This window comes from Flavobacterium sp. Leaf359, assembly GCF_001423985.1.
GTDB classification, from domain to species: domain Bacteria; phylum Bacteroidota; class Bacteroidia; order Flavobacteriales; family Flavobacteriaceae; genus Flavobacterium; species Flavobacterium lindanitolerans.
In genome coordinates, this window is the sequence record NZ_LMPW01000001.1 from 155,667 (window position 1) to 197,366 (window position 41,700).

Sequence of the window (41,700 nt, forward strand, 5' to 3'; positions counted from 1 at the left end):
CATAAAATCAAGGATAACAACCCAAACTCCTTGAGAAGTTATTATCAAGTTTTCTTCAATTTTGTTATTTCGTGAAAATAAGTTCGTTTTATTCATTTTTCTTAAGTCCAAATCCTTTCGGTACATAAAGATATCCTTTTTCGAAGATATTAAAATACAGGCGGATGGGTTTTGCAATTCCGGGCCAGGTGACTTCATAAACATCTAATAATCCGGCGCCCATTTCATTTCTTTTAGTTGGGAAAGGGCAGCAGCTTTCAATTTTTTTATACGTTATGGTTTCGCCTTTTGGTCCGGTCAAGGCATCTAAAAAGCGTTTTGGATTTATGTCTTCGTCTGCTATGCTTCGGTAATATACATTGATAGGATAGTCCTTGTCGTAGCCGTATTTTTTGTCTTTACTATATTCTGTAAGCAAAAACCAGCCATTTTTTGTAATGACAGGTTCCGGTGCGTTGTCATCAATGTTCTTGATAGTTGAACGGGTACTGATACAGGAAACGGCAAGGATTCCTGTTAATAAGACCAGGATAAGGCTTCTGATTTTCATTTAGTTTGCTTTTTTGTTTGAACAAAATAGGCTACGATAGCCGAGATTACCATTCCTATAGATAACGTAAAAAAGATACTCTGTATGATATAGCTCCTTAAATTAAAATAGTTGGCGGCAGCTTCTTTGTCTTTTGAAGCATTAATCATGTTTTCAAAAAACTCCGGTGCAATCAGTTCATGGAAGGAAGCCTGTGCTAAAGGCATCAATAAGGCAATAACAATGGTCATGTAAAGTCCGGTGGCACAACCTTGTTTCCAGTCCATGTGTCCGTTAAAATAATTAGTCTTTTTTTCTCTTAATGCCAGCGAATAGATAAGTCCGGCGAAAATGTAAAACAATAGGGAAGACAACATATAAAAGCTCATGTTTTCGCCATAAATGCCTAACGTTTTTTCCAAAATAGCCCATGCCAGATAACAAAAGATGTACCGGATGCCCCATTTGATTTCAATCGCAAATTTTTTCATTATGTGTGGATATAATTCAGAGTCAAAATTAAATGATTATTTTAATTGGGCTATATTTTAGACGGGAATATTACGAGGTATGGGAGCGAATGTTTATTTTTGTGCAAATAATTTGAGCTATGTATAGTTTTTATGGCACCTGGCCCTGGTATGTTTCCGGTTTTTTAATCGGAGCGGTAATGCTTCTACTGATTTATTTTGGAAAGACATTTGGAATGTCGTCCAATCTTCGCACGCTTTGCTCCATTTCCGGAGCGGGAAAATTTTCTGATTTTTTCAGGTTTGACTGGAAGTCGCAGCGTTGGAACCTGGTAGTTGTACTTGGAGCCATGATTGGCGGTTTTATAGCTGTACATTTTTTAAGCGATGGTTCCGGAGTGAATCTGAATCCGGCTACGGTAGCCAAATTGCAAGAAATGAATATCGATGCGCCAAATGGAAAACTGATTCCGGAATTGTTTACTTCTGCTGAAAATGTTTTTACTCCAAAAATATTCGGATTCCTGCTTTTTGGTGGACTTTTGGTTGGATTTGGTTCCAGATATGCGGGGGGATGTACTTCCGGGCATGCCATTACCGGAATGAGTAATTTGCAGTTGCCTTCATTGATAGCCGTAATCGGTTTTTTTATCGGTGGATTAATTGCGGCTCACTTTTTATTGCCTTTGATTTTTTAGTTTAATATTTTCCGTTCACCCTGCCAGGGTTTTAAACCCTGGCAGGGTGAACGGAAAATAAAATATATCAGTACGATGAAATTTATAAAATATTTACTTGTTGGAATTCTTTTCGGGATTGTATTAACCAAATCGGAAGCCGTGTCCTGGTACCGAATTTATGAAATGTTCCAGTTTGAATCTTTTCATATGTTTGGAATTATCATGACAGCTATTGCGGTGGGTGTTGTTGGAATCCAGATTTATAAAAGAAATAAAGTGGTTGGGCTTGATGGCAAACAGATTCAGATTGCCGATAAGGATAAAGGATTTAAAAACTACATTATTGGCGGAACCATTTTCGGATTGGGCTGGGGCATGATTGGAACTTGTCCTGGACCTATATTTATCCTGATTGGAGCCGGTTTTTACAGTATTGGGATTGTACTTTTAGGTGCCTTGATTGGTACGTTCCTTTACGGGTTATTAAAAAATAAGCTGCCTCATTAATTGGCGACTAAAAACATAAAAAAAGCCCCGGAATTTTCCGGGGCTTTTTTTATGCAATCATTGATTTTTCAGTATTTTCCAGTGACATGGCTTCCCTGTCGGCAAGGATGACCTGTTCCAATTCTTCAATTTTTTCACGCACCGCACTGATGTATTCGTCCTGATTGCGGATACTGGCGAGATACTTAAGCGTTTTTTCGTCGTGTGTAAAAAAAGTTCTGGCAGAACGTGTGGCTTCATAAGTGTTGTGTCCTAATAATTTCATGACATCTATACCCACACGCAGGCTCGTGTCGAGAGTTTCCCTGTAAATGTGCATAATCCCCGCATTCATCTGGTCATAGGCATCGTCTCTGTTTTCAGAACGTACAAGTATGTAAAGATTCGGGAAATGTTTTTTGACCATTTCTATCATTTCCATTCTTTTTTCGCGATTGCCTATGGCAATAATGATAATTTGCGCTCTGCCGGCTCCGGCTATCTCCAGCAAATCATGTCGTGAAGCGTCGCCATAATACACCTTGAATCCGAGTTTTCGCAGCATGTTTACATTATCGCTGTTATTGTCGAGTACGGTAGCCTGTATGTTATTGGCTCTTAGGAATCGTCCAACAGTATTTCCGAAATGACCGTATCCGGCTATAATAACAGGATTGCTTTCAGAATCGACATCACTCTCGGCTTCTTCTTCGCTTCCGCTCATAGAGCATTTGGATTTCATCAGTACCTTTTCATTAAACATCATCAGCAGCGGCGTAAAGGCCATGCTCAGTGCAGTCACAGCCATCATAAGGTCTGTGATTTCTTTGCTGAGGATGTTTTCCTGTAATGAAAAACTCAAAAGCACAAAAGCGAATTCGCCCACCTGACTAAGTCCAAAACTAAAAATAAAGTTTTGGGTATGTCCAATTCTGAAGAATTTACCCAGAAGGTACAATACTGTAATTTTGATGATGATAATACCTACCACGAGTCCCATAATAAGCCATGGTTTTGACAGCAAAAGCTGAAAATCTATCGAACTGCCTACAGAAATGAAGAAAAGCCCCAGCAAAAGTCCTTTGAAAGGGTCAATGGCAATTTCGAGCTGGTGTTTATATTCACTGTTGGCAAGCATGACTCCGGCTAAAAAAGCACCCAATGCAGGACTTAATCCTACGGAGGTCATCAATACAGCAATGCCTACCACAACAAGTAATGCCATTGCGGTAAACATTTCACTTAGTTTTGTTTTTGCCATGGCATGGAAAATAGGACGTAAGAGGTATTTTCCGGAAAGCAATACTATGGTTATTGAAGAAAGTACGAAAAGAGCCTGTGTCCATTTTGAAAAACCATCCATCAAAGTGGGATGCGCGGTTACCGCTGCCTGTTGTAATTCCTTACTGGCGAGCAAGGGTAGCAGTGCCAACATAGGAATGATAGCAATGTCCTGAAAAAGCAATACGGCAAAGGAACTCCGTCCGGCTACGGTTTTAATCCAGCCTTTTTCATTAAGGGTCTGCATGACTATAGCGGTAGAAGACATGGAAATTATCATTCCCAAAACCAATGCGGTTTTCCAGTCCAATCCAAAGGCCAGTGCAGCAGCTGTAAGGACGAGTGTTGTCCCGGCAACCTGCAAACCTCCCATGCCGGCTATTTTTTTCCGCATTCTCCAAAGACGTTCGGGTTCGAGTTCCAGTCCAATGACAAATAGCATCATAACAACACCAAATTCGGCAAAATGCATAATGTCATGTCCTTCGGTTCCTATGAGTCCTAAAAAGGCCGGCCCGATGATGATTCCTGCCAGAAGATATCCCAGCACAGAACCCAGGCCAAGTCTTTTGGCAATGGGAACCATAATAACGGCTCCTGCCAGATAAATCATGGCCTGAAAAAAGAAAGTGTCCTGCATGTGATTCATTTACTTAATATAAAAATAGCTATTTTGAAAAAAGATTTTGGTTTTTGGAAATAAAAAAATCAACTGCCTGAATGAATTTCCAGGCAATTGATTTCAAAGGGCCATGGGTAGCCGTTATTTCCAGCCGCCACCTAAGGAGCGGTAAAGCTCAACATCGGCTTCAAGGCTAGTGCGTTTTAATGTGGCAAGTTCCAGCTCGCTTTGCAGCAGGTTTCCTTGTGCCACAATCACTTCAAGATAAGTAGCCATACCGCTTTTGAAAAGCATGTCTGCATTTTTTACTGCATTTTGCAATGTAGTAACACGGTTGGCAGCTATTGCTTGCTGTTCTTTTAGTTTTTCAACTTTTACAAGCGCATCTGCTACTTCGCCAACGGCTACAAGAACCGATTGCCTAAAGCTGAGTACGGCTTTTTCTCTTTCGATTTTTGAAATTTCGTATTGGGCTTTAAGACTTCTTCCATTTAGCAATGGCTGTGCAAGGCTTCCGGCTACAGTTCCAAAAAGCGAAGCGGGAGTATTAAACCAATTGCTCGATTTAAAAGAGGTGAGTCCGCCTGCAGCCGTAATGTTCAGGCTTGGATAGAGTGATGCCTTGGCAATGCCTACTTTTGCGTTTGCCGCTTTTAAAGCCAGTTCTGCATTTTTAACATCGGGTCTTCTGCTTACTAATGAAGAAGGAATTCCGGCAGATACATTTTCTTTTAAAGCGATGGCCCCAAGCGTAGTTTTCCTTTCCTTAGCACCCGGAAAGCTTCCGGTAATGATGCTTAGCGCATTTTCCTGCAAGGCAATCGCCTGCTCCAGTTCAGGAATAAGCTGTGCAGCTATAGACTGTTGCGCTTCTGCCTGTTGTTTCGCCAAAGAGGTTACCTGTCCGGATTCATATTGCAGGTTGATGACAAACAATGTGCTGTCATTCAACGCAAGATTCTTTCTGGCTATTTCCAATTGGGCATCCAGCATCAAAAGATTATAGAATCCTGTAGAAACATTCGCTACAATAGTAGTTTGCAATGCTTTTTTGGCTTCTTCAGATTGGAGGTATTCCGCCAAAGCATTTTTCTTACGGCTTCGGATTTTACCCCAGATATCTGCTTCCCATGACAGGTTGAGTGCCGCATTATAATCTTCGATATGTTTCTTTTTCAAAAATGTACTGGTACTCAATCCGTTCAGGCTATTGTCAGACAACCGGGTTGATGTGGCCGTAGCCTCAAAGTTGAGCTTCGGAACATTTCCCCATTTGGACTGTGTTAGTTGCCATTGCGCCGCTTCAATATTTTTTTGAGCGATAAGCAGGTCATTGTTTCTGACAATAGCACTGTCTATCAGTTTTTGGAGCGAAGGTTCTGTAAAGAATTCCTTCCAGCTCTGGTCGGCAATGCTGGTAGTGTCCTGCGAGCTAACATTCCTGAAGTTTTCGGGCAAGGCATCTTTTGGAGTTTCGACATCTTTCGAAACTTTACATGCTGTGAGTGTGGTGATTAAAACCAGTACAGCTATATATTTATTGATGTTTCGTTTCATTTTTATTTTTCTTCGTTATGGATTACGGCTATTGGTTTTCCACTAACTTTTTCTTGTAAATACTGGAATATGATAAATAGAACCGGGATGATAAATAAACCAAGAATTACTCCTGAAAGCATACCTCCGGCAGCACCAATACTGATGGAATGGTTACCTTGTGCTGATGGACCTGTGGCGCTCATCATTGGAATCAATCCCACAACAAAGGCCAGCGAAGTCATGATGATTGGTCGTAAACGTAGTTTCGCCGCATCAATTGACGCTTTGCCCAATGCCTGGCCGGACCTTCTTTTTTGAGCCGCAAATTCCACGATTAGGATAGCATTCTTGGCGAGAAGCCCAATAAGCATGACGAGTGCAACCTGTACATAAATGTTATTTTGAATACCGGTCAAACCAATAGCTGCGAATACTCCAAAGATTCCGGTTGGGATGGACAAGATTACCGCTAAAGGCAAAATATAACTTTCATATTGTGCCGCAAGCAGGAAATAAATGAACACCAGACACAATAGGAAAATGGTTGTGGATTGTCCTCCGGATGAAATCTCTTCACGGGTTTGTCCTGAAAATTCATAACTATAACCGGCAGGCAACTGCTGTGCAGCTACTTCTTCAATGGCCTTGATGGCATCTCCGGAACTGAAACCCGGTTTCGGAATCGCATTAATCGAAATCGAATTAAACAGGTTGTATCTCGAAGCGGTTTCAGAACCATAAATACGGGTTAGTTTTACCAAAGTATTTATAGGAACCATTTCACCATTTTTATTTTTTACAAATACACGGTCAATAGTTGTCGGGTCGGCTCTGTCTGCAATATCGGCCTGTACCACAACCCGGTAATATTTCCCGAATCTGTTGAAATCAGAAGCCTGGGCACTACCAAAATAAGCCTGCATTGTTTGCAAAATGTCTTTTACTTTTACGCCCAACTGGTCTGCTTTTTCATCATTGATATCCAATTGCAATTGCGGATAATCTGCTTTGAAAGAGGTAAAGGCTACAGCAATTTCAGGACGTTTCATTAATTCTCCGATGAAATTTTGAGAAACACCGCTAAACTTATCCAGTTTGCCGCCTGTTTTGTCCTGCAATACTAAATCCAGAGCTTCCACATTACTGAATCCAGGTACGGTTGGAAAACTGAATACGAAGAAATTACCTCCGGATATGGCGCCTAATTGGCCGCGAACCTGATTCATTATCTCATCAATGTTTTTAATAGCACCACGTTCTTCATTTGGTTTCAGCAATACGAAAACAACTGCTGATGATGGGCTCGTGGAGTTTGTCAAAAGGTTGAAACCTGAAATGGCGGTTACAAATCGGGATGATTCCAAAGCTTTTAACGTATTTTCGGCTTCGGTCATTACTTTTTGGGTTCCGTCTAAAGAGGTTCCGGAAGGCGTGTTTACTGCAATGGCAATAAATCCCTGGTCTTCTGTTGGAATAAATCCTGTTGGGGTTCTTTGAACCATTACAATTGTTGCAATCAGAATTACAGCCAGACCACCCAAACTTGCCCATTTGTTACGGATTAAGAACTTTAATCCGCCCACATAACGATTGGTTAAAGCGGTAAAACTTTTATTAAATCCGATAAAGAATTTTTCCTTGAATCCGGGTTTGGAATAGGGCTTTTCCTTGTCATGCGCTTCATGATTGTCTTTTAAAAATAAAGCGGCAAGGGCAGGGCTTAATGTTAAGGCGTTTACAGCAGAAATTACAATTGCAATTGCCATTGTAAAGGCAAACTGTCGATAGAAAACTCCAGTTGAACCTTCCATAAAACCAACCGGCAGGAATACCGCCGCCATGACCAGCGTAATCGAGATGATTGCTCCGGTAATTTCGTGCATGGCTTCATGCGTTGCGATTTTTGGAGACAAATGCTTGTGTTCCATTTTGGCGTGTACGGCTTCGACGACGACAATTGCGTCATCGACGACAATACCAATCGCCAAAATCAAGGCGAACAACGTCAGCAGGTTAATAGAGAACCCGAATAATTGCATGAAGAAGAACGTACCTAAAATGGCTACCGGAACTGCAATAGCCGGAATTAAGGTCGACCTGAAATCCTGAAGGAACAGGAATACAACGATAAATACGAGTATGAATGCTTCCAGTAAAGTATGCTGAACTTGTGCAATTGACTGGTCAAGAGATACTTTTGTACTGTAAAATATATTGTGCTTTATTTCTTTTGGGAAATCTTTGGAGGCTTTCTCCATCAGTTTGTTAATCGCAATCTGAATATCGTTTGAGTTGGACCCCGCCAACTGTATGATACCAATTACGACTCCTTTATTACCGTTCAAACGGGTCAAACTGTTGTAGGAATAGGCACCAAGCTCGACTCTGGCAACATCTTTCAGGCGCAGGATTGAACCGTCTGCATTGGAACGGATTGCAATGTTCATGTAATCCTCCGGTTTGGTCAGTTTTCCTTTGTATTTGATAACATATTCGAAAACTTCCTTACTTCTTTCTCCAAATTTACCCGGCGCGGCTTCTAAACTTTTGTCCTGAATTGCCGCCATAACTTCGTTTGGCGTTACATTGTAAGTTGCCATTTGTGTCGGATTTAACCAGACACGCATAGAATAGTCTTTCGTTCCTCCAAAAATAGCGGCAGAACCTACTCCGGGAATACGTTTGATTTCCGGAATGATATTGATTTGTGCATAGTTGGCAACAAAAGTCTGGTCGTATTTGGCTTCGTCTTCGGTATACATGCCAATTGCCATAATAAAACTGTTTTGCTGTTTTGCCGTAATGATACCTTGCTGTACAACTTCGGCCGGTAACTGGCTTGTAGCTTGTGCCACACGGTTTTGTACGTTAACGGCTGCCTGGTCGGCATCTGTACCTAATTTAAAGAAAACAGTAATGGCTAGAGTACCGTCATTACTGGCTGTTGAGCTCATGTAAGTCATGTTTTCGACACCGTTTATGGATTCTTCCAAAGAAGGTGCTACCGAACGTAGGACGGTTTCAGCATTGGCTCCCGGATAGACCGCCGTTACTAAAACTGACGGTGGGGCAATATCCGGAAATTGTTGTAGGGGTAATTTCGAAAGTCCCAGCAGACCCAATATTACCAATAGGATAGAGATAACAGTGGCCAGTACAGGTCGCTGTATGAATATTTTGAACATTTTTAGCTTTAATTATTTTTTGTTAATTACTTGAGCAATTTTATTCGATTTTTCAGGCTGAATTGCCTGACCTTCCTGAAGTTTGTCAATGCCGCTTAGTACAATCTGGTCACCTGATTTTACACCGTCTTTAATAAGATAATTGCTACCGCTTTTACCAATAATGGTGATTGGTGCTTTGGTTACCTTGTTTTCTTTATTTACTGTAAATACGAAAACTTTATCCTGCATTTCCATTGTAGCAGATTGTGGTACCAGAATTGCATCGTCATGTTGGATTCCTAAACGGATTCTACCTGTATTTCCGGAACGCAAAGTCCCGTTAGCATTAGGAAAAGTAGCACGAAGTGTGATGGCGCCTGTGTTTTTGTCAAACTGGCCGTCAACCATGTCGATTTTTCCAGTTTGGGCATATACATTGTTGTCTGCAAGCACTAATGAAACCGGTGGCAGCTTTTTGATTTTGTCATCGATAGTGTTTCCGGAATATTGTGCTTTGAAATTGATAAAATCGGTTTCGCCCAATGAAAAGTAAGCATATACTTCATGAACATCTGAAAGTTTTGTCAATGGTTCAATATCGGTTGCAGAAACCAGACTTCCCTGTTTCTTTGGCAATCTTCCAATATAACCGCTAACCGGTGCTGTGATGGTAGTATAGCCCAAATTGATTTTTGCTGAACCTACCATTGCTTTTGCCTGGTCTAAATTGGCAGAAGCAATTCTGTGAGAAGCTTTGGCCGTTTTTAACTGGTATTCAGAAACAACCTTGTTTTGAACAAGAGGCGTTAGCTTATCAATTTCCAACTGCGCATTTATCAAAGCCGCTTCAGCACCGTGAAGGCTGGCAAGCGCATTGTTTAGCTGTTCACGAAAAGGCTGTTCGTTTATTTTGAACAACGGCTGACCTTTAGTAACGAAAGCCCCTTCGTCAACATAAATTTTTTCCAGATTTCCACTCACCTGTGGGCGAATTTCAACATCAACGGTTCCCTGAATGGAAGCGGGATATTCAGAATCTGTAGTAGTGGTAGCACTTTGGATAGCATAAACCGGCAAAGTTGGGGGAGGTGGGGCAGCCTGACCCTGGTTTTTATCGGAACATCCTATCAGTATGGCTGCAAGCAGAAGGCTGGTTAGAATCGTATTTCTCATTGTTTTATGATTTTTGAATTTGTTGGACATTTTGATTGATTTCTGTTTTTTGCTTTGCATTTTTTTAGCGTTTAACATGCTGATTCATTTTATAATTGTTTATAGCCAACGGCCTGAAAGTCAGCTTTTTTGTTTGGTGTGAGGTGTTCTTCCTGAGAACAGCAACACGGGTTTCCAGCGCGCTACATTGCCATTGGTATTAGTTTGTTTTTAATAGTCATAACTGAATTAAATAATCTAACATTGTTAAGTAAGTAAACGAAAAAAGGTATAGATTTTCAGGCCAAACTGTTAATTACAGATTGGCATTAAATTATTTATCACTGTTAAGTAACGGATTAAAAAATTTTTCGTGATTAATCCATTATTAAATTATTCTTATTAAATCATTTATCAGTGTTAAGCAGATGTCAAAAAAATTAGACTTCTACTACCTGAATTGATTTAATTATCCCTCCGATGGCATCTTTCAATATTTGATTATTGATATTAGATGCTAACCCATTGCCTACGATATTGATAGAAATCAGTCCGTGGATAACTGAGAAAAAAGTAAAATATTTTTGCTTTATAACGTCGTCAGAAGGTTTTTGTCCTTTCATTATTTCGGCAATTGCTTGCGTAAATAATTGAAAAGGTCCTTCGGCTTCAGGAACACGCTGCATACAGCAAGTCATTTCTACTCCAAACATTACCTGATAAAGTTCTTTGTCTGCAAAGGCAAAGTTCCAATAAGCCATCCACATTGCCTCAAGCTGTTCTGCAGGGTCTGCTGAAACTGCTTTTGCTTTTTCCAGGTCTTTTGTCAGGCATAAAAAACCTTTTTTGGTGAGTTCCTGTAGTATAGCTTCTTTATTGGAAAAATACTCGTAAATAATTGGTGCAGTATATTCTATGCGGTCTGCTATTTTACGCATGCTGAGGCCTTGCCAGCCTTCTTCTTTCACAATATAATAGGCAGCATCCAGAATATTATTCCGGGTCTCTTCTTTTTGTCGTAAAATTCGATCTTTGCTTGCCATTTTTTATTGGGTATTAAATGGTTTAACACCGTTAAGCAAAATTACAGCTTTTTTATAATATGAAACAAGCGAATTATAAAATTTTCTTATGTAACTATAAATGAGATAGTGTTTCCTTATAAAAAGCTGGTTTTAAGCTTAAAATACAGTTCACTTTTTCGATTCAGGTTGATTCCGTTTTGTATGATGACTATTAGTTTTATGCCTATAATCGCTATTAAAAAAATCAGGAAGAGCGGAAATCGTAGCGAAAAAGCTTTTTGAAGGAACGGACTCACAATCATGAGTAGCGATGCGATAACCGATAAAACAATTTGGATGCTTACTATATTTTTCCCTAATTCTTTATTTTTTGCGTCTTTGGTTTTATAAGTCAGGATTAAGGGAAGTATAACGTTTCCGTAGGGAAATATAAGTCCAAATAAAGCGGAAAGGTTGATTAGTTTCGCCCTGTCGATTCCGGTATTTTCTTCTGTTTCGCCCATCAGGTTTTCCGGCTGGGTTTCTAAAGATTGTGCAATTGCTTTTAATGTAAAACCTTTGAGAATACTCCCGGCTTCAATCCTTTGGATGGTTCGTAAGGAAAGTCCGGATTTTTCAGCAAGTTCTGTTTGGGTGAGGTTCTTTGCTTCTCTTAGGGTTTTAACGTTGTTCATCATAAGCCGGGTTTCTGCTTTTGCATTACAAAGTTAAATGAAAAGAGATGATTATAGAAAACTATACATCAAAATAGAGGCCATAAATGTGACTCTAGGCTTTGCGGCTCTGCGTCTTTGCGTGAAAATAATTGCTCGCAAAAACACGAAGGCGCAAAGGCGTAAAATGAAAAATGGTCATTTTATAAAAAACAATCGCAGGAAACGAATTCCCTGCGATTGCTACTAACTCAAAACTTAAACTAATTATTTATTGGAGTAAACCCTTATATAATCAATGATAAATTCTTGAGGGAAAATGGTATCGTCTACTTCAGGCCCGCCAAAGTTTCCGCCAACGGCTACATTCAGTATAAAGTAGAATGGCTGGTTGAAAGGCCAGACGTCTTCGTTTTTATCTGACGGATTAAAAGTAAAGACTAAAGTATCGTCTACATAAAAATCCATTTTGTCTTTGGTCCAGTCTACACCAAATGTATGAAAGCCTTCTTCGATGTTATCGAACCGGGTTTTGTGTGAACTGGCGTTGTCACCGTGATTGGCCTTGGTGTGTAGTGTCGTATAAACCATATGTGGTTCTTTACCAACATATTCTAAGATGTCTATTTCACCGCTTTTAGGCCATCCAACCTGTTTTATATTGGAACCGAGCATCCAGAAAGCAGGCCAGATGCCTTGACCAACAGGAATTTTAGCGCGTGTTTCCATATAGCCGTATTTGAATTCTTTTTTTCCGGCAGTTGTAATTCGGGTAGAGGTGTATTGGTTACCATCTTTTTTTGCCGTGATAATCAATTTGCCATCTACAATTTTATGGTTTTCTTTCGTATAAATCTGGCGTTCGTTATTTCCCCAGCCACAGATGTTTGGACAACCATCACCCAATTCATAGTTCCAGACTTTTTCATTCAGCTTGTTGCCATTGAAATTTTCTTCCCAAATAAGTTTTCCTTTTTTAACCTGTCCAAAAACGGAACAGCCGGTGAGCAGTAGTAGGATTGCTGTTTTTTTCATGATGATTTTTTTAGTTGCTGTAATTGAAATCGGCCTGTAATGTCGCCATAGAGCTGCCACCTACGAATAATTGGAAATCTCCGGGTTCGGCTTCCCATATTTTTCTGGCTGAATAGAATTCGATGGTTTTTTCGTTAATGGTAAACGTGACAGTTTTGGTTTGTCCGGCTTTTATTTCGGTAAGCTCAAAACCTTTCAATTCTCTTACAGGTCGCGTGGCGCTGGCTATCAAATCTCTGATGTATAATTGTACGACTTCTTTTCCGTCAACCGTACTGTTGTTTTTTACATCGACAGAAACTTTTATTTTTCCGTTTTTATGTAATGTCTTAGTATCAAGTTTCAGGTTCGAATATTCAAATTTAGAATAGCTCAGTCCGTATCCGAAAGGATATAGCGGCGTGTTTTCAATATCTGTATAATGTGACCAGAATACGCTTTCCGGATTGTCTGTAGACGGTCTTCCGGTGTTTTTATAATTATAATAGATAGGAAGCTGGCCTACATTTCTAGGAAAAGTCATTGGCAGTTTGCCGCTAGGATTATAATCTCCATACAATACCTGGGCAATGGCATGGCCGCTTTGTGTTCCTAAATGCCAGGCTTCAACAATGGCGGGAATATTTTTTGCGGCCCATGGAATAGCCAGTGGACGTCCGTTTTGCAATACGAGTACAATATTCGGATTGACTTTGTAAACTGCTTCCAGCAGTTCCTGTTGTACACCCGGAAGCGTAATGTCGCTTCGGCTTCGTCCTTCACCGCTTTGCAGTCCGTGTTCGCCTAATACCATAATAACCACATCGGCTTGTTTTGCAGCTGCTATAGCTTTTTCAAAACCGCTTTTGTCAGTCGTATTTATTTTTGTTTCCAGCATAAATCTTGGCTCGCCAAGTGCTACATCGGCTCCTTTTTCATAGGTAATCTGGTTGCCTTTGTAGTTGGCCATACCTTCCAGAAAAGAAACGGCAGTATTGTCGTCGGCACCAATTCTCCAGCTTCCTAACGGACTGGTTTTGTCGTTAGCCAATGCCCCGATAACCGCAATTTTCTGTCCTTGTTTTTTTAGAGGAAGCAGGCTGTTTTCATTTTTCAGGAGCACGATTGATTTTTTTGCCATGTCCAGAACACCCTCATGGAATTCTTTTTTGCCGGTGTATTCTTTTTCGCGGTTTTCATCGCAATATTTATAAGGATTGTCGAAAAGCCCCAATTCAAATTTTACTTTTAAGATTCTTCGCACGGCATCATCGATTTTGTCTTCGGAAACTTTACCTTCTTTGACCAAATCTGCCAAATGGCTTACATAACCGTAAGATTCCATATCCATGTCAGACCCCGCATTGGCGGCTTTCATGGCAGCATCTTTAAGGTCTTTTGCGTAACCGTGGGGAATCATTTCACCCAGCGAGCCCCAGTCTGAAACCACAAAACCATCAAATTTCCAGTCTTTTTTAAGCAGCTCTCTTTGCAGGTAGCTGTTTCCGGTGGCCGGAATTCCTTCCAACTCGTTGAACGAGTTCATGAAAGTCAACACCCCGGCATCAACGGTTGCTTTAAACGGTGGCAAAATGATATTGTGCAGCGTATTATCGCTGATGTCAACCGTATTGTAATCACGGCCTGATTCGGCAAAACCGTATCCTGCAAAGTGTTTTGTACAGGCAGCCAGGCGGAATTCATTGAATTTGTCGCCCTGGAATCCTTTCACACGTGCTATTGCAATCTGGCTTCCGAGGTAAGGATCTTCACCGGCACCTTCCATAACACGTCCCCAACGGGCATCTCTGGAAATATCAACCATAGGGGCAAAAGTCCAGTTCAATCCGGCTACGGCAGATTCTGCTGCGGCAATCTCGGCTGATTTTTTCATGGCTTCCAAATCCCATGAAGCGGCTTCTGCCAATGGAATAGGACTAATGGTTTTATAACCGTGAACGACATCAAAGCCAAAAATTAACGGAATGCCCAAGCGGGTTTCTTCTACCGCAATTTTCTGCAAAGCTCTTACGTCTTTAACTCCACGGACGTTGAGCATGGAGCCTACGAGTCCTTTTTTGAGGTTTTCGTATTTTTTTGCAGCCTGCCCGTCTTTAGGAACCGGTCCGGTAACATCCCAAAAGCCGTTGTATTGGTTCATCTGACCTACTTTTTCTTCCAAAGTCATCAGCTTTAATACAGAGTCTACTTTCCGGTCTATGGGAAGCCTGTTTTTTTCTGAAAAGTTATGTTGTCTGGAGCTGCTACATCCCATAGCCAAAAGCACGGCTGCGGCAAATCCGTATCGTATTGTTTTGTATTTCATTTTATTGGTTTCGAAATTTTATGATAGGCAATAATCAAGAAGGCCAGCAAAGCTAACCTCCCTGATTAGAAGCGTAAGAGTTGGATTACTGGTAGACTCTTACGTAATCGACTTCCATTGCAGATTGAGTAAATGCAGGGTCGACAGTTCCGCCAAAGGTTCCTCCCATAGCCACATTCAGTATCAGGAAGAAATCACTGTTGAATGGGGTAGAGGCTGAATTTACAAATGAATGGTAAGCCGGCTGGTCGTCAATATAGAATTTGATTGACGTTGGACTCCATATCACTTTATATATGTGGAATTCTGATGAGACATTGCTGGCCGTTGTGGTTCCGGTATCGGCATTTCCGCCAGAACGTCCCGGATAGTGTAGGGTTCCGTGTATCGTGTTAGGTGAATTGCCTTTGTGTTCCATGATATCAATTTCTCCGCAAGCCGGCCAGATATTGGTAGCGTAGTTCTCACCAAGTGCCCATATAGCAGGCCATGTTCCTCCACCCGAAGGCAATTTGGCTCTTACTTCAACCTTACCGTATTTGAACTCAAATTTGTTTTCTGTAACTAATCGGGCAGAAGTATAGTTGGAACCGGAGAAGTTCTCTGCTTTAGCAATGATTTTCAATACGCCTCCCTGAACAACCGCATTGTCCAGTCTGTCAGTATAATGCTGCAACTCACTGTTGCCCCATCCGCCGGCACCAAGATTGTAAGACCATTTTGTAGGGTCTGGTGCGCCGTCAACATTAAATTCATCACTCCAAACCATATTGGTGTAATCCGGGTCATTTCCGCCTCCCTGAACCGGTGGCTGGTTACTGAAAGTATGATACCAGGCTAAGGCAGGATTGCCTCCCATAACAGCTCTTACAACCAATTTGCTATCTGTAAGCTCCATGATTTCATAAGTACTTTGTCCGATGTAGTACCCCATAAATCCATTGTCAGAGAAGGTCATCGATGTACCACGTTTTTTATCTGCCGGTACCAGCGATTCACTAGGACTTAGGGCAACCGTTTTGACACCGTTGGTATTGTAGTTCAGGCAAAGGTCTGAGCCTCCTGAACCACCTCCAACACCTAAGAATGCAGCATTAAAGAAGGTCTTACCGCCATTATTTAATTCATATTTCAAAACGCCATTTTCTACGAAGAAACGAAGTTCATTGTCATACAGACAGCTACTGTCCGGAGAACCTGCTTTTTCAAAAGGAGCCGCAGCATAGTAGTTAGGATAGAAGTTTTTCGTAATATCCCCGTCATTTTGACCAACACCCAAATGGCCCGGTACGGCTGCAGCCCAATACCATTTCTTTGAGCTTCCGTTTGTTAAAAGCGTGATGGCTTCCGGGTCTGAGAAATTACTGAATACGGTAACTTCAAATGAGGTATTACTGGCTGTTCCGCCTTTTCCGAAAGCAACTACATTAACGGTGTAGGTGTTTACTCCGTTGCGGGTAAAGGTTTTGGTGTAAACCCCACCCGGAGCATTTTGGGATGTTCCGTCACTGAAAAGATATTTGAAGCTGACAGCATTATCTGCGGTTGCTTTTAATATTACTTTTCCGGAACCGTCTCCATCCGGATGTTCTGCATCTTTACCTACGATTTCATAGGTTAATTCTATATTTTTTGGAGCATCGAGACTGCCAAAAGTCTTGTCGTCATCCTGGCAGCTGCTGACCATAGCTAGCAGCAGGGCTAATTTTCCGATATTTTTTAGTATGTTTTTCATCCCTTTTAATTTGAAAGTTTGACGTCGTCAAAGTAGTAGGTTGCCCCGGTACCGTTGGTTCCGAAATCAAAGAAGAGCACTACATTCTGATAGGCATTATTAGTATTGATTCCTGTGAAATCATAGGTCAGTTCTTCCCAACCGTTAGCAACAGTTGTTGTAACCGGAAGTTCGATGTTGATGTTTGTATTTGTCGAATTCTCGAGTTTCAACAGTACCGGTATTCCTGCCTGAGGCGACCATACTTTGATTTTTATTTTATGGTATACTGAGAAATCGATTGGCTCTGTAAGCGTAATTGCTGTTCCGGCCCAAACTTCTGCCCCGGCATTTTTCACGACACGGGCAACATTTGCCGTGGTGTTTATTCCTGAAGGGTTAGGATTGGTAACTTTTGTGGCAAAAGCACCTCCAAAATCTCCAAAACCATAATTGATTGTGGAAGATTCAAATGTCAATGGCAGTGTTTTAGGTTCATCACCGTTTGTCAGGTAAATATCATCAAAGTAATAGCTTGCCCCGTTCCCCGGGTTTCCAAAGTCAAAAAACAGTATGACTTTTGAATACGATTGTGAGGTGTTGACTCCTGAAAAATCGTAGGTAAGATATTGCCACGCATTCGCTACTGTAGTAACCTGGTCCACTTCATGGTTGATTCCGGCATCTGTAAGGTTTTCTATTTTCAGCTTCACAACAGCGCCTACCTGAGGCGACCATACTTTGATTCTGAATTTGTTTAAAGTTGAGAAGTTAATTGGATTATCTAAAACCATAGTAGTTCCTCCCCAGGTTTCTGCTCCGTTGTTTTTTACTGTTCTTCCCACTTTAGAGCTTAGGTTGATTCCTGAAACATCCGGGTTATTTACTTTGCTGGTAGTAACGTTTCCAAAATCGCTAAAAGAATAGTTCAATGCTGCGTTTTCAAAAGTTAAGGGTAGCAAGATAGGGTTGGAGATAACCACGTTTTCAGTATAGGTTGTAGTAGCAACACCACCACTGTAGGCCGTTACTGTTACGGTATACGTACCCGTGTTGGCATAAGTATGCGTTACAGCAGGGTCGCCCTGCATGAACTGCACAGGCTCCTGTTGCGGGTCTTCACCAAAAGTGACTGCAAAGAAAGTTTCATAATCGGCAGAAGCTGTGACGCCTATGGAAAAGGAATCTCCAACTACCGGAGTGATAGTTACATCCAGATTTTCAGGAGCCCTGAAGGCAACCGTTAAAGGAAGTTCAACCTCGCTTGTAAGTCCGTTGATGGCTGTCGCTACAATTTTCACATTGTATTGGCCTTCTGCGTAGGTGTGGTCTACAGTTCCTCCAACATTAACTTCTGCCGGCTCTGCCGTAGCATCGCCAAAATAGACATCATACTTAACCAGTCCTTCACCTCTTGGTGCGATGGTTACCAATCCGGAGTTGTCCTGTGTGATGGTAAACAATGCTGAGAGATTGGTTGGTGCTGGTGCGTTTGTAACAGAATCAAGGCTCGTATCGTCGCCGGAACATCCTATAAGGATTGTCAGCAACACTAAGCTTATTATTGATTTGAATTTTTTCATAAGTCTTAAATTTTAGTATCCGGGATTTTGCTGCCAGTTTCCGGCTGAAAACTGAATTTCTTCGAAAGGAATAGGGAAGACTTCATTTTTGTCAGCAGTAAAGCCGTCGATTTCAATTGCTGCCCTTCCGGTTCTTACAAGGTCAAAGAAACGGTGTCCTTCACCCATAAGTTCTCTTCTTCTTTCCTGCCATATCAGTGAAGTAAGCGTTGTTCCGGTTCCGTTGATATCATGGTTGGTATCTCCAAAGGCACGTCTTCTTACCTGGTTAAGGTAGAATCTTGCTTTTGTATCGTCAATTCCGCCTCTGTTAAAGGCTTCTGCTGCCATCAAAAGCACATCAGCATAACGGATAGCTCTGTAATTGTTTGGGTTGGTCAGGTTCAAGTCTCCGGCTGCATTGGCACTTCGGGTTCTTGGAATGTATTTTTTGTTAAAATATCCTGTATGCTTGTAGCCTACACCATAGGTAGCCCCTGTTGCTGTTGCCCAGGCTGCAATATCCAAAATTGCAACATCTTTTCTCAGGTCGCCTGCTTCGTAAATGTCTACTGCTTCCTGTGTTGGCACATTAAAGCTATATCCTGATGAAAACCTTGGTCCGGAATAATTTCTTGGACCGTTGAATCCTACGGCAACGTTTCCTTCACTACATTGAAGACATTCGAATCCTGCACCTTCAACATCAGTATACTGTATTTCAAAAACAGATTCAACCCCGTTTTCCTGTGCTTCTTCAAAAATAGTATCGTAGTTTGAGATTAGTGAATAGCCTCCGGTTACCGTTATCAGATTTTCCAATGTCTGGGCAGCCAAATCAAATTTGTCCTGATAGAGGTATACTTTTCCTAATAAAGCCTGAGCCGCACCTTTTGTAACACGTCCCACCTGTGGAGCAGTCGGACTTAAATCGGCAATAGCCAAAATCAGGTCGTTTTCAATAGAAGCATATACTTCTGCTTTTGATGACCTTGGAATGGTCTTTTCATCTCCCAGTTTAAATCTTGCATCCTGTTTTAGCGGAATGCCTCCAAACCATTTTACCAATTCAAACTGGAAATAGGCTCTCAGGAAACGGGCTTCTGCAATAATCTGAGGTTTGTTAGGGAAATCAGTTTTGTCTTTGAATTCCATGATGTAGCTGGCTCTGTTGACTCCTGCAAACATCCAGTCCCATACGTTTTTTACGTTAGCATTTACCGGCGTATGAATCATTTCGTCTACCTGCTGGAATCCGATAACGTCATTCGCACTTTCTCCACCGGACAACGTATTGTCTGAAGCAATTTCGCCCAACAAAACATTCACATAGGTAGATTGTAATATATCGTAAGCAGCTATCAGCGCATTGTGATATTCCTGCTCATTATTGAAATAATTGTCTGCCCCAATCGAATAGGGAACTTCCCTGTCAATAAAATCATCTCCGCAAGAAACGGTAGTGAGGAGCGTTAGTGCCATAAAGGCTGTGATTATATTCTTTTTCATTTTTGTCATCAATTAAAAATTAACATTTACACCAAACAAATACGTTCTTGGTATTGGGTAGAACCCATTGTCAACACCACCGCCAATCGGATTTCCATTTGAAGCTCCAGGGTCATAACCCATATACTTTGTAAAAGTGTAAAGGTTGTTAACGCCGGTATAAATTCTCAATTTGGATATTCCTGCCTTTTCTGTGAAGGCTGAATTTATCGTATAGCCTAATTGTACATTCTGGATTCTCAAATACGAAGCGTCTTCAACAAAATAGTCAGAGAATACATTGTTGGCTGTAGCTGCCGTAGTTACTCTGGGAACGCTGTTGGTTGAGCCTTCGCCTGTCCATCTGCCTAATGTATAGTTCATTCTGTTGACGTCATTCTGGGTTCTTTCATAAGCTCTTACCATGTCGTTTCCGATAGATGCGAAAGCATAGGCAGTGAAATCAAAACCTTTGTAGTTCAGGCTGAAGTTCAGTCCCATTGTCACGTCCGGAATTGGACTTCCCAGGTCAGTTCTGTCATTAGCGTCGATTTTGTTATCGCCATTGACGTCTACAAAACGCAGGTCACCCGGTTTTGCTTCTGCTCCCAAAGCCAGTTGTGACGGATGCGCATCAACTTCATCCTGATTCTGGAAAATACCGTTGGTTTTATAACCGTAGAAGTATCCCATTTCGTGACCCACCTGCATTCTTGAAGTTAGGGTGCTTGTTCCGAAAAGACCACCTTCAATAAATCCGGTGCCGTTATTGACTTCAGTGACTTCGTTCTTTAGTGTGGTAACATTATAGTTGATGTTGAAAGAGAAGTTGTCTGATACCTGCTCTCTATAGTTTATTGCAAATTCAAAACCTTTGTTTCTAACACTTCCGGCATTGATTACAGGCGAAGATGCTCCAGGAGCTGCAATACCTGTTATGGCACTAATAGGCACATTTACAATCAGAAGGTCTTTTCGGGTATCGATAAAATAATCGGTAGCGATTTCAACTTTGTTGTTGAATAGGCGGAAATCCAAACCTACGTCGAATTTTCTGGCTTCTTCCCATTTAACATCCGGGTTGGCCAGTAGTCCAATGGCATTTCCATTAACGAGCTGTCCGTTAAAGATGTAAGTGGCTTCACCACCCAATAATGAGATATAAGCATTTGATTTAATCTGATCGTTACCAAGGGTTCCGTAACTTCCTCTTAATTTCAGGAAATTGATAGTTTTTGATTCAGGAAAGAAGCTTTCGTCAGAAATCACCCAGCCCGCCGTGAAAGAAGGGAAATAGGCTACACGATTGGAAGGTCCGAATTTGGTAGACAAATCTCTACGAATCATGGCAGATAATAAATATTTACCTTTATAATCGTATTGCAATCTTCCGAAATGTGATAATCTTCTTTCGTCATAAGCATAGGAACCTGCTGCTTTTCTGTCAACATAACCAGTTGTCAGAGAAATATCGGCAAATTGCCATGAATTGTTGGGTACGTCAAATCCGGTTGCGTTCAATCCGTTTCCATATTCTTTAAAAACGGTTGTACCGGCTGTTAGTGCAAAATTGTGGTTTTCGGCCAATGTCTTTTTATAAGTTGCAAATAAATCAAACGTATAGCTGTTGTCATTGACTGCACTTTGGTCTACGCTGCTTCGCGGATTGTTAAAGACTTTTCCCGGACCATAATTGATAAGCTTGTTAAAGGTTTTTCCTTCGCTGTTTGACGTTTCAAAACCAATACGGCCCGTAACAGTCAAATCTTTAATTACGTCATATTCCAAAGCAAAGGAACCGCTAACTCTTTTAAGGTTATAGGAATTAAAGGTGTTTTCAATCTGTGCTAATGGGTTGATAACCTCAAAACCAATATTACTACCCGGAATATTCACATCGCCACTTGGCAATAGGGTAAGATTTCCGTTCTGGTCATAAGGTTTATAGATGGAAGGTGTGTTAATTGCATTAAATAAAACCGAACCCAAGGCATTTTCGTTGAAAGTTCGTGAGCTGGTATACAGGTACATTACGTTTGCTTTGGCTCTTAATTTGTCTGTCAGATCAGCATTAAGGTTCAAACGCGCTGTATTTCTCAAGAAATTGGATTTATAGCCGCCAATGATACCTCCCTGATCTAAATGCGAGCCGCTAATGTTGTAGGTAACTTTGTCTGAACCACCGCTGGCCGAAAGGTCGTGGCTAACGATTGGTACTCCGGTGTCAAAAACCTCGTCCTGCCAATCGGTTCCTTTTCCAAGTGCAGAAACATTAGGAAATGGTAGAGGACTGCCCGCATTGGCATAGCTTTCATTCAATAACAGTCCGTATTCTGTTGCATTTAATAATGGAAGTTTTCTGCTGGTTTCCTGAGAACCCATGTAAGTGTTGTAGGAAATTCTTGTTTTTGAGTTTTTCTTTCCTGTTTTGGTAGTGATGAGGATAACACCATTGGCACCAATAGTTCCGTAAATGGCTGCCTGGGCATCTTTCAATACGGTAAGACTTTCAATATCATTCGGATTCAGCAATCCGATATCTTTAATGATGTTACCGTCTACTATAAAGGTTGGTCTGTTTTCACCGTTTGTGGCGATACCCCTGATTCTGACATCAAGATTTCCGCCGGGTCTTCCGGATTGTGTAGTTACATTCACTCCGGAAACAGTTCCCTGTAAAGCCTGTTCGATTTTCACCGGACGCAAATCTTCAAGATTTTTGCTGCTTACAACTCCAACAGCTCCTGTTACTTCTCTTTTGGTTTGGCTTCCGTAACCAATCACCACAACTTCTTCGAGTGATTCCGCATCAGGATTCAGTGTTACCGTGATTGTTTCGTTTTTAGTTACCTTGAATTCATATTTAGTGAATCCAACGTAGCTAAATACTAAAGTAGCACCCGATGGAACGCCGGAAATCTGAAAGTTTCCATCTAAATCCGCTATTGTTTGTAATGTCCCGTTTTTTACGACGACAGTTGCTCCAGGTAGTGGCAGTCCTGTTTGAGCTTCAGTTACCTTACCACTTATTTCATACTCCTGCGAATAGCAGAAAGATGAAATCAGGAGGAAAGCAATGAGGAAAAAGTTTGACTTCATATATTTTGTTTTTTGTGATATCTAAAATTAGGAAGTCTTGTTTGAGAATATGGCAAATAGAACCACAACAAAAAATATACAATTCAAAAAAATATGACTTTAATTTCGTTATTGACAAAAAGAAACGAGCGTTAACAGTAATTTAAGAGATTTTTAAACTTTCGCTAACACCATCGTTCTTACTGCTAAAAAGCCAATTACAACGTTGTTGTTGTGGTAATGTATAGGTAAATTTGCTGTTTGTTGTGGTTTGTTATATCGAAAGTATATACTCTACAAGTCCATCTTCGTGCGATAAATCCATTTTTTTGCGCAAACGATATCGTTTTATCTCAACACTTCGTACAGAAATGTTAAGTAAAGGGGCAATTTCTTTTGAAGAAAGATTTAACCGGAGGTAGGCACAAAGTCTCAGGTCGTTTGGCGTTAAGGAAGGATGCAGGTTTTTAACTTTTTTCAGGAAATCCTTATCGGCATTATTAAATGCATCCTTGAAAATATTCCAGGTGTCTTCTTCGCTTATGTTTTTGTTGATAGTGGTAATGACAGACTTGATATTCCTGTTTCCTTCTTCCGAAGTTCTTTTCAGGTCTTCCTTAATGAGACTTAAAAGTTCGTTCTTTTTGATGAGGCTCATTGTAGAAGCCGCCAGTTCACGGTTTTTGCTTTCAAAGTCCTGTTCAAGCTGTTGGTTTTTGATTTTCATCAGTTCCTGCTGGCTTTCCAGTTCCTTGATTTCGAGCAGTCGGTTATTTTCTTCGATTAGTTTTTCCTTTTGCCTGTGGTAGTAATTTTTATAGGCACGGTTAATGAAATAAGCCATGACAATAAAAATGATGATGTAGATAATAACGGCCAGGGTAGTCCTGTACCAGGGCTTTAGGATAGTAAACGTATAAGAAATGGTGTTTTCAGACAATTCGCTACCTATTTTGGCACGAACCTTAAAAGTATAATCACCGGGTGGAAGATTTTTAAAATTTATGGTTGGCTTATTGCTCCACTCACTCCATTGGTCCTGATAGTTTTCAAGAAGAAACTGGTATTCTGCATTAATATATTTATTGAATTCAGGAACCGTATATGAAAAGGTAATATTGTTGTCGGCAAATTTAAAGTCGGAATGCCCGTCTATCAACGCATGTCTTGGACTTTCATTGGACTTGTTGACCATAATGCCCGACATGAAAATTTTGTATTTGCTGAATTTCAGGTCATCAATATTGATGGTATAATAACCGTCTGTAGTCCCGATTAGGTAAACAGAATCAGAAATCTGGGTAATGTTTTCATAACCCAGCATTGAGTTGGTAAGAGAAGATGGTATAGGAATAATATTGTGCTTAAGCTGGCTGCTCAATTTTCCGTATGAAAAATAATTGATGTAATTTTTAGTGAAGAACCACAGCCTGTTTGAATTATCGACCATCAATTTGCCCGATGTATAACCGTCTTTTTCAAAGACACGGCTTAAAACCGTATCCTTTTCAAATTTCTTTGTTTTTGGATCAAGTTTAAAAATACCGCTTTTATAGGAGTAGTAAATACTGCCGTTAAATTCTGTCAGTCCGGCATTTTTCCCTTTTGTTGGATAAGAATAGGTGATGAATTCCTTTGTTTTTCGCAGGTCGCGGTCAACCTGAAAACGGAAAACACCTTTGTATTCATGGCTTACATATATTTCAAAGTTTTTCGTAATCTCGAAATGTTTAGAGGAGTAGTCAAAGCCCTCTATTTTGTTTCTGAAAATCCATTGTCCGTTTTTGTTTTCAATGACAGAAACTCCGTAATAATTGCCCTGAAGCAATAAATCTTCCCGACCCGGCACATTTTCAAACTTCCAGGTTCCGGAAGTAATAAAAATAGAGTTTGCCGTGTTTCCATTAACGATAAATGTACCGGAATCATGGCCGCAGAACAAAGTGCCTTTATAAGAATAGAGCGTCCAGACCTGCCCTTTGGTGCCATTGATGAATTTGAAATCTTCTGCCGAACCGTAATTTTTATAAAATAATCCCTGATTGGTCCCTACATATAATTTTCCATCGTGGAGAATGGAAGTATAGACTGTGCCCAGTATACCGGTATCGTCTGCAAAAGAACGCACGGGCGAATTGATATTGATGCAATTGATTCCGTTATCGAGTCCAATCCAGATATTATGGTCATGATCTTCAAAAATAGAAAGTGCCGTGTTATTGCTTAATCCTTTGTTTTGGGTAATATGATACAGCATTTTTCCCTCTTTGGAGATGATAAATATGCCATTGGAAACGCTGCCCAGGGCAAAGCTTCCGTCTGAAAGAATTTGACTGCTGTAAATACTGCTGGCAGAAAGGTCTGCATCTGCTTCGGTATGCCATTTTTCGAACCGGGCGTTGGAATAGGTGTAAAAACCGTTGAACTGCGTTTGTAATAACAGACCGCCATTTCTGGAAAAAATGTTTACAATTTTATTTTTTAACAGGACCGGGTCATTGGAAATCAGTTTGCCTTCGCCGTTTTCAATTTCAAAAAGACCTTCTGTGTAGGTTTGGTAATAGATAGCATCGTTAACTTTAAAGGCTCTTGAAATGGCTCCTTTCGGAGAAATAATCTTGAATTTGGAGGTTTTGGTATCGTATAAAAAAATCTGGTTGAGCGATTGGAAGATGACCCATTGGTCATAATCGATGATATTCCAAATCTGTTCATCGTCGAGCATTTTGTCTATTATGGGTTTGCTTAGCGAAGTATATTTTAATAAGCCGTCTTTTTTCCTTTCCCAATAGCCAAACTCCATATAACAACCTGTGTAAATCCTGTTATTGATGGATTTTGCTGACCGGATAATGGTTTCGTTTGGCGATGGATAAAGCGTCCAGTTGGCACCATTGAATTCCAGGAGTCCTTCATTATTGGCAAAGTAGATAAACTGGTTACTGTCCTGGGTTATCATCCAGTTTTGGTTGCCGGCTCCATACATGTTGGAGGCATATTTCAGGATAGGAGGGAGTTCCTGGGAAAAACTCAGAAAATAACTGAACAGGACTAATAGGAGTAATTTTTTGGACAAAATGTGTTGGGGTTAGGTTTTAGTATTACGAATATACGATTTGAAATGAAAACTTTGCAAGCCTCTTTTGCATGTATTGCCACTATATCACAATTTTTAGCTGGTTTTTTAGTTATATTTTCAAAACACAACCCTATGAGAAAGAATAAAATTTTGTTTTGCATGACTGCCGTTACAGGCTTATTATTCGCATCCTGTAATTCAGATGATGGTGGTTTCGAAAGAACTATTGTTGGTAAATGGAATTATAACAAAACTATCGTAACAACAGGAAATGGCACTCCGACTGACCAAAGTTATGTGGGTCATGAAAACGGCTGTGAAAAAGACCACGTTGAGTTTAAAGAAGGAGGCATTTTCCGGAATGTTTTGATGAACAAAGACCAGAACAATGCCTGTGTAGAAGACGCCAGCCAGTCGACATGGGCTAAAAATGGGAATACGCTAACGATTGGGACTGACACCTATCAGGTTACAAAATTAAACGGTTCGGAACTCCGGTATGAAAATACGGTTGACGTGAGTGGCGTTCCGGTGAAAGTCGTAAAAGTTTTTACCAAAAACTGATTAGATAAAAAAGGCTCCCATTGGGAGCCTTTTTTATCTAATCGGCGAGGTTTAGCCCCGACTATTTTGAATAATTTTTTTTATTAAAACAATTTGTCCTAAATGGTAATAAGAATGCTCAATCATTGCGTCAATATTTCTCAAATAAGTTCCATATTTTTCGTCAACAAAAGGTTCATTTAGTTTTTCCTTATCCAAATTTTCAATCAGTTGAGCAAATTCTGTAGAATCATTCCAAAATTTTACAATAAAATTTTTCCACTCCTGTTGGGAATTAATGTCAGGAAAATCAAAACTGTATTTATCGCTTATTTCTAAATGTCCACCAAGAAATACATTTTTTACTCCATTTATATAGTAATGGATATGCTGAGCAAGAATAGCAATCGTATTTAGATTTTGAAATTTTGCAGTAGCAATTTCCCAATCTAAATCGTCTAATTCATTTTTAAAATTGGTATTTGCAATCCAGGTACCATTTAAAATTACTTCGCGAAATCTGTTGGCGAGTTTGGTTGGACTATTCATTTTCACTTAAACTATCTCAGCGCTTAACCCGGCTTCAAGTAGCTGGGTGCACTGTGGTTTCAATTCGTCCAGCGAACCGGTTTTCACGGTACATTTTCCTTTATAATGCACAATGATGGAACATTGCTCTGCTTGCTCGGAAGTATGATTGCAGACCCGTATCAACGTATCGATAACATGGTCAAAGGTATTCACATCGTCATTATAAAGAATAATTTCATTGTTTAAGGAAGTCAGTTCTTCAACCAGTACTTCTTCTAAAATTTTTTCTTTAGTGCTCATAATCAAAATTTTGGCTAATTTACGTATTTCAGGGCCACCCAGTTGTTTTTTTGATGTTTTTTAACATAGGTTAGTCCTTTCTCAGTGCACGAAGCATCAATCACCGGAATGTCTTCTTCATAAAAACCGCTTAGGAAAAGCGTGCCTCCCGGATTCAGGCAATCAACATATTGCTGCATGTCTTCCAGTAATATATTTCGGTTGATATTGGCGATAATCACATCATAATTGCGTCCGGCAAGTAAAGCGGCATCGCCTTCATAAACGGTAATATGTTTGCAATTGTTACGCTCGGCATTTTCAATAGAGTTTAGGTAACACCAATTGTCAATGTCTATTGCATCAATAGGTTGGGCACCTTTCATTTCAGCCAAAATGGCTAAAATCGCTGTTCCGCAGCCCATGTCCAACGTTTTCTTTCCCGTTACATCCGTTTCAAGCAAATGCTGAATCATCATGTGTGTTGTTTCGTGATGCCCGGTACCAAAAGACATCTTAGGTTCGATAACGATATCATATTGGGCATCCGTTTTTTCATGAAATGGGGCACGTACATGACAAATTCCATCAACATCAATTGCTTCGAAATTCTTTTCCCATTCTTCATTCCAGTTTACCTGTTCAATTTCTTCTATCGTATAGCTTACGGTAAATTCAGGTGAAGTCAATATAAAAATATCCTCAAGGACATCTTCGGTCCAAAGTGCTTTCTGGATATAAGCCGTAACCCCGAATTCAGTCTCGATAAAGCTTTCAAAAGGTTTTTCGCCCAATTCAGCTACAAGAATTTCCGAACCCAGTTCTTTTGGTTCTACTTTGAAGTGATATCCCAGATAGGTATTTGCCATAACATAAAATTTTTGCAAAGGTAATATTATCATAACATTCGGCGGTTAAAATTAATATTAAGTTTGCGCTATGATAACGTATGTGTATTTTTACACAAAGAAAAATAATATTTGTGTCCTAAGTGTTTCCAAAATGTGAATTTACCTTTGTCGAAAATTACACCAATCAAAACTTAAAATGAAGAAAATTTTTCCTCTCTTTCTATTGTTCTTAGGACTGTCTGCACAAGCACAGGACATTAAAGTTACTACAAAAGACAATGACCTGAAACTTCCCACCTTACCCTATTATAATTTCGGTCGCGGTTTGGGATTAACGTCTCCCGACAGCCTTTTTCAACTCAACATCCGTTTCAGGATGCAGAACAGGGTAACATATATACAAAATGAAGGGGAAGATGCAGCTTATGACGGGCAAATCAGACGATTGAGGTTACGTTTTGACGGTTATGTCGGAAACCCAAAATTTCTATACGCTTTACAGCTTTCCTTTGCTCCGGGCGATGTAGGTGAAATTGAAGAAGGTGAAAATATTAATATTATCCGTGATGCGGTAGTCTATTACAGGCCTAACAAAAGCTGGAGTTTTAGTTTTGGGCAGACCAAACTTCCGGGAAACAGGCAAAGGGTTAACTCATCCGGAGGTTTGCAACTAACGGACCGCTCTATCAATAATGCAAAGTTTACGATTGATAGGGATTTTGGTTTTCAGGCACATTACTTAAATGATTATGCTGAAAAGTTCTCCTATAATGTCAAAACAGCCGTTAGTACGGGTGAAGGAAGAAACTGGACAAAAAGCAATGACAATGGCGTAGCGCTTACCGGAAAAGTAGAGATTCTTCCATTTGGCGCATTTTCAAAAGACGGTGTTTATTTTGAAGGTGATATTGCCCGCGAGAAAAAGCCAAAACTGATGCTTTCTGCAGCTTTCCAGCAAAACAACCACGCCAGAAGAACACAAGGACAATTGGGTGACGACTTGTTTGAACAGCGAACCATGAAATCAGTCTTGTTGGATGCCATCGTAAAATATGACGGTTGGGCTGCCATGTCAAGCTATATGTCAAGAACTGCCAATAATCCGGTTACGGTCAATCCCGAAGATGTTCAGGACATAAAGTATGTATTTGTTGGAAGCGGTATGGACTACCAATTGAGTTATCTTTTCCCAACCAATTATGAAATTATTGGAAGATTTTCTACACAAAAAGTACATGATGATATCAGGCAATATGCACCTAATGCAAAACAATACAGCATTGGACTTACCAAATATATCTGGGAACATGCTTTTAAATTACAAGGAGAGCTGACACTCGACGACCTGAATTATTTTGACGGAAGTACCAAACAAAATTGGTATTTGAGATTTCAGATAGAAATCGGGATTTAAGAATAAAAAATATATAGTTAATAAGCTGGCTTCTACATTTTTAGCCAGCTTTTTTAATTCTAAACCTCATAAAACATAATTTTACTACTATTTTTTGCGGCTCTGCGCCCTTTGCGTGAAAATAGCTCGCAAAGGCGCAAAGACGCTAAGAAAAGCCTGTTCGGATAGGAATGGGCTTTTTTTATGATACAATCTTATTCGAGTCAGCAAATAAAAAGCCGGTTTCAGGACGAAACCGGCTTTTGAAGAAAGGAAGGTAAAAGAAGGATTACTTCACAACAAGTTTCTTTGTAATTCCTTCTGAAGTTTTTACCAGATAAATACCTGACGCGAATGATGAAGTATCTATTGTCAGGGCTTGTTTTGCCTGATGAATTGATTTTCCGGTATAGTCGAAAACTTCGATATCGGCTATTCTGTTAAAGTATACGATTCCGTCAACTGCCGGATTCGGGAACAATACGAACGTTTTAGGTTCGTTTTCGAATCCTGGTACAGAAAGGTTTTCTGTGTTTATTTCAAACAAAGTCAACGTACCGCTGATTTCATTAGCCACTACAATATAATCTTTATTAGTAGGGCTGTTTGCCGCTTTGATATACGTAATGCCTTCCGGACCGTAGTCACCGGCATAAGCAGAAACGCTGCGGCTGTTTTTATAATCTACGAATTTCACGTCGTTTGGATTGGTAACATCATATACCATAACACCACCAATTCTTTCCAAACCAATAAAAGCAAAAGTTTTTCCGGCAATTTCAGCAAGTGTTACGCCTTCCGGTTCCGGACCTTTGGCGCGACTTCTTCCTTTTGGTGTGTTATCTTCATGATCAGCATTAAAGATTGGATTGATAGATGGTGTGAAAGCCGTATACATTTCGAAATCGTCACCGCTATCAAAAACCAGCTGTTTAGTATCGGTATTAAAGATAGAGAAAGAACGTCCGCCCAAAGCATAGATTTGTTCAAAATCGGTATCGGCATCTGTATTGCCTGAAAAGGCGGACACTCTGAATCGGCCTGCATTATAGCTTTCTTTTAGCATAGCTGCCTGTGGATAAGCAACAGCATCCAATCCGTAACCTGACGCTCCGATAGTGATACGCTCAACGAATCCTGTATATTCTTTTTCGTCACCTTCATTAGCGGTTACGATATAATTAGAACCTCCGGCAGAGTAGGTAGCGATTCCATCCGGCTGATAGAATGATTTTATTGGCCAGTTAGCAATAAGGATTTGTCCGTTATTATCAGAAATATCGGCTCCGTTTCCAACTACACTCATATCTTTTGTGCCTAATGCCCAAATAGAAGTGTACGTATTGTTTGTCAGGTTGATTTCGGCTATAGCATTGTTTTCCTGCAAGGCAACCCATGCTTTTTGAGAATCAGCACTAATAGAGATATATTCCGGCTCAAGGTCTTGTGATAGTGTACTTGATGCTTTTAATTTTCTGATACCTCCAGCCATTAAAGCCGATTCCTGACTGTTGAACTGTGTAAACAGCATCGTCGTTACGTTGGATTGTGAAAGAGAAGCAATACCCGCTGAAATGTCAATTACACTAACAGAGCCTTCCGGGTCAACTGTATAGTCTGCATTGGGCTGTCCTTCGTTAGCCGTTAGTACTTTTGTGCCGTCTGGAGTGAACGTGATCATATCAGGAAGTGCACCAACCGTAACCTGTTTCTGGAAAACACCATCAGTATTGAAAAACACTACAGAACCGTTTAATGCTTCGTTTGCATTTGGTGATGCTACGGCAACAACTCCGTTTTTAACGGCAACACTGGTCACACCTCCGTAAGGATTCATGTTGATGGAGTTTACTACCGTCAAGGCTGTTGGATTTGAGAAATCAATAATGTCAAGATAACCTGCCACGGCACTTGTTGTGAACAATCTTTGAGAAACAGGATCATGTACTACAATTTCACATGTACTGGTATTGCTTCCTGAGGGGTCAAAACTTCCAATATAATTCAATTGGATATCGTTGTTCGGAACTTTCGCAGTTCTGTCGTTATCCTTGATATAGATAGTAGCCATCGGATTTCCGGTAATCGTATATCCAACAGGGTTTTCAAGGCTCAATACGAAATATTCTGCCTGCTGTTCCGGGGTTGAATCGTCAATAATTGGAATCTGGATAGTCTGTGCCAAAGTGCTGGCAGAAGTAAAGTTTAATGTTCTTGTAGTGAACGTAAAATCGTTGGAATCAGCAGTACTGAATGGAGCCGATTTTACAACCAGGTCAACAGACCCCGTTGCTGCAGCAGCAAGATTGACAACAAAATTTAAAACTCCGGCATCTTCATTAACAGTAATAAAATTAGAAGCCAATGATAAGGTAGCATTAAAGCTAAAGTTGTAAGTATAAGGACAAGCCATAGCAGTACCGGAAGCATCCTGGATAGTGCTGATGACTAATGCATAATTGGTAGCAGGAGCAAAAGGAACTGAGAAAGTTAAAGTAGCAATGTTGTTTGATACGTTAACCGAACTAAGGTTAGCAACTCCGGTATAATTAGCAACGTTAGAAGCCGAAGCAACATTCAGGTTGGCGTTAAATGTAATCTGAAGAGTAGTGTTGTTTATTACAACAGCATTCTGTACCTGTAAGGAACTTGGAAAATTCCAAACCGGCCACGTTTGAGGGGCTGTACCTCCGGAAATTGCTACCCAATTAGCAGGATTCAGGATTGCCGTTTTTAAAACAGTCGTAGTTCCGGTCTGTACACCATTATAATAAGCGTTTACTGCATTTCCTGCATCGTTGCCTGGAGCAGTTGAAGTGTTTAAGGCACTTGTTCCATCAACCAATCCGGCTGGTAGCATCGATATGCTTCCGCTGCAAGATGTGTTGTTAGCAACCCAGCCGTTTGAACTTAGAGCTGTGATATAATTAGGAGCAGCAGCTGTTCCGGAATAAACGATAATCTGATCACCACCGGAACTTAAACCAAAACCAGAACCTGTAACGGTTCCTTTGCTGGCAATTAAAGCTGAAGTTTGGATTTTTACAACTGAACCCGCAGGAATACATTCGTTAGCACCTACAGTCCATACAATTCCGTTTGGACATTGTGGCTGTGTGTTAGACGTATATTTTGAATCTGTAAAAGTCAGGAAAGTACCCGGAAGGATATCTACAAAAGTAACAAAAGCAACTTCGTCTTCTGCTCCGGAAGCATTCATTCTATAACCTACAAAGGCCAAATCTCCGGCCTGGAATTGAGTTTGTACTGCAATTGTAGTAAATGAACTTGAAGTAACAGCTGTTACTGCATTACCGCTAAGATCTTCTACCGTGTTTGGAAGCAAGGCAACATAATACGTCTGATTATTAGCCAAATTTGAAGTAGGGTTGATAGTGATGGTATTTCCTGAAATGGTAGCATCAAATGGAACCAAAGCTCCGGATACATTATTCAGACGCAATTCTACCAAAGCATCCACATTCGTATTGTCAATAGCGGCATCATTAACTAATCGGATAGCTTCATTAAAGCTTATGGTAATATTGGCGTCTACTGCAATATTTGTACTGGAATTGGCAGGAACATAAGTTACGGTTGGAGCAACTGTATCGCCACCGCCTAGAGGGCTACCTTCAGCAGTAAAATTGTCAAAACGGTTGTTGCCGACAGTTCCTCCGGTTCCAACTTCAAATTCAACTTTTAATTTGAAATTCGGATTATTGTCTGCTGCTGTAATAGCACTGAAATCTAAGGTTTCCAAAGCAGGATTTCCATTGTTAGGAGCGATGGTAGCAAATGGAACAAAAGTAGTTCCGTCAACCGTGTACGACCATTTTTGGTTTCCGGCTCCGGAACCTGAACGGCGTGTGGCAAACTTTACAATGATGTTTTCATAACCGGTTGTTGGCAATGCAAATTGCAACGCACCGCCAATCGGGTCGTTAAAACGTAAATGTGTACCTGAAGCGTCATTATTTCTGGCATTCAGATTTTGTACGTCAAAATTTTGTCCGGTTCCTCCGGCAAAGTCGATAGCGCTGATTCCTCCTGCAATGGCAGTTAACGAAGCACCGGTAACCAATGTCTGTGTTGGAGTCGTAATAGTGGCTACAGAAGCATTGTTGTTAAAATTCCAATAATGGATAAGGGTTTGCCCATTCATAAATTGGGCTGCAAAAAGGAGAAGAAGCATCTGGAGTGCTTTTCCGGTTTTTGAGGTGTAGTTGTGTGACATAAGTATGTAGTTGATTAATTCCGACAAAATTCACTATGTGGTGTTAATCAGCTATTACTGTCTCATAAAAGAATGTTTAAGAGGTGCTATCCGGATGTTTTATAAATGTTAAGACATAATGCAGGCGTAATATTGCCTTAATAAAAAAGCCCGAATACGAAATCCGGGCCTTTTTTATGTTAATTTATTTGATGCTTATATAGAAGCGACAATAGCAGCAAAATCAGATGCCTTTAAAGCGGCACCGCCAATCAGTCCGCCATCCACATCAGGCTTGGAGAAAATTTCCTTTGCATTGTCTGGTTTTACGCTACCTCCGTAAAGGATTGAAACTTCTTCAGCAAGCGTAGCGCTGTATTTAGCAGTGATTGTTTCTCTGATAAATTTGTGCATTTCCTGTGCCTGTTCCGGTGTAGCAGTTTCGCCCGTTCCGATAGCCCAAACCGGCTCGTAGGCAAGAATGATATTTTCCCAGTCTTTGGCTTCCAGATGGAACAATCCGTCTCTTAATTGGTTTTCTACAATATTGAAATGGTTTCCGGACTGTCTGTCTTTTAATTCTTCTCCAAAACAGAAAATAACCTGCATGTCATGTTTTAGTGCCGTATTCACTTTTTCAGCAAGAAGGGCATCCGTTTCATGGAAGTAAGCTCTTCTTTCAGAATGTCCTAAAATAACAATGCCAACACCAATGCTTCTAAGCATATCGGCAGAAATTTCGCCTGTAAAGGCGCCACTTTCGGCCTGGTGCATATTTTGTGCGGCAACGCCAATGTTGGTAAACTCAAGATGATCAACGGCAGAAGCCAGATTAACGAAAGTAGGAGCTACAATGATATGGGCTTCTACATCGTTTGGAAGTTTATCAATCAGGTCATTTAGTAAATCTTCTGTTTCTTCAGCGTTTTTGTGCATTTTCCAGTTGCCTGCAACAATCTTTTGTCTCATTATTTTAGTTTTTTTAAAGTAGCGTTTATTTTATCAAAATCGGTTTCAATAGCTCTGTAGATGGCAATTTTTCCTTTTTTATCAATGACGATATATCTTGGAATCCAATCCAGGTCAATCGCTTTTCCAAATTTACCTTTCATACCATCCAGAGCCAGGTAATGCTCCCCTTTAAGCTCATGCTTTTCAATTCCGGTTTTCCATTTGTCGGCAGTTTTGTCCATTGAAATAAAGATGTAATCTGTCGTTGGACTTTTTTCCTGCATATCTTTGACTTTCGGCATCGCCTTAACACAGTCACCACACCAGGAAGCCCAAACATCTATTACAAGAGTTTTTCCTTTGTGTTTGTTCAATATTTCCTTAAAGGATATTTCTTTTCCGTCTAATGTCTGTAATTTTTCAGTCAGTGCTTCCGGAGAAAATTCGCTTTTTTGCGCTTTAGAACAAGAAATGGTTCCTAAAACGACAAGAAGTGATAAGAATATTTTTTTCATTGTTTTTTTCTTAATGTGATAAGCAAATATACTACTAAGTTTTCAGAAAGATTTATTAAATATTTCACCCTGGCAGGGTTTCAAACCCTGCCAGGGTTGGTAATAAAATTTACTGCAATCGAATCTTCGGATCCAAATAAGCATATACCATATCTACCAGTATATTAATCACCACAAAAGTTGTAGCAATCACCAATACCGAACCCATAATTACGGGAAGGTCTAAATTATTTAAAGCCTCTACAATTTCTTTTCCCAAGCCGTTCCAGCCAAATATAAATTCAACAAAAACAGCTCCTGCCAACATCGAAGCAAACCAACCTGAAATAGCCGTTACTACAGGATTCAGTGAGTTTTTTACAGCATGTTTCCTTATAATCTGGAATTCTGACAGTCCTTTAGCCCGGGCAGTTCTGATGTAATCCTGTCCAAATGTTTCTAACAGCGAATTACGCATCAGTTGTATCACAACACCTAGAGGACGAATTCCCAAAACAATTGCAGGAAGTACTATGTTTTTCCATTGGATGTAATGTCCTTCCCCAAAATCATCTACCTCATACAAACTTCCGGTCATGTTTAGTCCGGTATATTCGTGCAGCAGGAATCCAAAAAGCCAGGCGAACAAAATGGCGCTGAAAAAGGAGGGAATACTCATTCCAAGTGTACTTAACAAAGCAATAAGTCGGTCGAGCCAGGTGTCTTTGTAGAGTGCCGAAACTATTCCCAGCAGAATTCCAATTACAATGGCAATAATAATAGCAAATAAAGCCAACAGAAAGGTATTGGGTAACGTATTTCCAATCACATCCGATACTTTCTTGCCACTTTTCTGAAAACTTTCGCGCAGGTAGGGCGTTTTCAATACGACTTCATTATTTCCAATGGAAAACAAACGCAGGGCATTGTATTTTCCTTCCGTAAGAAATGTATAATCCTCCTGATTTTTGCTGTGGAAAGAAACAGGGGAAAGGTCGTTGAGGTAATATAAATATTGTGTAGAAATAGGCTTGTCAAATCCATATTTTTTCTTGACAATTGCCAATTGTTCTGAATTTTCATTCTGGTCAAGCATCATTCGTGCCGGGTCACCGGGCAATACATTAAATAAAAAGAATATGACTGTGACAACTCCGAAAAGTGTCAGCAGTGCATATCCTATTTTATGTACTAAGTATTTAATCAACGATACTTATTTTTTAAGCTCTGAATAGCTTTTTTTCAAGACATTCTGCAGTTCAGAACCTACGAATTTCTTTTCGTTGATACCGTCCCATTCTTTGATTTTGTTTCCATTCCAAAGATAAATCACACCCGGAGTATCTTTACTGGTACCTAAAAGTTTCCAGAAAGGAATCACTTCCAAAACTTTATACGGATATTCAGTACCTGCAAATTTGAAGAAATCAGGAATCTTTTCAGGTTCTTCGTTCATAAATAAAACAGATACTTCCGGGAAGTTTTTGTTTTTTGCTCTCATTTCGGCCAATTCTTTTGCAACATCGCGGCAATGGTCACAACCCGGAACAAAAAGACAGATTATTTTTTTGCCCTTATCGGCTTTGCTGAAATACTGCGCATAACCTGATTTTTGCGGAGCAGGCTCATCGGCTGCTTTAGCCTCTGCTTCAACAACAGGAGTTTCAGCAGTTTTAGTTTCAGCAGGTGTAGCTGTCGCTAAAGAATCGGCAGATTGTGTTGGGAAAGTCTCTAAAGATTCAATAGGCAGGGCAGTAGCATCGTCAATATTGCCTTCTACCGCTTTTGGCTGTATAGGAGCCATCATAAAAATTGCTAGTATACATGCAAGAGTAACAGTTGTCAGTACCCAGAAATTCTTTTTATCTGTAGCTCCTTTTGGTAATAAATACAGCAAATACGCCAGAAGTATTATGGCAATAACATTTTTGATAATAGCTTCAATTGGCGTCATAGGAAGCAGGCTGCCAAAGCAACCGCAGTTTCCGGTATTACCACCATTTTGAATGGTATCAATGGTTAAGTGCGTTGTAAATACGACAAGCATCAATATCGTAGCCGGAATCACCCATTTCTTTAAATAATGCGGCTGAAGCAGTAAAAGCCCCAATGCCAACTCAATTCCAATTAGTATTCTGGAAAAGAAAACAGAAAAATCTTCTGAAAATCCCATCGGATACAGCTGTTTTACTTCAAATGTAGAAATAGCAAAATAAGGGGACGGGTATAATTTAGCTACGGCCGAAATTAGAAATAAGAAAGAAATCAGGATACGGATGGTCCAGGGCAGGTATTTTTTTAAGTTTTCCATGAGTTTAAGTTTTCTCAAAAATAAAGCTAATGCTATATCTAATTTGTTAATGAGTTGTTATTTGGCAAATCCCATCAGAATCAGGGCAAAAACAGAATAGTTAATCATATCCTGATAATTGGCATCAATACCTTCAGAAACAATAGTTTTTCCTTTGTTGTCCTCAATCTGTTTGACGCGCAGTAATTTCTGTAAAATCAAATCGGTTAGGGAACTCACTCTCATATCACGCCAGGCTTCGCCGTAATCATGGTTTTTGGCTTCCATTAAAGCTTTTGTCAAAGCTACCTTTTCATCATAAAGCTGTGTTGCTTTTTCCGTATCCAAATCCGGCTGGTCGACCACGCCCAAATCCAATTGGATAAGCGCCATGATAGAATAGTTGATAATACCGATAAATTCTCCCGTTTCATCCTCATCTACTTTACGGACGTCGTTTTCCTGAAGGCTTCTGATTCGCTGTGCTTTAATAAAAATCTGGTCGGTTAGCGATGGCAGTCGCAAGATGCGCCACGCACTACCATAATCCTGCATTTTGTTGATATATAAAGAGCGGCAGATGCCAATGATGCGGTCAAATTCTTGAGAAGTACTATTCATTATTTGGTGTATCTTTGTATGAAATTTGTCCAAAAATAGTGAAAAAAGGTTTAGGGCGAAAAGCAAAAAGCCTTGCAACAGACAATTTTCCAATCCAACAAAAAATATAAAGACGAGAACCAGTCAAATGAACTGCAAAGGAACGCTTATCGACCTCTCAACTCCCAAAGTAATGGGAATATTGAATATCACTCCCGATTCTTTTTATGATGGAGGAAAAAATGACAACGAACAGGCTATCATTGATAAAGTAAAACAGATGTTGGATGAAGGCGCTACTTTTATTGACATCGGAGCCTATTCCTCAAAACCCAATGCCGAATTTGTTTCCGAAGCGGAAGAATTAAACAGGCTTATTCCCATAATCGACCTGTTGGTAAAAGTTTTTCCGGAAATTATTATTTCAGTAGATACATTTCGAAGTGAAGTGGCCAAAAATGCCATCGAACATGGAGCGGCAATCATCAATGACATTGCTGCCGGAGGATTAGATGACAAAATGATGGAAACCGTTGCGAAATACAACGTACCTTACATCATGATGCACATGCGTGGCAACCCAAAAACGATGCAAAGCCTTACGCAATATGACGACATCATTAAAGAAATGCTTTACTATTTTTCCGAAAAAGTAAACCACGCCCGAAGCCTTGGCATAAACGACATCATAATCGATCCCGGTTTTGGCTTTGCAAAAACCACTGAGCAGAATTTTGAAGTAATGAACAAACTCGAACTGTTCCAAATGCTTGAATTGCCAATCTTGTCAGGTATTTCCAGAAAATCCATGATTTACAAAACCCTCGGAACCACCCCACAGGAATCCCTGAACGGAACCACAGTCCTCAATACAATTTCCCTACTCAAAGGCGCAAAGATTTTAAGAGTTCACGATGTAAAAGAAGCCTTAGAAACAATAAAGCTCTGTCGAGCAGTGGTTAGTTGATAATTGATAGGCTTTAGTTATTAGTGGGTTTAGATAAGAAGTGTTTGTTTTAGAGAATTTGGGATTTAAGATTTTTGATTTAAGATTTTAGAGAAAACAGGTTCTTTAAATAAATTTGTTTATACCGCAAGCCCAACTAAGCACTATCCACTATCATCTATCCACTACAAGAACTATCCACTAAAAACTATCAACTATCCACTATTGATGATGGTATGGCTCATTCCTCAAAATAGTAAAACCTCGATACAACTGCTCAATAAAAAACAAACGAACCATCTGGTGCGAAAACGTCATGGCAGATAACGAAATCTTTCCCTGAGCCTTAGCATAAACGGCCTCTGAAAAACCATAAGGGCCGCCAATAACAAAAACCAGGGTCTTGATACCTGAGTTCATCTTCTTCTGCAATTCTTCAGAAAATCCGACACTCGAAAAACTCTTACCATTCTCATCTAGCAACACAAGCTGGTCTGTGGCAGCCAATTTTGATAAAATCAATTCTCCTTCCTTTTCCTTTTGCTGCGCTTCCGAAAGATTCTTTACATTTTTGATATCCGGAATAATCTCCAGCTCAAACTTAATATAGAAAGACAAACGTTTTTGATAATCGTCAATCAGCGTTTGTAACGATTTATTGTCGGTTTTTCCAATGGCGATAAGCTTGATGTTCATTTTTTTCTAAGATTTTAGATGCTAAGTTTCTAAGTATTGCACGGCAAAGATAAGCCTATCTCATCAGGAATTCAAAAAATAGAAAACCCGGTAAATTGTGGGCAATTAAATAAAGCAAACAGCATTCAAGTCTAAAGATTTTATTATTTTAGCTTCAATTAAAATGGCAAGATGATTTCAGAAGCACAGTTTCAAAACGAATTAAGACTAATCATAGAAAACGGAATACGCGAAGATGTAGGTGATGGCGACCATAGCTCATTGGCCTGTATTCCTGCAACAGCACAAGGAAAAGCCAAGCTTTTGGTAAAGGATGAAGGCATTATTGCCGGAGTGGAATTTGCCAAAATGATTTTCCAATATGTTGATAAAGACCTGAAAGTAGAAACATTCATTCAGGATGGAACACCTGTAAAATACGGTGACGTTGTCTTTCATGTTAGCGGAAGCTCACAATCCATACTAAAATCAGAACGCCTGGTGTTAAACGCCATGCAGCGTATGTCTGCCATAGCAACCAAAACCCAATCCTTTGCCCAACTTTTGGAAGGAACCAAAACCAAAGTACTGGACACCAGAAAAACAACACCCGGTATCCGTGCTATTGAAAAGTGGGCTGTGAAAATAGGAGGAGGAGAAAATCACCGTTTTGCATTATATGATATGGTCATGCTAAAAGACAACCATATCGATTTTGCCGGAGGAATTACCAAAGCCATCCAAAAGACAAACGACTATCTAAAGCAAAACAATCTGGATTTAAAAATAATAGTCGAAGCAAGAAACCTGGATGAAGTACGCGAAATCCTGCAATCGGATAACGTTTACAGAATACTGCTCGACAATTTCGATTACGATATGACCCGTACAGCCGTAGCTTTAATTGGTGACCAATGTCAAACGGAATCTTCAGGAAATATCAATGAAAAGACCATCCGGAATTATGCGGACTGTGGTGTCAATTACATTTCATCCGGAGCATTGACGCATTCAGTCTATAATATGGATCTTAGCCTAAAAGCCATCTAAAACAAACAAGGTGACAAAGATAATAGAAGACAAGCTCGAAAAAATTCCCGTAATTCGTCCGCTAATGCATCTCACGCAGCGTATCAAGCTGCCGTGGTTGGAGGGATTATCGCTTTACGACCTGCTCGAACTCTATTTTATCGGAATTGCCAAAGGAGCCTTCTCCTATAGGGCGAGTGCGATTGCATTTAGCTTTTTCATGGCGCTTTTTCCATTTGCGCTATTTATCCTAAACCTGATTCCATACATTCCAATTGAAGGATTTCAAGCCGATTTCCTGAAATTCGTAGAAGAAAGCGTACCGCCCAATACCTATGAAGCCATCTACAAAATCATCAATGATATTTTAAATAACAGTTACCGCGGATTGCTTTCCTCGGGTTTCCTGCTTTCTATCTTCTTGATGGCGAACGGTGTCAATGCCATATTGGGAGGTTTTGAAATTTCAAGACATATTACCGTCACCCGTGGCTTTTTTCGTCAGTATGCCGTGGCTTTAGGTATAGCCATTATATTATCGTTCCTGTTAATTGTGACTGTTTCTTCTATTGTCGTTTTCGAATACATCATACAGCGTATGAAAAGCGAAGGCCTTTTTGAAAACATCAATTTTGTCAGCATCGGACGTTTTGTATTCGTTGGATTAATGATTCTGACGGCAACCTCCATACTCTTTAAATTCGGAACCAAACAAACCCGACGCCATTCCTTTTTTAGTATAGGCTCTGTTTTTACTACCATTTTAATTATACTGACTTCCTTTATCTTCGGGATTTATGTCGTGCGTTTTGCAAAATACAACGAACTCTATGGCTCTATCGGAACGCTCCTGATTCTGATGATTTATATCTGGTTGAATTGTATGATTCTTTTGTTGGGCTTTGAATTAAATGGAGCTATTAATCGATTAAAGAGGAAGAATTTGTTTAATTGAGTTTTTGCTAAGGTTCTAAGGGGGCAAGCTACTGAGTTTCTAAGTTTTGTTCATTCTAACATTAAAAATCAGCGGAAATCCG

At 40.1% G+C, this 41,700-nt stretch carries 32 protein-coding genes; 7 read left to right on the plus strand and 25 right to left on the minus strand.

Translation table 11 applies throughout. The features are described 5' to 3' along the window. Positions 1-88: 88 nt before the first annotated feature. Both ASG38_RS00710 and ASG38_RS00715 read right to left on the minus strand, forming a co-directional pair. Positions 89-550: a hypothetical protein gene (locus tag ASG38_RS00710; RefSeq protein ID WP_056065695.1), complete on the minus strand. Its 462-nt coding sequence runs from the start codon at positions 548-550 to the stop codon at positions 89-91. After that, positions 547-1,020: a DUF4199 domain-containing protein gene (locus ASG38_RS00715; protein WP_056065697.1), complete on the minus strand. Its 474-nt coding sequence runs from the start codon at positions 1,018-1,020 to the stop codon at positions 547-549. The genes ASG38_RS00710 and ASG38_RS00715 overlap by 4 nt, the downstream gene beginning before the upstream one ends. A 119-nt stretch (positions 1,021-1,139) precedes the next feature. On the opposite strand from ASG38_RS00715, the gene ASG38_RS00720 reads away from it, so the two are divergent. Together ASG38_RS00720 and ASG38_RS00725 are read left to right on the plus strand one after the other, a co-directional pair. Next, positions 1,140-1,697, plus strand: coding sequence for a YeeE/YedE family protein (locus ASG38_RS00720; RefSeq protein ID WP_056065702.1), 558 nt, complete (start codon positions 1,140-1,142; stop codon positions 1,695-1,697). A gap of 75 nt (positions 1,698-1,772) precedes the next feature. Beyond that, complete coding sequence (locus ASG38_RS00725; RefSeq protein ID WP_056065705.1) at positions 1,773-2,186, plus strand: DUF6691 family protein; 414 nt, start codon at positions 1,773-1,775, stop codon at positions 2,184-2,186. Between the two features lie 49 nt (positions 2,187-2,235). Here the strand turns inward: ASG38_RS00725 and ASG38_RS00730 are convergent, their stop codons facing one another. The 13 genes from ASG38_RS00730 to ASG38_RS00795 form a co-directional block, all read right to left on the minus strand. Beyond that, a complete protein-coding gene (locus ASG38_RS00730; protein ID WP_200937023.1) occupies positions 2,236-4,095 on the minus strand; it encodes a monovalent cation:proton antiporter-2 (CPA2) family protein in 1,860 nt (619 codons plus the stop codon). 114 nt (positions 4,096-4,209) lie between these two features. Further along, positions 4,210-5,625, minus strand: coding sequence for an efflux transporter outer membrane subunit (locus tag ASG38_RS00735; protein ID WP_056065710.1), 1,416 nt, complete (start codon positions 5,623-5,625; stop codon positions 4,210-4,212). Positions 5,626-5,627: 2 nt separating this feature from the next. Next, positions 5,628-8,792 (minus strand): efflux RND transporter permease subunit, encoded by a 3,165-nt coding sequence (locus ASG38_RS00740; protein WP_056065713.1) that lies wholly within the window; start codon positions 8,790-8,792, stop codon positions 5,628-5,630. Positions 8,793-8,804: 12 nt separating this feature from the next. Continuing rightward, positions 8,805-9,947: an efflux RND transporter periplasmic adaptor subunit gene (locus tag ASG38_RS00745; RefSeq protein WP_082482133.1), complete on the minus strand. Its 1,143-nt coding sequence runs from the start codon at positions 9,945-9,947 to the stop codon at positions 8,805-8,807. A 419-nt stretch (positions 9,948-10,366) separates the two neighbouring features. Beyond that, complete coding sequence (locus tag ASG38_RS00750) at positions 10,367-10,969, minus strand: TetR/AcrR family transcriptional regulator (protein WP_056065716.1); 603 nt, start codon at positions 10,967-10,969, stop codon at positions 10,367-10,369. A gap of 116 nt (positions 10,970-11,085) precedes the next feature. Further along, complete coding sequence (locus ASG38_RS00755; protein ID WP_056065718.1) at positions 11,086-11,628, minus strand: helix-turn-helix domain-containing protein; 543 nt, start codon at positions 11,626-11,628, stop codon at positions 11,086-11,088. A 243-nt stretch (positions 11,629-11,871) separates the two neighbouring features. Continuing rightward, complete coding sequence (locus ASG38_RS00765) at positions 11,872-12,639, minus strand: family 16 glycosylhydrolase (protein ID WP_056065725.1); 768 nt, start codon at positions 12,637-12,639, stop codon at positions 11,872-11,874. A gap of 10 nt (positions 12,640-12,649) precedes the next feature. After that, positions 12,650-14,944: a beta-glucosidase BglX gene (gene bglX / locus ASG38_RS00770; RefSeq protein WP_056065728.1), complete on the minus strand. Its 2,295-nt coding sequence runs from the start codon at positions 14,942-14,944 to the stop codon at positions 12,650-12,652. An 85-nt stretch (positions 14,945-15,029) separates the two neighbouring features. Further along, positions 15,030-16,679, minus strand: a complete 1,650-nt coding sequence (locus ASG38_RS00775; RefSeq protein WP_056065730.1) for a family 16 glycosylhydrolase — start codon at positions 16,677-16,679, stop codon at positions 15,030-15,032. 5 nt (positions 16,680-16,684) lie between these two features. Next, complete coding sequence (locus ASG38_RS00780) at positions 16,685-18,241, minus strand: PKD domain-containing protein (protein ID WP_056065731.1); 1,557 nt, start codon at positions 18,239-18,241, stop codon at positions 16,685-16,687. 12 nt (positions 18,242-18,253) lie between these two features. Beyond that, positions 18,254-19,729, minus strand: a complete 1,476-nt coding sequence (locus ASG38_RS00785; RefSeq protein WP_056066713.1) for a RagB/SusD family nutrient uptake outer membrane protein — start codon at positions 19,727-19,729, stop codon at positions 18,254-18,256. A 12-nt stretch (positions 19,730-19,741) separates the two neighbouring features. Further along, complete coding sequence (locus tag ASG38_RS00790) at positions 19,742-22,807, minus strand: TonB-dependent receptor (RefSeq protein ID WP_056065734.1); 3,066 nt, start codon at positions 22,805-22,807, stop codon at positions 19,742-19,744. Between the two features lie 253 nt (positions 22,808-23,060). Next, entirely contained in the window at positions 23,061-25,862 is a 2,802-nt protein-coding gene (locus tag ASG38_RS00795; RefSeq protein WP_304437723.1) for a triple tyrosine motif-containing protein, read from the minus strand. A gap of 135 nt (positions 25,863-25,997) precedes the next feature. Here ASG38_RS00795 and ASG38_RS00800 point away from each other — a divergent pair, with 135 nt between their 5' ends. Continuing rightward, positions 25,998-26,429: a lipocalin family protein gene (locus ASG38_RS00800; protein WP_157485958.1), complete on the plus strand. Its 432-nt coding sequence runs from the start codon at positions 25,998-26,000 to the stop codon at positions 26,427-26,429. Between the two features lie 51 nt (positions 26,430-26,480). Here the strand turns inward: ASG38_RS00800 and ASG38_RS00805 are convergent, their stop codons facing one another. Genes ASG38_RS00805 through prmA form a run of 3 tightly spaced genes read right to left on the minus strand, consistent with a single transcriptional unit; the run spans position 26,481 to position 28,087 of the window. Continuing rightward, entirely contained in the window at positions 26,481-26,957 is a 477-nt protein-coding gene (locus tag ASG38_RS00805) for a DUF1572 family protein (protein WP_056065741.1), read from the minus strand. Positions 26,958-26,963: 6 nt separating this feature from the next. Beyond that, a complete protein-coding gene (locus ASG38_RS00810) occupies positions 26,964-27,239 on the minus strand; it encodes an ATP-dependent Clp protease adaptor ClpS (protein WP_056065742.1) in 276 nt (91 codons plus the stop codon). A 14-nt stretch (positions 27,240-27,253) separates the two neighbouring features. Beyond that, the gene (gene prmA / locus ASG38_RS00815; RefSeq protein ID WP_056065745.1) at positions 27,254-28,087 is read right to left on the minus strand and encodes a 50S ribosomal protein L11 methyltransferase; all 834 of its coding nucleotides are present in this window, start codon (positions 28,085-28,087) and stop codon (positions 27,254-27,256) included. 178 nt (positions 28,088-28,265) lie between these two features. On the opposite strand from prmA, the gene ASG38_RS00820 reads away from it, so the two are divergent. Beyond that, positions 28,266-29,483, plus strand: coding sequence for a porin (locus tag ASG38_RS00820; RefSeq protein WP_056065748.1), 1,218 nt, complete (start codon positions 28,266-28,268; stop codon positions 29,481-29,483). A 268-nt stretch (positions 29,484-29,751) separates the two neighbouring features. Here the strand turns inward: ASG38_RS00820 and ASG38_RS00825 are convergent, their stop codons facing one another. The 6 genes from ASG38_RS00825 to ASG38_RS00850 all read right to left on the minus strand — a co-directional run bounded on the left by ASG38_RS00825 (position 29,752) and on the right by ASG38_RS00850 (position 38,034). Next, a complete protein-coding gene (locus ASG38_RS00825) occupies positions 29,752-33,699 on the minus strand; it encodes a choice-of-anchor I family protein (protein ID WP_056065750.1) in 3,948 nt (1,315 codons plus the stop codon). A gap of 195 nt (positions 33,700-33,894) precedes the next feature. Further along, positions 33,895-34,647: a triose-phosphate isomerase gene (tpiA, locus tag ASG38_RS00830; protein ID WP_056065756.1), complete on the minus strand. Its 753-nt coding sequence runs from the start codon at positions 34,645-34,647 to the stop codon at positions 33,895-33,897. After that, positions 34,647-35,144 (minus strand): TlpA disulfide reductase family protein, encoded by a 498-nt coding sequence (locus ASG38_RS00835; protein WP_056065759.1) that lies wholly within the window; start codon positions 35,142-35,144, stop codon positions 34,647-34,649. Before ASG38_RS00835 ends, tpiA begins: the two co-directional genes overlap by 1 nt. Positions 35,145-35,253: 109 nt before the next feature. Continuing rightward, the gene (locus ASG38_RS00840) at positions 35,254-36,330 is read right to left on the minus strand and encodes an ABC transporter permease (RefSeq protein ID WP_056065763.1); all 1,077 of its coding nucleotides are present in this window, start codon (positions 36,328-36,330) and stop codon (positions 35,254-35,256) included. A 6-nt stretch (positions 36,331-36,336) separates the two neighbouring features. Next, positions 36,337-37,434 carry an SPOR domain-containing protein gene (locus ASG38_RS00845; RefSeq protein WP_056065765.1) on the minus strand — a complete coding sequence of 366 codons (1,098 nt, stop codon included), beginning with the start codon at positions 37,432-37,434 and terminating at the stop codon, positions 36,337-36,339. Positions 37,435-37,491: 57 nt separating this feature from the next. Beyond that, a complete protein-coding gene (locus ASG38_RS00850) occupies positions 37,492-38,034 on the minus strand; it encodes a DUF1599 domain-containing protein (RefSeq protein ID WP_056065768.1) in 543 nt (180 codons plus the stop codon). Positions 38,035-38,161: 127 nt separating this feature from the next. On the opposite strand from ASG38_RS00850, the gene folP reads away from it, so the two are divergent. Beyond that, on the plus strand, positions 38,162-38,980 hold the full coding sequence (gene folP, locus ASG38_RS00855) for a dihydropteroate synthase (protein WP_056066716.1): 819 nt from the start codon (positions 38,162-38,164) through the stop codon (positions 38,978-38,980). A gap of 201 nt (positions 38,981-39,181) precedes the next feature. Here the strand turns inward: folP and rlmH are convergent, their stop codons facing one another. Continuing rightward, positions 39,182-39,655, minus strand: coding sequence for a 23S rRNA (pseudouridine(1915)-N(3))-methyltransferase RlmH (rlmH, locus tag ASG38_RS00860; RefSeq protein ID WP_056065771.1), 474 nt, complete (start codon positions 39,653-39,655; stop codon positions 39,182-39,184). 171 nt (positions 39,656-39,826) lie between these two features. On the opposite strand from rlmH, the gene nadC reads away from it, so the two are divergent. Together nadC and ASG38_RS00870 are read left to right on the plus strand one after the other, a co-directional pair. Beyond that, positions 39,827-40,684 carry a carboxylating nicotinate-nucleotide diphosphorylase gene (nadC, locus tag ASG38_RS00865; protein WP_056065774.1) on the plus strand — a complete coding sequence of 286 codons (858 nt, stop codon included), beginning with the start codon at positions 39,827-39,829 and terminating at the stop codon, positions 40,682-40,684. A gap of 10 nt (positions 40,685-40,694) precedes the next feature. Further along, positions 40,695-41,618, plus strand: a complete 924-nt coding sequence (locus ASG38_RS00870; RefSeq protein WP_056065778.1) for a YihY/virulence factor BrkB family protein — start codon at positions 40,695-40,697, stop codon at positions 41,616-41,618. Positions 41,619-41,700: the final 82 nt, after the last annotated feature.

Excerpts from the sequence above, each read along its gene's own strand:
- ASG38_RS00775 (WP_056065730.1), bottom strand. The coding sequence starts at position 16,679 with ATGAAAAACATACTAAAAAATATCGGAAAATTAGCCCTGCTGCTAGCT.
- bglX (WP_056065728.1), bottom strand. The coding sequence starts at position 14,944 with ATGAAATACAAAACAATACGATACGGATTTGCCGCAGCCGTGCTTTTG.
- ASG38_RS00845 (WP_056065765.1), bottom strand. The coding sequence starts at position 37,434 with ATGGAAAACTTAAAAAAATACCTGCCCTGGACCATCCGTATCCTGATT.
- ASG38_RS00725 (WP_056065705.1), top strand. The coding sequence starts at position 1,773 with ATGAAATTTATAAAATATTTACTTGTTGGAATTCTTTTCGGGATTGTA.
- folP (WP_056066716.1), top strand. The coding sequence starts at position 38,162 with ATGAACTGCAAAGGAACGCTTATCGACCTCTCAACTCCCAAAGTAATG.
- ASG38_RS00755 (WP_056065718.1), bottom strand. The coding sequence starts at position 11,628 with ATGATGAACAACGTTAAAACCCTAAGAGAAGCAAAGAACCTCACCCAA.
- ASG38_RS00820 (WP_056065748.1), top strand. The coding sequence starts at position 28,266 with ATGAAGAAAATTTTTCCTCTCTTTCTATTGTTCTTAGGACTGTCTGCA.
- ASG38_RS00800 (WP_157485958.1), top strand. The coding sequence starts at position 25,998 with ATGAGAAAGAATAAAATTTTGTTTTGCATGACTGCCGTTACAGGCTTA.
- ASG38_RS00710 (WP_056065695.1), bottom strand. The coding sequence starts at position 550 with ATGAAAATCAGAAGCCTTATCCTGGTCTTATTAACAGGAATCCTTGCC.
- ASG38_RS00720 (WP_056065702.1), top strand. The coding sequence starts at position 1,140 with ATGTATAGTTTTTATGGCACCTGGCCCTGGTATGTTTCCGGTTTTTTA.
- ASG38_RS00740 (WP_056065713.1), bottom strand. The coding sequence starts at position 8,792 with ATGTTCAAAATATTCATACAGCGACCTGTACTGGCCACTGTTATCTCT.
- ASG38_RS00805 (WP_056065741.1), bottom strand. The coding sequence starts at position 26,957 with ATGAATAGTCCAACCAAACTCGCCAACAGATTTCGCGAAGTAATTTTA.
- ASG38_RS00735 (WP_056065710.1), bottom strand. The coding sequence starts at position 5,625 with ATGAAACGAAACATCAATAAATATATAGCTGTACTGGTTTTAATCACC.
- ASG38_RS00765 (WP_056065725.1), bottom strand. The coding sequence starts at position 12,639 with ATGAAAAAAACAGCAATCCTACTACTGCTCACCGGCTGTTCCGTTTTT.
- ASG38_RS00715 (WP_056065697.1), bottom strand. The coding sequence starts at position 1,020 with ATGAAAAAATTTGCGATTGAAATCAAATGGGGCATCCGGTACATCTTT.
- rlmH (WP_056065771.1), bottom strand. The coding sequence starts at position 39,655 with ATGAACATCAAGCTTATCGCCATTGGAAAAACCGACAATAAATCGTTA.
- ASG38_RS00785 (WP_056066713.1), bottom strand. The coding sequence starts at position 19,729 with ATGAAAAAGAATATAATCACAGCCTTTATGGCACTAACGCTCCTCACT.
- prmA (WP_056065745.1), bottom strand. The coding sequence starts at position 28,087 with ATGGCAAATACCTATCTGGGATATCACTTCAAAGTAGAACCAAAAGAA.
- ASG38_RS00825 (WP_056065750.1), bottom strand. The coding sequence starts at position 33,699 with ATGTCACACAACTACACCTCAAAAACCGGAAAAGCACTCCAGATGCTT.
- ASG38_RS00810 (WP_056065742.1), bottom strand. The coding sequence starts at position 27,239 with ATGAGCACTAAAGAAAAAATTTTAGAAGAAGTACTGGTTGAAGAACTG.
- ASG38_RS00745 (WP_082482133.1), bottom strand. The coding sequence starts at position 9,947 with ATGAGAAATACGATTCTAACCAGCCTTCTGCTTGCAGCCATACTGATA.
- ASG38_RS00730 (WP_200937023.1), bottom strand. The coding sequence starts at position 4,095 with ATGAATCACATGCAGGACACTTTCTTTTTTCAGGCCATGATTTATCTG.
- nadC (WP_056065774.1), top strand. The coding sequence starts at position 39,827 with ATGATTTCAGAAGCACAGTTTCAAAACGAATTAAGACTAATCATAGAA.
- tpiA (WP_056065756.1), bottom strand. The coding sequence starts at position 34,647 with ATGAGACAAAAGATTGTTGCAGGCAACTGGAAAATGCACAAAAACGCT.
- ASG38_RS00850 (WP_056065768.1), bottom strand. The coding sequence starts at position 38,034 with ATGAATAGTACTTCTCAAGAATTTGACCGCATCATTGGCATCTGCCGC.
- ASG38_RS00750 (WP_056065716.1), bottom strand. The coding sequence starts at position 10,969 with ATGGCAAGCAAAGATCGAATTTTACGACAAAAAGAAGAGACCCGGAAT.
- ASG38_RS00790 (WP_056065734.1), bottom strand. The coding sequence starts at position 22,807 with ATGAAGTCAAACTTTTTCCTCATTGCTTTCCTCCTGATTTCATCTTTC.
- ASG38_RS00835 (WP_056065759.1), bottom strand. The coding sequence starts at position 35,144 with ATGAAAAAAATATTCTTATCACTTCTTGTCGTTTTAGGAACCATTTCT.
- ASG38_RS00780 (WP_056065731.1), bottom strand. The coding sequence starts at position 18,241 with ATGAAAAAATTCAAATCAATAATAAGCTTAGTGTTGCTGACAATCCTT.